Raw genomic sequence first — 57,018 nt, 5'->3', positions numbered from 1 at the left:
CAAGTACGGTCGAGACATTGCCGACGGCCAGCATCACGGTCGGCAGATAAAACGCCGCGATGCCGAACAGCAGCATGATCCAGGCTGCGGCAATCAGCGCGTTTCGCGTGTCGCGATCCATCATGCCGTCCCGCCACAGCGGGAACTCGTCAACTCGGATGCCAATGCCATGAAATTCCCTGTCAGTGATAATGGCCGTGATGCGGTGGCGCACCATGGTCGTGGTCATGATCGTGCTCGTCATGGCTGTCGGCGCACTGGCCGAATTCCGGTTCGACCGTCGCGTGGCTGATGCCGTGTTCGGCGGCGAGCCGCTTCTTGATGGCGCTGACCGCCTGGTGCGGATCGACGCCATCGTTGAGGCAGGCATGCAGCGTCGCCATGTTGCTCGACCCGTCCAGCGACCAGACATGCATATGGTGCACCTCGCGCACGCCCTTGATCGTACCGGCAATATCCTTTGCGATGAGATCGCGGTCGAGCCTTGCCGGCACGCCTTCGAGCAGCACATGGGCGGCTTCGCGCATTAGCGACCATGCGGTGGACAGGATCAGCAGGGAGACCAGCACCGACAGGATCGGATCGATCGGCGTCCAGCCGGTGGCCAGGATGACCAGCGCCGCCACGATCGCCGCCGCCGAACCGAGCAGGTCGCCCAGCACATGCAGGATGGCGCCGCGCATGTTGAGGCTGTCGTGGTCGCCGCCATGCAGCACGAAGAACGAGGCGAAGTTTACCAGAAGGCCGGCGATCGCCACCACCAGCATCGGCCCGCCCAGCACCGGCGCCGGCGTCATCAGCCGGCCCCAGGCTTCGTAGACGATCCACAGCGCAATGGCGAAGATGGCAATGCCGTTGGTGTAGGCAACCAGCGTCTTGACTCGGCCGAAGCCGTAGGTGAGGCGCACCGTCGCCGGCCGCCCGCCAAGATGGAAGGCGTACCAGGCAAGGCCAAGCGCAATCGAGTCGGCGAGCATGTGGCCGGCGTCGGCCAGCAGCGCCAGCGATCCCGTCAAAAGGCCGCCAAGCCCTTCGGCCACCATGAAGCCGGCGGTCAGGCAGGCTGCGATCAGCACACGCTTCTTGTCGGTCGAGCCATGCACGTGGCCGGCGCCATGCCCAGCATGCGAACCATGATCATGGCTGTGCGCCATCGAAAAAAACTCCTGTTACGCGCCGAACTCGGCGCGGAAATCCTCGAGCCGCCGCTTCTGCCGGCCTTCGCCATCGAAATTGGCAGGATCGAGCCATGCCTCATAGGCTTTGCGCAGCGCCGGCCATTCCTTGTCGATGATCGAGTACCATGCCGTATCGCGGTTTTCACCCTTGACCACAAGATGCTGGCGGAAAATGCCCTCGAACTTGAAGCCGAACCGTTCCGCCGCGCGCTTCGAAGGGTCGTTGCGGTTGTTGCATTTCCACTCGTAGCGGCGATAGCCCAGCCCGTCGAAAATGTACTTCATGAACAGGAACTGCGCCTCGGTCGCTGCCGGCTTGCGCGAGATCAGTGGCCCCCAATAGATGTTGCCGATCTCGATGACGCCATAGGCGGGATCGATGCGCATCAGCGTCTGTCGCCCGGCGACCTTGCCGCTGGCCTTGTCGATGACGGCGAAGAACAGCGGATCCTCGCTCGCCTCGACCTTGTCTAGCCATGGCTGGAAATCGGCGCGGGTTTGCGGCGGGTGGTCGGGCAGCCAGGCAAAGCGTCCATCGATGTCGGGCACCGACGACGCCTCGTACAACCCATCGCCATGCTTTTCGGCGCTCAGCGGTTCGAGCCGGACATAGCGGCCGTCAATGGGCTTGCGCTCGGGCCGCGGACGCGCTTGCCAATCTTTGAGATTTTCCGACACGCAAAACTCCAATCCGTTTGACTTTTGTGAGCAGACGCTCACAAAAACGCGACCTAACAGCAAGAACCACACGGACGGGAAAAATGCTCCACACGATTTCGGCCTTCGAGCGCCTCGGCGAGGAAAACGCCTTTGCCGTGCTGGCGAGGGCGACGGCGCTGGCTCAACAGGGCCGCGACATCGTCAATCTCGGCATCGGCCAGCCCGACTTCAAAACGCCGCAGCACATTGTCGACGCCGCGATCAAGGCGCTGCGCGACGGCCACCATGGCTACACCCCGGCAAATGGCCTGCTGGCGACGCGCGAAGCGGTGGTGCGGCGCACGCTGACCACCACCGGCGTCGAAGTCTCGCCCGAGAATGTAATGATCCTGCCCGGCGGCAAGCCGACCATGTTCGCGGCCATCTTGATGTTCGGCGAACCCGGCGCCGAGATCCTCTATCCAGACCCAGGCTTTCCGATCTACCGCTCGATGATCGAGTTCACCGGCGCCGCGCCCATTCCGGTGCCGATCCGCGAGGAGAACGGCTTTGCCTTCTCGGCAGAAGAGACGCTGGCGCTGATCACGTCGAAGACCAGACTGCTAATCCTCAACTCACCGGCCAACCCGACCGGCGGCGTCACGCCGCGCGCCGAGATCGAGAAGCTGGTGAAGGGACTGCAAGCGCATCCGCAGGTCGCTATCCTCTCCGACGAAATCTACGACGTCATGACCTATGACGGCGAGACGCATTTTTCGCTGCTCAATTTTCCGGAAATTCGCGACCGGCTGATCGTGCTCAACGGCTGGTCGAAGACATGGGCGATGACCGGCTGGCGCATGGGCTGGTCGATCTGGCCGAATGGCGACAAGGGCGGGCATCTCTACGACAAGGTCCGCAAGCTGGCGGTCAATTGCTGGTCCTGCGTCAACGCGCCGAGCCAGTTCGCCGGCATCGCCGCCATCGACGGCCCGCAGGACGATGTCGACAAGATGATGCGCGCCTTCGACAACCGCAGGAAGATCGTGGTCGAGGGGCTGAACGCGCTGCCCGGCGTCTCCTGCATCACGCCCAAGGGCGCATTCTATGCCTTCCCGAATGTTTCGAAGACCGGCTGGAAGGCCAAGAAGCTCGCCTCGGCACTGCTCGAGGAGGCCGGCGTGGCGCTGATCGGCGGCCCCGATTTCGGCATTCTCGGCGAAGGCTACATCAGGCTTTCCTACGCCAATTCCGAAGAGAACATCTTGCACGCGCTGGAGCGGATCGAGGCGTTTTTGAAGAAGTAGGCCTTCGGCTGTTCACCCACGCCCCACGAACGGCATCTTGGTCGCCATCACCGTCATGAACAGCACGTTGGCGTCGAGCGGCAGGCTGGCCATGTGGACGACGGCGTCGGCGACGCGCTGGACGTCCATCACCGCTTCGGCGGCGATGGTGCCATTGGCCTGCGGCACGCCGACCGTCATTGCGTGCGCCATATCGGTCAGCGCGTTGCCTATATCGATCTGGCCGCAGGCGATATCATAGGGCCGGCCGTCGAGCGCCAGCGTCTTGGTCAGCCCCGATATGGCGTGCTTGGTCGCGGTGTAGGGCACCGAGCCCGGCCGTGGCGCATAGGCCGACACCGAGCCATTGTTGATGATGCGGCCGCCCATCGGCTTTTGCTTGCGCATGGCGCCGAAGGCGGCGCGGGCGCACAGGAAGGATCCGGTGAGATTGACGCCGACAATATCGTTCCAAACCTCGACCGATATCTCGTCGATCGGCGTCGACTTGTAGCTCATGCCGGCATTGTTGAAGAGCAGGTCGACGCGGCCGAAGGCTGCGGCCACCGTCTCGAACAGATCATCGACTTCGCCGGCCTTGCTGATGTCGCAGGCAACCGCCAGCGCCTTGGCGTCCGTTTTCCCGGCTTCGGTAATGGCGGCATCGAGCACCGCTTTGCGGCGGCCGCAAAACACCGTGTTCCAGCCCGCCTTCACCAGTGCCGTGGCGACGCTCTTGCCGATGCCGGTGCCGGCGCCGGTGACGATGGCGGTTTTCTCTGGGAAGGCTGTCATGGATTTTGCTCCTGCGCGCCGCGCATCCCGGCACAGATCGGGGTGCATCCGAATGCACCGACCCATCGCAAATGAAGGCGATCATGGCAAGTCGGACACTAATGCATGTCGCTCAAAAGTGGCCCCGGTTCTGAGAGAACGACATGCATCAGGACAAAAACATGAAGCGCCACGCGCTTTATGTGATCGGTCCGACAAAAAGGGCGGTCATTGGCGACCGCCCCCTGATCTGAACCGGGCTTGGGAGGAGGAAAAGCCGATCCGACTGACTAAAATCATGCGCTTCCTCGGTAAACGAGCAGTTAACGCTTTTCCCGCCGCGGCTGCGTTGTCTACCAGCGCGGGTTCGGCGCCGTGCCTGACGGAACCGGCACCTTGGCCGCCGACACCGTCGCCTCGACATGATCGACGAGCGCATCCGGCAGGCCGAGCCGGCCGGCGAGCAGGTCGAGATAGCCGCGTTCGGCGCGCGTATCGGGGTCGATCGTCAGTCGCGACGCCGTGTAGAGCTCGAGCCTCTGCTCATCGGTCTTGGCGCCTGCGACCAGCGTATCGAGGTCGAGCGGGCTATCCAGCTCGGCCATCAGAAACTTTTCCGCTTCCGTGCCGATGCCGGCCAGACTGAGCTTGCCGGCGATCTTTTGGCGTTCCGCGTCATCGACATGGCCATCGGCTTTGGCCGCCGAGATCATCGCCCGCACCAGGGTCAGCGTGAACTCGTCCTCCCCCTGTGGCGCCTGTGAAGGATGAAAGCCGGTGTCGGCGGGCGGCGGCAGCAATTCCGGCTGGCCGGCCGCCGGCGCCTGCTCGGGTGCATTGCCGGCCTTGTAATTCTGGTAGGCCTTGTAGGCGAGACCGCCGATCGCAGCCAGTCCGCCGAGCTTCACGGCCGTGCCGGTGACCTGCCGTCCCGTGCCGGTTCCAAGCAGCACCGCGGCCAGCGCACCGGCGGCCAGCGGATTGTCCTTGGCCATCTGCACAGCCTGCCCGGCCTTGTCGCGAACGGTGCCGGTTGTGCCGGGAACTTGCGAGCCGAGCAGATCGTCGAGAAGCTTCTTGGGGTCGAACATGGTGCCTCCAGAAAAGGGCCCGCACCAACGTGGACGGGCAGGTTTTGGACGTTGCAGACGTAGGTCCCGCACACTGACATTACAATGACGGAGGCGCGCTTTGCTATCGGCGCCGGCAATGCCGCAAATCGGTGATCCGTGTGTCGATACCGGTCTCGGCTTGCGCTAATGTCGCCGCCGCATTGCCGAGGGAGGAACCTTGCTGTGACCGATCAACCTGGCCGGGAACCGGCGCGCGATCCGCAGGATCTGGAACGTTTGTTGATCGACCGGCAATGGGCGGGAGACATTGAGGGCATGGTAGCGCTGTTCGAACCCGATGCCGTCATCGACACCGGAGCAGCCGAATTGACGCGTGGCCATGAGGCGATCCGCGCTTTGTTCGAAGCCTTTGCCGCGAGCTGGCGAAAATTCCAGCGCGGCGAGCAGCGCCCGGCGGCCATTAACGGCGACCTCGCGTTGACGTCGACCAGGCTTGCCGACGGCTCGATAACCTCAGAGGTCGCGCGCCGGCAGGCCGACGGCACATGGCTGTGGGTGATCGACCGCTATTCTGTCGTGTGGTGATCCAGTCAGGGCGTCGGCGGCACTTAACTGCCGATATGTCCCCTGCCCTGCGCCTGCGCAAGTTCGACCTGGCGCTGGCGCTCGGCATAGCGGGTGCGATCCTCATCCGAGCGTGCCTCGTAGCAATGCGGGCATGACACGCCGGTGGAAAAATGCGGCGACAGCCGGTTCTCCGGCGTCAGCGGATGCCGGCAGGCGCGGCAGAGTTCGGCCTCGCCTTCGGTCAACCCATGCGACACCGAGACCCGCTCGTCGAAGACGAAACACTCGCCCTGCCACAGGCTGTCTTCGGCCGGCACCTCTTCAAGATATCTGAGGATGCCGCCCTTGAGATGGAACACATCCTCGAAGCCTAGCGACTTCACATAGGCCGTCGCCTTTTCGCAGCGGATGCCGCCGGTGCAGAACATCGCAACCTTGCGGCCGTCGAGTTGGTCGCGGTGTTTTTCCACCCAGGCCGGGAATTCGCGAAAGCTCGACGTGCGCGGGTCCACCGCGCCCTCGAACGTGCCGATCGACACTTCGTACGCGTTGCGTGTGTCGATGACGATGGTGCCGGGGTCCGAGATCAGCGCGTTCCAGTCGGCCGGCGCGACATAGGTCCCCGCACCCGTCGCCGGGTCGAGGTCTTCGACGCCCATGGTGACGATCTCGCGCTTCAGCCGCACTTTCATGCGATGGAACGGCATTTCGGCGGCAGTGCTGTATTTGACCTCGAGATCGGCAAGACCCTCGATGGCCTCGAGATAAGCGATCAGGTCGGCTATGTCGGTTTCGCTGCCGGCGACCGTGCCGTTAATGCCCTCCTGCGCCAGAAGCAGCGTGCCCTTGATGCCGCGCCCGCAGGAGAAGGCGGCAAGCGGCGTGCGCAAGACCCGCAGCGCGTCGAAGTCGCCCAGCCTCGCAAATTTGTAGAGCGCGGCGACGCGCACGGGTTCATGGTTGGTCATCGCCAAGCCACTAGACCGTGGTCAAAGCGGATTCAAGGCAGAGCTAAAGACACTTCGTCGGTATTCGCCCGCAGGCTCGTTGGCCGACATATGACATCGCGGCAGGCCGGGTTTCGTGGACTCGGAATCGGCCTTCTGCTAATCGGTTGAAATCACCTAGGGAGAGACAAGCCAATGCTCAGCAAGACCGAAACGCTCCTGTCGCTGCTCAATGGCCAGCCGGTCATTCCGGTGCTGAAGATCGCCAATGTCGCGGACGCCGTCCCGCTCGCCCGGGCGCTGGCCGCCGGCGGCCTGCCGGCAATCGAGATCACGTTGAGAACCGCCGATGCGCTGGAAGCGATCCGCCGCGTCGCCGGTGAGGTCGAGGGCGCCATTGTCGGCGCCGGCACAATTCTCGATGCCAAGCAGTTCGACGAGGCAGCGGCCGCTGGCTCGAAATTCATCGTCAGCCCCGGCATCACGCGAGAGTTGCTGGCGGCGGCCAAGGACAGCGACGTTCCCTTGCTGCCCGGCGCCATCACGCCCGGCGAGATCATGGCTGCCCGCGAGGCCGGCCTGCGGTTCCTGAAATTCTTCCCGGCCGAACAATCCGGCGGCATCGCCTCGCTGAAGGCCTTTGCCTCGCCGCTGGCCGACGTGAAATTCTGCCCGACCGGCGGCATCTCGGCCAAGAACGCGGCCGACTATCTCAGCCTGTCCAACGTTATCTGCGTCGGCGGCTCGTGGGTGGCGCCGGACGAGTTGGTCAAGGCCGGCAAGTGGGATGAGATCGAGGCGCTCGCACAGACCGCGAGCAAGCTCGGAAAATAACCTCCGCTACTTTATCTTTGCGCAATCCCAAGGGAAGCGCTCCGCGCTTTCCCGGGAAAATCACAGTGTTCCCGGAACTGCACTCGGCACAAAAACCCGCCAGCTGCGCCGCCGGGTTTGCTACGCGTTGAGATTTTGGTTCCCGCTCATGGGCTCGAACCACGATTCACGCCTTCAAAGGGCGCTGTCCTACCATTAGACGAAGCGGGAATGCAGTTTGGTGGTTAGCATTCTGTGGCGATGGAAGCCAGTGCTCGATATCTCGCTAGAAGCAAAAGCCGCACGGCTTGCCCAGCGCGGCTTCGATTTCGATATTGACCGGGTCACGCCCTACTTCGTCTGGAAGCGGGCGACCGAAAGGAATTTTACGGCATTGCCGGTGAAGCGGTTGGCATCGGCCATCTGGTTGTCCGCCTGGAAGCCTGCGGTGTAGACCTCGCTCGGCGGCGTATGCACGATGTTGTAGGCATAGCGCGGCGCTGTCGTCGGGCTGGAAACGGTGGCGATGTTGTCGCCGCTGCTCAGCGCCCAGCGCGCCGCCTGCGGTTCGGCTGCCACCACCACTGCCTTCGGTCCTGGCTTCAGGTCGCGGGCCGAAGCCCTGGCTTCCTTGCGTGTCGTCTTGACGCCGGCGCCGATCACCGAGGCTGGATCGGTACCGGCGGGACGGGCAGCAATAGCACCGCGCGGCGATGCGGCATCGACACCTGACGGATCGTTGAACGCCGAGCGAGGCTCGAGCGACGCAACCTGATAGTCGTCGGTAGCACCGGCTGTATCGGCGGCGCTGGCCTGTTCGAGAACCGCCTTGACCTCGTCCGGACGCTGCGACGGCAGCACCGAGAACGCGTCGGTTGCGGTCTGCTTGTGGGCAGCCGTATCGGCCAGCGCCAGCAGAACGCCCTTGTCCTGCGGCGCAAGCTCAGCCGGCGGCGAAGAGCGGTCGGGACGCCAGGTCGGCAACGGGACGTTGACCGCGACCTGCGCCGGAGCGGCAGCTTGATCGGCCCCCTGGTCGGCATTGCTCGCATCGGCCGTGCCGAACGGCACATTGGCCGGCGCCTGCGCCGTCGCCACCGTCTGTTCGGTAGTGGCATCGGCCACGCCGAACGGCACGGTCTCAGGTTGTTGCGCGCCGACATCAGCCTTCGGCCGCGGTGCGAAAGCGGGCAGCGGCACTTCCTTGGCGGGCAGCGCGGCGATGATCGTCTCCGGCGTGTCCTGCGGCTCCGAATCGTCAGCGCTGTCGTCGGCAAGCTGCGGAATGTTGGCGCGCTTGGCGTTCTGCGGCGACACGATCGCGATGCCAGGCAGATTGCTGTTGTTGTTGCTCGTGGCAGCCAGCACCGGCTTCACGCTTCTCGGCGGCGGCGCGGCGGTAGCGACATCGGCGCTGTCGTCGGCTTCGTCTTCGCCGCCACCGCCAAAGAAAGCGGACAGGAAGCCACCGGATTTCTTGGTGCTGCCGCCTGCGCTGGCCATCATGATGGCAGGAGAACCGGCGCCCTTGCGTGCCTTGTAGGAGGCGAGCGCTTGGTCATAACCCGGCAACGGCCTGCCGTCGCTCGGCACATGCAGCGTCTTGCCATTGGGGAACAGGCTGACCAGTTCCTGGCGGCTGATGCCTGGCCAATGCCGCACATTGCCGACGTCCATGTGGACGAAGGGCGAACCCGACGACGGATAGTAGCCGACGCCGCCGCCCTGCATCTTCAGGCCGATGTTGCGCAGCTTTTTCAGCGGCACACCCGGAATGTAGAAGTCCATCGCCTTGCCCAGCATATGCTGGCTTTCCTTGGCGACACCGCGGCTGCGGCTGCGCAGCATCGAATTGGTCGACGGCGAGCGATAGCCGCAAACGACCTGGATGTAGTCGGTGGCGCCGGCCTGCCGGTAAGCTTCCCACACCAGATCGAGCAGGCGCGGATCCATCTTGGTCGGTTCGTTGCGACGCCAGTCGCGCAGGATGATGTTGATCTTCCTGAGGCCTGCCGGATCGTAGCGGCCATTGCGCTTGTAGACGATCTCGGCCTTTTCGTGCGTGTGGAGGTGATAGAGCTTGAGCGAGCGCGTTTCAGCGCTGGCGCCGGCAGCAGTTGCGGCGAGGAAAGCGAACGCAACGATCAACGCTGCCAGCCATCTCGGCCAGACGCCCATGTGATCGCGCCGCCCGTTTCTGTGTCGTTCGACTTTGTTCAAATCAAAAGGCCTTGCAGGCTGCCGTTTGTCCCCGGATTTGTCCAAACGGATGCGTGGTTCTCACATCCGAATATCGATCCTAATGGTTAATCATCGCTTATTGAAGCCGAAATGCGGTAACACCGTGGCGATATCCCGTCAAAAATAATACACAGGATTTCTTGGTAAACTGCTGGTTTAGATCAAGATTCAGCCTTTTCCCGCTACACGATCTGTTACCGCTGGCCTTAATGCGTGAACAACGGCGTCGCATCAGCCATATTCCCGCCCCAACCCCTTATGCAGCGCCGGATGTGGCATGGCAAGCTGGTCCCGGCGTTGCGTTGGCAAGCTGTGGAATTCGGCGTTCAGGAGGCAAGGCGGTCGAGGCGGCCGGTTTCCGGGTCGATGCCGTATTCCTTGAGCTTGCGGTAGAGCGTCGAGCGGCCGATGCCGAGACGCCGTGCGACCTCGCTCATCTGGCCGTTGTAATGGTCGATGGCGAGCTTGATCATTTCGAGTTCGACATCGGCCAGCGCACGCACATTGCCACGCTCGTCCAGCGCCCTCAATGTGCCGAAACGCTGAAGCAACCTGGCCGGAGGGGCGAGCTCGGCAGCTGCAGTACCGGCGTCATCAGTCTGCGCGCCATCGCCTTGCGATCCGGTGCTCAAGGCCATGCCGGGGTCCGACAAGGACGCATCGGCGTCGAGATTGACGGTGCCGTCGACCTGTGCCCGGATCTGCGGAAATTCGTCAGTCGTGAGCACATCGCCTTCGGCAAGCACCGAGGCCCTGAACACGGCGTTTTCCAGCTGCCTGATGTTTCCCGGCCAATCATAGGCCTGCAGCATGGCCAGTGCGGCATCCGAGATGCCGTGCAGGCGATTGCCCGCCGGCGCCACCTTGTCCATGAAATGCTTGACCAGATAGGGGATGTCGTCGCGGCGGTCGCGCAGCGGCGGCACGACGATCGGGTAAACGTTGAGCCGGTAGAACAGGTCCTCGCGAAACTTGCCGTCCTTGACCTGCTGCAGAAGGTTGCGGTGCGTGGCCGAGATCAGCCTGATGTCGACCCTGACGGTGGAACGGCCGCCGACCGGATCGACCTCGCCATCCTGCACGGCGCGCAACAGCTTGACCTGCACGTCGAGCGGCAGGTCGCCGATCTCATCCAGGAACAGGGTGCCCGAATGCGCCTCGACGAACTTGCCGGTGTGCTTTTCGGTGGCGCCGGTGAACGAACCTTTTTCGTGACCGAACAGGATCGATTCGACCAGATTGTCGGGGATGGCGCCGCAATTGACGGTGACGAACGGCTTTGTGCGGCGTTCGCCGCTGCCCTGGATGGCGCGCGCCACCAATTCCTTGCCGACGCCCGATTCGCCCTCGATCAGGATCGGGATGTTGGAGGCCGCAGCCTTCTGGCCGAGGCGGATCACCCGGTCCATCGCCGGGCTGTGCGTGATCATGTCCTTGAAGGTCAGGTGGCCGCCGCGACGCCGCGACGTGCGCTTGACCTCGTCCTCGACCGCCTCGACCTTGAGCGCGTTGCCGACCGCGGTCTGCAGCCGGTCGGGAGACGCCGGCTTGACGACAAAATCGAAAGCGCCGTGGCGCATCGCCGAAACCACCGTTTCGATGCCGCCCTGCGCAGTCTGCACGATGACGGGAACAGTGATGCCGCGCTCGCGCATCGCCTTCAGCACGCCGATGCCGTCGAGGCCCGGCATGACAAGGTCGAGGATGACTGCCGAAATATCCCTCGCATTGGGTCCGTCAAGCGCGCTCAGACCGGCCTCGCCGCCATCGGCAACGATGGCGCTGTGGCCGAATTTCGTCACCGCCGCCTCGAGCAGCCGGCGCTGCACGGGATCGTCATCGACTATAAGAATGGAACCTGTCATGACTGATTTGAGTTGCCCGCCTGGGAAATTCCCATGGATCATCTTGGCACAGGGTTCTAAACAAGGTTTCAAAAAACCCGGTGAACGAATTCCTTAGGATTTGACCGGCTTGTCCTTTCCCCTTGATTCCAGAAGGTAATTGTTGATGAGCAGGATTCTCGGTCGGCAGCTTGCGGCGGTAGCGTCCGGTCAGGGCGCGGCGGAACTCGGCGACCTGCCGGAATGGAATCTCGCCGACCTCTATTCCGGCATGGAAGCACCCGAACTGAAGCGCGACCTTGCCAAGGCGGCGGCCGATGCCGTCGCCTTCGAGAACCGCTGGAAGGGCACGCTGGCTGCGGAGGCCGAGCGCGGCAGCGCCGGCAGGCTTGGCGAGGCGCTGACAGCCTATGAGGCGCTGGAGGAACTGATCGGCCGCATCGTCTCCTATGCCGGCCTGATCTATGCCGGCAACACCGCCGATCCGCAGCGCGCAAAGCTCTATGGCGACATCCAGGAGAAGATGACCGACGCCAGCGCGCATCTTTTGTTCTTCGCGCTGGAGCTGAACCTGATCGACGACAAGGCGCTCGAAGCAGCCCTCGCCGCCGACGCCGGCTTTGCCCATTACCGCCCCTGGGTGCTCGACCTCAGAATGGACAAGCCCTACCAGCTCGAGGACCGGGTCGAGCAGCTGTTCCATGAGAAATCGATCACCGGACGCGGTGCCTGGAACCGGCTGTTCGACGAGACGATGACCGATCTGCGCTTCGACATAGACGGCGAGGAACTGACGCTGGAGCCGGCGCTGAACCGCCTCCAGGACGCCGATGGGGAGGTCCGCCGCCGCGCCTCCGAAGCGCTGGCCACAAGCTTCCGCAAGAGCCTGCGCACCTTCACGCTGATCACCAACACGCTGGCCAAGGACAAGGAGATTTCCGACCGCTGGCGCGGCTTCGAGGACATCGCCGACTCACGCCATCTCGCCAACCGTGTCGAGCGCAGCGTGGTCGACGCGCTGGCATCGGCCGTGCGCGAGGCCTATCCGCGCCTGTCTCATCGCTACTACGCGATGAAGGCGCGCTGGCTGGGCATGGAGGTGATGAACCACTGGGACCGCAACGCGCCCTTGCCCGAAACGCCGCAAGCGGTGATTCCTTGGGATGATGCCAGGAACACTGTGCTATCGGCCTATCAGCGCTTTTCCCCCGACATGGCGCAGATCGCCCGCACCTTCTTCGACCGCAACTGGATCGACGCGCCGGTCAGGCCCGGCAAATCGCCCGGCGCCTTCGCCCATCCGACCGTGCCTTCGGCGCACCCTTACGTGCTGCTCAACTACATGGGCAAGCCGCGCGATGTGATGACACTGGCGCATGAACTCGGCCACGGCGTGCATCAGGTGCTGGCCGGCGGCCAGGGCGCGCTGATGGCTTCGACGCCGCTGACTTTGGCCGAGACGGCCTCGGTGTTCGGCGAGATGCTGACCTTCCGTTCGCTGCTCGACCAGACCACCGACAAGCGCGAGCGCAAGGCGATGCTCGCCCAGAAGGTCGAGGACATGATCAACACGGTCGTGCGCCAGATCGCCTTCTACGAGTTCGAACGCAAGGTGCATGCAGAGCGCAAGAACGGCGAACTGACCTCCGACAAGCTCGGCCAGTTCTGGCTCGAGGTGCAGGCCGAAAGCCTGGGGCCGGCGATCAAGCTGCGCGAGGGCTATGAGGTCTTCTGGACCTACATCCCGCACTTCGTCCACTCCCCCTTCTACGTCTACGCCTATGCCTTTGGCGACTGCCTGGTGAACTCGCTCTACGCGGTCTACCAGAACGCCGAGCATGGCTTCCAGGATAAGTATTTCGAGATGTTGCGCGCCGGCGGCACCAAGCATCACTCGGAGCTTCTCGCGCCCTTCGGCCTCGACGCCACCGACCCCGCCTTCTGGCAGATCGGGCTTGGCGTGATCGGCGGCCTGATCGACGAGTTGGAAGCGCTCGACAGTTAATGCGCGCACCCATTGGACCGATGGCGCAGAGTGGCAGGTTCAGCAGCGGCCTCGACTTTGCAGAATCGCAGAACAGTTTAGCCGGAATGCATGTGACGGCAGCTCTGTTCTTGTTCTAAATACCTGTTCTTGAATAACTCTCCGGCGAAAATTCCGTTAGCTTTCCCGAAGCCGTATGATAGCTTTCCGACTGAAGCTCAGCCGGGCGCGCGGCTTAAGGCCGGACAGTATCCCGGCCCATGGCAGCGGTCTGACGAATGCGACAGCGACGGTTGGCAATGGGCGGAAAGCCGAACGCCGACACTCGACGACAGACCGGCTGTTCCCTGAGCCGCCGAACCACATTGGATGATCCGATCTGCCAAGGTCATGACTTGGGACGGCGGCGGACGGATCCGACTGGAGAGAGACGATGACCTTCTTTTACATTGTCCTGGCGTTCCTTGTAGGTGTGTTGGTTGGCTGGTTTATCTGGGGCCGGCTGCGCGGCGAACTCGACAGCCTGCGCGGCGATCTCGACCGCACCCGCAGCGAGCGTGACAGACTGCGCGCCGACGCCGATCGCCTGACTGGCGAACTCGACGCCTGCGGCAAGACCCGCGCCGATCTCGAACGCCGGCTGCGTGAAGCATCAGCTCCATCCGCCAAGCCTTCAAGTTCGGCGCCGGCCGCGCTGGTATCGACAGCGGCAACGGCCAAGTCCGCCCCGGCCGCGAAACCGACCCCCGCCAAACCCGCCGCGGCCAAACCAGCTGCGGCCAAATCCGCGGCCGCAAAACCAGCGGCCAGCAAACCTGCCGCCGCCAAGGCCGCGCCCAAAGCCGCGGCTTCAAAGCCCGCCGCCGTCCCGAAGAAGGCCGCCCCGGCAGCTGGAAAGGCCGACAATCTGCGTCGCCTGCTCGGTATCGGCCCGGTCAACGACAAACTGCTCAAGGGCCTTGGCGTCACGACCTACGCGCAGATCGCCGGCTGGACCGCGGCCGACGTCAAGCGCATCGAGGACACGCTGAATTTCGACGGCCGCATCGCTCGCGAAAAGTGGGTCGAGCAGGCCAAGCTGCTTGCCGCCGGCGACGAAAAGGAGTTCGCACGACAATTCCCGAGCGCCGGGACCGCCAACAACAGCTGATCTGTCATCGGCAACATAACCAGAAGGCGGCGCTCTCGGGCGCCGTCTTTGTTTTTGCATTCGCCACTGTCTTTGCGCCCTGCGACGCCGCTCCCTCGATTGCACGCCGCCCGGCCCCCATATAGAGCGGTTCTGGCGTCATCGACCGCAGTACCCGAGCCCCATGCCCCTGCCCTCTGCCATTTTCCGCAACGATGAAAGCGGCCGTCAGTTGGTCTTCGACCACCCGGCCGACATCATCATTGCCTATGATACCAAGGATTTTCTGCCGGCGCTGGCGGCTGCGCAGGCGGCGAGCGATGCCGGCAAATGGCTGGCCGGCTATTTCTCCTACGAAGCGGGCTATCTGCTCGAACCGAAACTCGTGCCGCTGCTGCCTGAAGGCCGGCGCGCGCCATTGGTTTGTCTGGGTGTCTTCGATGCTCCGGCCGAAGAGGCCGTGCCGCGCAACGATGCGCCGGCCACCAATGGCCCCATCTTCGACGCCAGGGCCAGTTGGTCCGCTCAGGACTACGCCAAACGCTTCGCGCGCCTTCACGACCACATCCGCAAGGGCGACTGCTACCAAGGCAACCTGACCTTTCCGGTCCGTGCCCAATGGTCGGGCGATCCGGTTGCTGCCTTCGACGCACTGACAGGACGCCAGCCGGTCAAGTATGGCGCGCTGATTTCGCTCGGCGATCCCATCGTCTTGTCGCGTTCGCCCGAGCTGTTCTTCGAGATCAATGCCGAAGGCATGATCGAAACCCATCCGATGAAGGGTACCGCACCGCGCGGCGCGACCAAGGCCGAGGACGCGCGGTTGAAGTCCTTCTTGCGCAGCGACGAAAAGAACCAGGCCGAGAACCGGATGATCGTCGATCTCCTGCGCAATGACATCTCGCTGATCAGCGAGGTCGGCACGCTGGAAGTGCCGGAACTGTTCCGCATCGAGAGCTACCCGACCGTCCATCAGATGGTGAGCCGTGTGCGGGCGAAGCTTCTGCCTGATCTCGGCATCCGCCAAATCTTTGGCGCGCTGTTTCCCTGTGGCTCGATCACCGGCGCGCCGAAAATCCGCGCGATGGAAATCCTGCACGAGCTGGAAGACACACCGCGCGACGTCTATTGCGGCGCCATCGGCTGGATCGCGCCTGGCGGCATGATGCGCTTTTCGGTGGCGATCCGCACTATATCGCTCTTTTCCAGTGGCGAGGCCGTTTACAATGTCGGCGGCGGCGTCGTCTTCGATTCGACGGCGCAAGAGGAGTATCAGGAGTGTCTGCTGAAGGCGCGCTTCGCGACGGGGACACCGCCGATTTCGAGCTGATCGAGACCATGCGCTGGGAGCCCGGCCAGGGCTTTCTGCGCTTCGAACGCCATCTCGCGCGCCTTTACGGCTCGGCGGAAGAACTCGGCTTTGCCTGCGATCCGCAGCGGATCGGCGAGGTGCTGGCGAATACTATCGGGGCGCAGCAAAAGGCGCTGCGCACCCGGCTCGTCCTGCAGCGCAATGGCGAAGTGACCGCCTCGGTCCAGCCCTATGAGCCGTTCGCCGCCGACAAGGTCTGGCGGCTGCAGCTGGCACGGGTGCGGCTCTCCTCCACCGACACGCTGCTGCGCCACAAGACCGGCCGGCGGCAAGTCTACACTCACGCCCGCTCCGAATATCTGATCACCCAGGCCGACGAAGTGTTGCTCGCAAATGAGCGCAGTGAAATCTGCGAAGGCACCATCACCAACGTCTTCGCCGATTTCGGTGATGGCATGCTGATGACACCCAGGCTCGACTGCGGCCTGCTGCCTGGCGTATTGCGCGCCGAGCTGCTGGACGAAGGGCGCGCCCAGGAGGCGATCTACAGCTATGACGAGTTGAAATCCGCCAAAACACTGTTCGTCGGCAATTCTCTGCGCGGCTTGATCCCGGCAACATTGGCCTGATACGAAGCGGCTGCGAGAATAACCGCCGGCATTGGACACTTTCTAGCGAAGCATGAATTCTCGTCAGCCCACGCACACGCCCTATGATGGCTCCTCAAAGCTCTTCACCATCGGGCTGAAGCCGCTCGAACTCGACAAGTGGATCGAGGTCGACCGGTATCTCTTCGACCATCTCGCCGAAAAGCGCCGGCTGTATGCCGAAATTCCCGACAAGGTGTTTGTCGAGGAAGACGGCACGCGCGACGCCCAGCGCGAAGTGCGCGGCCTCATCGAAGCACATCTGCTGTCGACATTTCCCGGGATGTACCGGCGCACCAATGCCGGGGTTGAGGTCATTGGCGCCAAAGCCGACTCTGACGCCACCTTCCCCGATGCCCCGCTGGTCGCAGCGTCGCTGCTCGTCCAGGAAGACCTGATCCTGATGCGCCGTGACGACACCGGCTGGCGGCTCGCCGCCGGCTCGCTGTGTTTCCCGTCATCCTGGTCGCTGGTCGAAAAATTCGGCCGGCCGCTGCAGCAGATCCACGCACCGGTGCCGGGCTTCGGTCCGGGCACCAGGCCGGCCGAGCTCATCAACCGCATGTTCGACGGCCTGCAGGGTCAGGCTGTCGAACGCTTCAACTGGTCGATCCAGGCCGACGACGCGCTCTATCATCCGCTCTCCAATGTCGAGCGCATCGACCGCGCCACCAACCGCCCCTCGCGATTTCCCGACGGCGACGTCAACGCCCACGCCTTCATCCGCGTCGAGCGCCAGACGCTGCGCAAGCTCCCCGTCTCGCGCGACATCCTGTTCACCATCCGCATCCATCTCGACCCGCTGAAAGTGCTGGCGCGGCATCCCGACCGGGCAACGCTTGCCGCCTCTTTCGCGGCGCAATTGCAGGCGCTGGATGAGGCTCAACTCGACTACAAGGGGATGACATCAGACCGTGACCGGCTGGTGCAACGCCTGCAAACCATGGCTCAGGAGTGACGATGATCCGACATGTTCTGAAGCTAGCCGTCCTGCTCGGTGCATTGCTGGCGTTGCCGGCAACAGCGCATGCGGAACCGGTGACCTATGCGGGGAAGCTCGGCAACATCGACATCGTCGTCGAGTTTACCGGTGATCCGGCGACGGCTGGAGAGGCACTGGCGGGCCGCTATTTCTACCGCTCCAAGGGCGTCGATATTCCTCTGCAGGCGAAGTCGAGCAAGGGCGCCACCTTTCAATTGGCCGAGGAAGAAGCCTGCGATGCCAAGAAGTGCGGCGACGGCCAGGCTCCACCCATCGGCGCCGTCTGGCGATTGAGTTCCGCCGACAATGGCAAGACGCTGGAAGGCACCTGGACGGCCAAAAAGACCCTGCCGCTGAAGCTGACAAGGATCGCCAGCCGTGCCCAGACGGAGACGCCGGCGACGACGCCACGCGATCTTTATGATTTCACCGACATGACATTCTCGGGTGACGATGCGCCGATCACCATGGCGGCATCGCCCTACGACTATCTCAAGCTGGATTTCGCGCCCGAGGCAGACGCCAAGGAAGGTTGGCCGGATGCAGCCTACAACTATGTCACCGATCCACGCACCAAATTCGCCAGGCCGCGCATCGTCGATCTCGCCGGCGGCGCGCCGATCGAAGCCGCCAATGCCTTGCTGCAGAACCGCCATTGGCATGACAGCCTCAGCGCCTTGACCTGCGCGGCGCTGCAATACGCCGGCTTCCACGATGGACCACCGATGGAGGGCATGGATGACGATTCGCTTGGCGGCTACGAAGACACGACGTCCAAAGTGACGTCATTGACGCCGAAGCTGATGAGCTGGTCGGAATCCGGCAGCCTCTATTGCGGCGGTGCGCATCCGAACAACTATTCCGACGCCTATGTCATGGACGTGCGCCGTGGCGCCTTGCTTACCCTTCAGGACATGTTTTCCGATACGGGCGACGGCAAGCCAGGCCCCTCGCTGGCCGCCTTCGTCAGGGAAAACCGCAAGAAGCCAAGCGACCAGACCGAGGTGGATTACGAGGCCGAATGCGGCATCGACGATTTGATCAGCGACTATCTCGGCGCCAGCCTGAAGCGCGATGGCGACAGGCAGGTTCTGGTCTTCGGGCTGCAAGGTTTGCCCAACGTCATCCAGGCTTGCGGCGACGATCTCGTTGAAATGCCGGTCTCCGAAGCACAAGCGCTGTTCACACCGGAATTCGCGAAACTGCTCGAACCGTAGGCGCGCATCTGCGCCGTCGGGAACTAACCTTATCCCTGCTTTTCGCTTTATTGTGACAATGATCTATGGTTTGTCGCGCGGCGGTCGAACGGCCGTTTTGGCGCGTTGCTTGAAGGAGTGCTCGATAAAATGGCGAATGAAAACTGGCCCGTTTACGGTGAAATCACCGGCCCTGTCGTGATGATCGGCTTTGGTTCGATCGGACGGGGAACGCTGCCTCTGATCGAGCGCCATTTCAAATTCGACAAGTCGCGCATGACGGTCATCGACCCGCTCGACACCGACCGCAAGCTGCTCGACGAGCGCGGCATCGCCTTCGTGCAGGAGCACGTGACCGAGAAAAACTACAAGAAACTGCTGACGCCGCTTTTGACCAATGGTGGCGGCCAGGGCTTTTGCATCAATCTGTCGGTCGATACCGGCTCGGTCGACCTGATGCGGCTCTGCCGCAAGCTCGGCGTGCTCTACATCGACACCGTCGTCGAGCCGTGGCTCGGCTTCTATTTCGACGCCAAGGCCGACAATGCCAGCCGCACCAACTACGCGCTGCGCGAAGCCTTGATCAAGGAGAAGCACGACAAGCCCGGCGGCGCTACCGCGGTTTCGACCTGTGGCGCCAATCCGGGCATGGTCTCGTGGTTCGTCAAGCAGGCGCTGCTGAACCTTGCCGGCGACCTCGGCCTCGAGTTTCCCGAACCCGCGCAGGACGACCGTGACGGCTGGGCGAAGCTGATGAAGAAGGCCGGCGTCAAGGGCATCCACATCGCCGAGCGCGACACCCAGCGCACCAAGAAGCCGAAGCCGATGAACGTGTTCTGGAACACCTGGTCGGTCGAAGGTTTCATCTCGGAAGGGCTGCAGCCGGCCGAGCTCGGCTGGGGCACGCATGAGAGATGGATGCCGAAGAACGGCAAGGAGCACAAGCATGGCTCCAAGGCTGCGATCTATCTCGAACAGCCCGGCGCCAACACCCGCGTGCGCTCCTGGTGCCCGACGCCGGGCGCGCAATACGGTTTCCTGGTGACGCATAATGAGGCGATCTCGATCGCCGACTTCTTCACCGTGCGCGGTAAGAAGGGCAAGGTGCAATACCGCCCGACCTGCCACTATGCCTATCACCCCTGCAACGACGCCGTGCTGTCGCTGCACGAAATGTTCGGCGCTGCCGGCAAGCCGCAGCCGGTCCACCATGTGCTTGACGAAAACGAACTGGTCGACGGCGTCGACGAGCTTGGCGTGCTGCTCTACGGCCATGCCAAGAACGCCTACTGGTACGGTTCGCAGCTGTCGCTGGCCGAAGCCCGCAAGCTGGCGCCCTACCAGAACGCTACCGGCATGCAGGTCACCTCGGCCGTGCTCGCCGGCATGGTCTGGGCGCTGGAAAACCCGGAGGCCGGCATCGTCGAGGCCGACGAGATGGACTACAAGCGCTGCCTGGAAGTGCAGTCCCAGTATCTCGGACCGGTCAAGGGCTACTACACCGACTGGACGCCGCTCGATAACCGTCCGGGCCTGTTTCCCGAGGACCTCGACAAAAGCGACCCGTGGCAATTCCGCAACATCCTCGTTCGATAGCGGTTCCATACCCCTGCCCCACTGCCTTGCAATCGCCCGGAAATCGGGCGATTGAAGGGATGCGGACGAGAGCAGTGTGCATCCATTTGGACGCGCGAGGGACGGCTCTGGAAACTTGAGGCCACGCACATCGTGTGCTCCAAAACGTCGTTTGACGATTGGGCCGATGCGTCAGGAGAGGATTTGATATGACGATTGCGCGCAAAATTCTTTCTGCGGGCGCGGCGGGCGCTCTTGCGACGATGCTTGCCGCCTGCACCACCGGCGGCTCCGACGGGCCACCGATCTCATCGCAGGCGCGAGGCGTCGAAGGCTCATGGCTGAACGCCGAAGGCAAGGCGGTCTCGACATTGAACGGCGGCGTCTTCACCACCGTTTCGGCGGAGACCGGTGAGAAATTCGCTGACGGCAGCTACACCAAGACCGGCGCCACCTCGGTCGAGATCAACGGAACCTCGCTGATCCGGCAGCAGCCAATCGCTTTCAACTGCCTGCTGGTGTCCATAAACCAGCTGAATTGCACCAGCTCCGCCGGGCAGAACTTCGTGCTGACCAGGCGCGGCTGAACCTTTCCCATGCGGCTTTGCGGATGGCGGCGGCGCGATGCCGCCGCCTTTTTTATGCCGGCAAACCGATGCCGGTTATCCGCCCTGATTCTTCTTGCATCGCCACAACCGCGATGTGAACATACCCGAAATGCTGGCTGTTATCCTGCAGTCGGGCAAGAGCGTTAAACGCCTTTGATCATATCCGGGAGACGAAGATGAAGAAGCTCGCCGCCATTGCCGCCCTCTCTGCCTCGACACTCGGCCTGTCGGCCGCACCATCCTTTGCCGACTACACGTTGAACATCCTGCATTTCAACGATTGGCACAGCCGCATCGAAGGCAACAACAAATACGAGTCGACCTGCTCGGCCGAGGAAGAGACCAAGGGTGAGTGCATCGGCGGCGCCGGCCGGCTGGTCACCGCGATCGCACAGGAGCGCAAGAAGCTCGAAGGCCAGAACGTGCTGCTGCTCAATGCCGGCGACAGCTTTCAGGGATCGCTGTTCTACATCACCTACAAGGGCACGGCGGAGGAGGAATTCCTCAATCAGATCAAGCCCGACGCGGTGACGCTCGGCAACCACGAATTCGACGATGGCGAGAGCGCGCTGGTGCCTTATCTCGACAAGGCGAAGTTCCCGATCGTCAGCGCCAATGTCGTGCCCAACGACAAGTCCGGCGCCGCAGCCAAGATCAAGCCGTCGATTGTGCTTGAGGTCGGCGGCCAGAAGATCGGCATTGTCGGCGCCGTGACCAACGACACACCGGAACTCGCCTCTCCCGGCCCCAACATTACCATCGAGGACGACGTCAAGTCGATCACCGCCGAGGTCGAGAAGCTGAAGGCGCAAGGCGTCAACAAGATAATTGCCGTCACCCATATCGGCTACAGGCGCGAGCGCGATGTCATCGCCAAGATCCCGGGCATAGATGTGGTGGTCGGCGGCCACAGCCATTCGCTTCTGTCCAACACCGACCCGAAGGGGGAAGGCCCCTATCCGACGATGGTCGACAACCCCGACGGCTCCAAGGTGCCTGTCGTGCAGGCCGCGTCCTATTCGAAATATCTCGGCGAATTCAAGGTCGTGTTCGACGACAACGGCAACGTCAAGGAAGCCAGCGGCGACCCGATCTTCCTCGACAAGTCGATCATCCCCGATCCGGCCGTTCTTGCCCGCATCAAGGAGCTCGGCGCGCCGATCGAGGCGCTGAAGAACAAGGAAGTGGCCGAGACCACCGAGGCCATCGACGGCAGCCGCGAAAGCTGCCGCACCAAGGAATGCGCGATGGGCAATCTCGTCTCCGACGCCATTCTCGACCGCGTCAAGGGACAGGGCGTCGAGATCGTCGTCTCCAATGGCGGCGGCCTGCGTGCTTCGATCGACAAGGGCACCGTCACCATGGGCGAGGTGCTGACCGTGCTGCCTTTCCAGAACACGCTGGCGACCTTCCAGATTTCCGGCAAGGATCTGGTTGCCGGGCTGGAAAACGGCGTCAGCCAGGTCGAGGACGGCGGCGGCCGCTTCCCGCAGGTGGCAGGTCTCAAATACTCCTTCGACAAGTCGGTCGCGCCCAATGCCGGCCGAGTCAAGTCGGTCGAGGTGATGCAGAACGGTGCCTGGGCGCCGATCAATCCGGACAAGGACTATCTGGTCGCCACCAACAATTACGTCCGCCAGGGCGGCGACGGCTACAAGGTCTTCGCCGAGAAGGCCAAGAACGCCTACGATTACGGCCCCGGCCTCGAACAGGTGGTTGCCGACTATCTCGCGGCGCACCGGCCCTATACGCCGAAGCTCGACGGCCGCATCACCGAGGTCGCGGCAACCGTAGCGGCTGCCCCGGCCGCCGAGCCGGCAAAACCAGCCGAACCGGCACCTGCTCCAGAGGAACCGGCAAAACCGGCCGAGGCTGCACCGGCGGAGCCGGCGATGCCCGCATTGCCGGCAGGCTCCGGCGACATCACCACCACGCCGCCGACTGTCCCGGCGGAAACCGCCCCGGCAACGCCGGCTCCGGCCGAACCGGCAAAACCGGCCGAAGCCGCACCTGCTCCGGCAAAGCCGGCTGACGCCGCCCCGGCCGAAGCCAGCCATGTCATCGTCGCCGGCGATACCTATTGGGATCTCGCCAAGAAGGCCTACGGCGACGGCGCCAAGTGGAAGGTGATCTCCGAGGCCAACAAAGGCTACGAACCACGCCGGCTTCCTGTCGGCGCGACCTTGACCATTCCGGCGAAGTAACCTCGCTTCGCACTTGCGACCAGCAAAACCCGTCCGGGTAACCGGACGGGTTTTTGGCTTTCAGGGTAAGGTGCGGCCAGACGCGGCATTGAAAACTCGCGCCACATCGCTAGGTTCGCCCGACATCGTCGGTTTCGCGGTGTCGGGAGACCTTCATGACGCTTTCCACGCCTGTCGACCCCAAAGCCGCGAAAGCGCTCGACCCGCTGCCGGCCGGACATCCGCCGGTAAAGGCAGGCAAGATCGGCGTCATGTTGGTCAATCTCGGCACGCCGGACGGTACCGATTTCAAGCCGATGTGGCGCTATCTCCGCGAATTCCTGTCCGATCCGCGCGTCATCGAACTCAACAAGGCGATCTGGTATCCGATCCTCTACGGCTTGGTGCTGACCACCAGACCGAAGAAGTCCGGCGCCAATTACGCCAGGATATGGAACCGCGAGAGGAACGAGTCGCCGCTGCGCACCTACACCCGCGCGCAGGGCGAAAAGCTGGCCGCAGCGCTCATCGACCTACCCGATGTCGTGGTCGACTGGGCGATGCGCTACGGCAACCCCTCGACCGCGAGCGTCGCTCAAAGGCTGGTCGAGCAAGGCTGCGACCGCATCCTGTCGTTCCCACTCTACCCGCAATACTCAGCGACCACCACCGCGACCGCCAACGACCAGCTGTTTCGCGCCTTGATGAAGATGCGCCGCGCGCCTGCCGTGCGCAGTGTTCCGCCCTACTATGACGAGCCGGTCTACATCGAGGCGCTCGCCCATTCGATCGAACGGCATCTGGCAACGCTAGACTTCGAGCCCGAGGTGGTCATCACCTCCTATCACGGCATCCCGAAGCCCTATTTCGAGAAGGGCGATCCCTATCACTGCCACTGCCAGAAGACGACACGGCTGTTGCGTGAACGACTGGGGTGGGATGAAAAGAAGCTGATCATCACCTTCCAGTCGCGCTTCGGCGCCCAGGAATGGCTGCAGCCCTACACCGACAAGACGGTCGAGAAACTGGCGAAGGACGGCGTGAAATCGATCGCCATCGTCAACCCAGGCTTTTCCGTCGACTGCATCGAGACGCTGGACGAAATCGGCCGCGAGGCGGCCGAGACCTTCCATCACGCCGGCGGCGAGAAATTCGCCCACATCCCGTGCCTCAACGACAGTGCAGAAGGCATGGCGGTGATCGAGGCGATGGTGCGGCGCGAGCTGTCGGGCTGGGTCTGAGGCCGCCACGTTGCGGCGATCGATCGCCGCAGTTGCGCTATTCCATGCACCAATAATCAACGATCACCTGATTGTAACATTATTGAAACACACCTAAGTGTTTGGTGAAGTCGGTTGCATGGAATCAACGCCATGGCCGGCATCTGAGGGAGATTCAAATGGACTTCAGTGGTTTCGGTATTGCGATTGGTGCGCTTGCCTTTCTGGTATTGGTGCTTCTTATCAAAGGCATCCGGACAATCCCGCAAGGCTATAATTATACGGTGGAGCGCTTTGGCCGTTACACCAAAACACTAAGCCCCGGCCTCAACCTCATCGTGCCGTTCGTCGACCGCATCGGCGCCAAGATGAACATGATGGAGCAGGTGCTCGACGTTCCGAGCCAGGAAATCATCACGCGCGACAACGCCATTGTCGGCGTCGACGGCATCGCCTTCTACCAGATCCTCAATGCGGCGCAGGCCGCCTACCAGGTCGCCGGCCTGGAGAACGCCATTCTCAATTTGACGATGACCAACATCCGTACCGTCATGGGCTCGATGGACCTCGACGAATTGCTGTCGAACCGCGACGCCATCAACGAGCGCCTGCTGCGCGTCGTCGACGAAGCGGCGCATCCGTGGGGCATCAAGATCACCCGCGTCGAGATCAAGGATATCAATCCGCCGGCCAACCTCATCGAATCGATGGGTCGTCAGATGACGGCCGAACGTAACAAGCGTGCACAGATCCTCGCCGCCGAAGGCCTCAAGCAGTCGCAGATCCTCGAGGCCGAAGGCCGCAAGGAAGCCGCCTTCCGCGACGCCGAGGCACGCGAACGCTCGGCCGAGGCCGAAGCGCGAGCCACCCAGGTTGTATCGGAAGCCATCTCCAAGGGCGACGTGCAGGCACTCAACTACTTCGTGGCGCTCAAATACACCGAAGCGATGGGCAAGATCGGTACCGCCAACAACAGCAAGGTCGTGCTGATGCCGATGGAAGCCTCGGCGCTGATCGGCACGCTCGGCGGCATAAGCGAGATCGCCAGGGAGGTGTTCCGCAGCGAAGGCACCGCCGGCGCCGCCAGGCAGGCAGGCCGCCCTCCGGTGGTTCGCCCGAATGAGAACTGAGACCTGACGAGAACTGAGGTCGCGAGCATGATCCCGAAAAGTGGGAACCGGTTTTCGGAAAAGATCATGCTCCACAGGAAGTAGGAGCGCACGCCCATGTTTGACCGCATCATTTCCGAACTTGGTCCGTGGAACTGGATGGTTCTGGGCTTCGTCCTCCTGGTGATGGAGGTCATCGCGCCAGGAATATTCATGCTGTGGATCGGCATCGCCGCATTGGTAATCGGTGTGATTTCCCTGCTCATCTGGGACGCAAGCTTCTGGGCCTGGGAAGTCCAGGTCCTCGCCTTCTTGGCGCTGTCGCTGGTCTCGGCCTTCGTCGGCAAGAAACTAGTCGGCGGGCGTAATGTCCCGAGTGATCAGCCGCTGCTCAACCGGCGCGGCGCGCAGTTGGTCGGCAGGATGGCAACGCTGGCCGAGCCGATCAAGGACGGTCGCGGCCGCATCAAGCTCGGCGACACGCTGTGGCGCGTCTCCGGTCCCGACCTGCCGGCCGGCACGCAGGTGCGCGTCGTCAGTTCGGCCGACACCGATCTGGAACTGACCGTCGAGGCTGTTTGACATTTCGAAAGCGCATGGCGCTTTCGATCCGGAAAATCAGGGCGCGTCGCGTAGGGCTTCCCGAACGCGACGCGTCCTTTGATTTTTTCAGGCGGCGCCGATGCGCAGCAGGTCGTGCAGATGAACCAGTCCCACGAGCCGCCTGCCTTCGACCACCATCAGGCTCGTAATGGCCGAATTGTTGATAATCTGCAGCGCCGTCGCCACCAGCGTGTCCGGTGTGGCCGTCTTCGGCTTTTTCGTCATCACCTGATCGACGCTCATTTCCATGAGATTGCTGCCGATGTGACGCCTGATGTCGCCATCGGTGATGATGCCCACCAACGCGCCATCCGCCGTCGCGATCGCCACGCAGCCGAAGCCCTTGTTCGACAATTCGAGGATCGCCTCGCGCATGCCCGTGCCGGAAGCCACCAGCGGCAGCCTTTCGCCGACATGCATGATCTCGTGGATCTGCGTGAGATTGGCGCCGAGCTGGCCGCCGGGGTGGAATGTGCGGAAATGGTCGGGCGTGAAGCCGCGCGCTTCGAGCAGCGCTATAGCCAGCGCATCGCCGACCACCAGTTGCAGCAGGGTCGATGTCGTCGGCGCCAGGCCGTGCGGGCAGGCTTCCGGCACGGACGGCAGGAGCAGCACCACGTCGGCCGCGCGCGCCAGCGCCGAGGCCGCGCCCGCGGTAATCGCAATCAGCGGGATCGAGAAGCGCCTGGAATAGGCGACGATGCCCATCAATTCTCTGCTCTCGCCGGACCATGACATGGCGATGATGGCATCGTCTCTGGCGATCATGCCAAGGTCGCCATGATTGGCCTCCGCCGGATGGACGAAGAAGGCAGGCGTGCCGGTCGAAGCCAGACTGGCCGCGATCTTAGTGCCGATATGGCCGCTTTTGCCGACGCCGGTGACTATGACGCGGCCATTGATGCGCGACACCATGTCGACGGCGCGGGCGAAAGGTTCGGCCAGTTCGTTCTCCAGCGCGGCGGCCAATGCCGCCACGCCGGCCTGTTCCGTGGCTACCGTTCTCAGCGCCGAGGCGATCGAAGCCTCCAAAGGCTTCTTTTCTTGGGATCCCGCATGCATGGCTGATGCGATTAGCGCTTTGCCGTTCGCCTGTCCAACAGAATTGCCGTCCAGCCATGTCCGACAGGCACCCCTTCAACCCTCCGTTAACCATCCCCGTTTACGGTTCGGTAAGTATGGCGCGCTTGCGCCGCGCAAGCAGTGGTGACGATGTCGCGGGCCCAACCTCAAGAGAAAAAAGGTCGAACGGGCAGAGCGTTTTGCGCTCTGCTTCTGGCGACGAGCGTGCTCGCTTTGCTGCGGCCAACTGCGCTTCATGCCCAGGAGACCGAGCTGCGCGGCGAAGTTTCGGAATCGGCGATCCTGTCCGACCAGCAGCGCCGGGCCAGGCAATTGAGCAAGGCCAACACGCAGGTCAAGCCCGCCCCTGCCGACACCGCCCCCACGGGAAACACGCCAACCGCTTATGTGCCGGCCAGCGATGGCGCCTTGCCTGATGACACCGACCCGTCACAGGCCGGCGCAAACAGCATTTTCGACCCGCCGGCGACCATCGACGATTCGTTCGCCGACAAGCCGCCAACCGTCCTGCCACGCCGCCCGTCGACGGCAAAGCAACGCGCCGACGCGGATGCAGACAAGGCCAAGGACAAAACCAAGGCTGCCGACAAGAAGAAGCCTGGCAAAGCCACGGACCAGACCACCACCGGAACGACTCCGGACGGCACTGCGGCAGGCGACGCCGATCAGGACATAGCCAACCGCCGTGTCCTCACCGTCGACGGCGTCGACCGACGAAAGCTCGACCCCGGCGCCGAGCGCACCGACGCCATCGAGGGCCTGAAGAAGAAGCTCGAGGACGACCCGTACGCGGCAACCGGCATCAAGGTCGGCTCGTTCCTGCTGCGGCCGGCGCTCGAGCAGGGCGTTGCCGTCACGTCGAACGCCGATTCCAGCGCTGGCGGCAAGTCGGCGGTGCTGTCCGAAACGGCGCTGCGTTTCTCCGCCGCCTCCGATTGGCGCGAGAATTCGGCGGTCATCGACGGCTACGGTAATTTCCGCAACACCATTTCGGGCCAGAAGATCAATGAGGCACGCGGCCGTATCCAAGGCACGTACAATGTCGACCTCGACAATGAACTGCGCGCCATCGCCAAGCTCGGCTACGAGATTGCACCGGAATCGGCCTCCGCGCCCGACGCCATTGCCGGCGTCAAATCGCAGCCGATCCGCCAGACGGTCGACGGCAGCCTCGGCGTCGAGAAGGACGTCGGCAAGATGCGCTTTGCGCTGACCGGCGCCGTCTCCCACGACATCTATGGTGATGCCGAACTTACCGATGGCACCTCGCTGTCGCAGAAGGACCAGGACAACACGCTCTACACCGCAACGTTGCGGACCGGCTATGAAATTTCCCCGGCTCTGACGCCCTTTGCTGAGATTGAGCTCGGCCGCCGGGTATATGACCAACGGATCGACAACAAGGGCTTCGAGCGCTCTTCGACCCGGCTTGGCGCGCGCGCCGGTATCGAAGTCGACATGGGCGAGAAGCTCAAGGGTGAGTTCTCGGCCGGCTGGCTGAGGGAGGCGATCGACGACAAGAACCTGGAGGCGATTTCGGGAGCCACCATCAATGCCGACCTCAAATGGTCGCCCGAGCGCGGTACCATCATCGGCCTCACCGGGCGAACCACGGTCGAAGGCACGACGAATGCCGGTAAGAGCGGCGACATCCTCTATTCCGGCCGCCTCACCGGCGAGCGGCAGATCCGCGCCGACCTGACCGGCAACGCAGCCCTTGGGCTCGACTGGCGCAATTACACCGGCTCCGACGGCCATGACATGACGCTGAGTGCAGAGGCCGGGCTGACCTGGTGGCTGAACCGCTATGTCGGCCTCACCAGCCGCGCCCGCACCGAAAAGCTGACCAGCAATCTGCCCGGGCGCAACTACACCGCCAACAGCATCTATTTGGGGCTGAAGCTGCAGCGGTAGCTAAAAAGCAGCGCCGCGACGCTCGGACGGCTTCATCTCATCGAGCAGCGTGCGGATGACGCCGGCCATGTTCTCGTTCATGTCGCTGCGCCACAGCGCGAAGGCGACATTGGCCTCGACGAAGCCTTCCGGCGAGCCGCAATCGAAGGTGCGGCCCTGAAAGTGGTAGCCAAAGAAGGGCTGCTGCTTTTCCAGCTTCAGCATCGCGTCGGTGAGCTGGATCTCGTTGCCGGCGCCCTTTTCCTGGCTTTCGAGGATCTTGAAAATCTCGGGCTGCAGGATGTAGCGGCCGTTGATGTAGAGATTGGACGGCGCGGTGCCGGTCTTCGGCTTTTCGACCATCTCGGTGATGCGGAAGCCGTGATGCGTGTCCTCGCCGCGGCCGACAATGCCATATTTGTGGGTTTCGGCCGGATCGCATTCCTGCACCGCGATGATGTTGTTGCCGGTCTCCTCGTAGAGCTCGACCATGGCCTTCGTGCAGCTCTTCTCCGACTGCATGATCATGTCGGGCAGCAACAGCGCGAAGGGTTCGTCGCCGACCAGTTCGCGGGCGCACCAGACGGCGTGGCCGAGACCCATCGGCACCTGCTGGCGGGTGAACGAGGTCTGCCCCGGGGCCGGCTGCAGCCGCTGCAAGCGGGCCAGCTGGTCGTCCTTGCCGCGCTGTGCCAGCGTATCATAGAGCTCGAACTGGATATCGAAATGGTCTTCTATGACCGCCTTGTTGCGGCCGGTGACGAAGATGAAATGTTCGATGCCGGCCTCGCGCGCCTCATCGACGACATACTGGATGACCGGCCGGTCGACGACGGTCAGCATCTCCTTGGGAATGGCCTTGGTGGCCGGGAGAAACCGTGTGCCGAGACCGGCGACCGGGAAAACTGCCTTGCGAACTCGCTTCATGCGTCAATTATCCGTTTGAGGGCGTGCCCGGCAATCCCGCCTCGCGACATTTTCGCGCCGGAATTGTGGATTATCGGGCCATTGAGGGAAACATCAACCGGTAAAGCATCCAGGTGTCTTTTCGTTCCAGGCGCCGCCTATGGTAAACCAATTGCTAACCCGGTTCGGCGATGAATGGTCTTTCCTGAGATAGAGAAAGGGGAAAATATGTCCGTTCGCAGTGCCGCAAAACTCTTTACCAGCGTGCTGACGGCGGCCAGCCTCTCGCTCGCCTTGCTGATGCCGGCCGGACCGGCCTTCGCCGATGCCGGTTTTCGGCAATGGGTCGCCGGCTTCCGCGCCACGGCCGTGGCGGGCGGCGTTTCCGGCGCGGTCTACGACCGAGCGTTCCGGGGCATCAATGAGCCCGACCCGGTGGTGCTGGAAAAGGCACGCACCCAGCCCGAGTTCACCGCACCTGCCTGGGACTATTTCGACAACCGCGTCCACGACCAGTCCGTTGCCGTCGGCCAGCAGATGGCCAGGAAATGGAAGCCGTGGCTGGACCGGATCGAAGCCAGGTTCGGCGTCGACCGCTACATCCTGCTCGCCATCTGGTCGATGGAATCGAATTATGGCGAGATCCTCAAGCGCGACGACATCATGCGCAATGTCATCCGCTCGCTGGCAACCCTCGCCTATGGCGACGCCAAGCGTTCGAAATTCGCCCGCACCCAATTGGTCGCCGCGCTGAAAATCCTGCAGACCGGCGACATCGACGAAAGCCACCTGATGGGCTCCTGGGCCGGCGCCATGGGCCAGACCCAGTTCATCCCGACCAGCTACCAGCATTATGCCGTCGACATGGACGGCAACGGCAAGCGCGACATCTGGAATTCGATCCCCGATGCGTTGGCGACATCAGCCAATCTGCTGAAGAAGAATGGCTGGCAGGGCGGCAAGACCTGGGGCTACGAGGTCACCATTCCAGCCGGCAAACTGCCTGCCGGCTCGAAGACATTGGCGCAGTGGCAGGCGCTCGGCGTCGCCAGGGCCAATGGCAAGCCGTTCAAGAACGCAACCGACAAGGCGACGCTGAAAGTGCCGGACGGCCGCGGCGGACCGGCATTCCTGATGATCAAGAACTTCTCCGTCATCAAGGCCTACAACAACGCCGACAAATATGCCCTGGCCGTCGGCCTTCTTGCCGACGAAATCGCCGGCTCTAATGGTCTGGTGCAGGACTGGAAGCGGCCCTTCACCAAACTGTCCTTCGAGGAAAGGCAGGAGTTGCAGAAGCGGCTTTCGCAGCACGGACTTTACGACGGCAAGTTCGACGGCAAGATCGGTGACGGCACGAAAACCGCCATCATGACCTATCAGGCAACGGTCGGCTTGACCCAGGACGGGTATCCGAGCATGGAAGTGCTCAAATGGCTCAGAAAGAAATAGAGCCGGCGACGGCAGCTTGCATTTGCGACGCAAGGGATGCCGTAGCATCGGTCTGTGCATGATCCCCTGCAAGGGCCATGCACCAAGGGATGGAGAGGGTGCTTGGTTTCGGCAGCGCGTATCCGTGTGATCGTTTTCCGCTTGCCGATCCTCATTCTGGCCATCGTCGTCCTGGCGACGGGGGTCGCCGGCAGTTTCCACACACCGGCTTTGGCGCAGGAGCAACCGCAGAACCGCGGCTGGTCGCTGCGCGACCTTCTGTTCCCGCGCCGCAGCGAACGCATCGAGCCGCCGCTCGACGTCCGCAAGGCAAAGCCGAAGGTCAAGAAGAAGCCCCGTGCACCCGTTGAACCTTCCGCTCCGATTGTCGAGAAGACACCGGATGCCCGCGTCGTTCTGGTGATCGGCGATTTCATGGCCAACGGCCTGGCCGAAGGCCTCGAAACAGCCTTTGCCGACAATGCCAACGTCAGGATCGTCGAGCGCGCCAACGGTTCTTCGGGTTTCGTGCGCGATGATGTCTACAATTGGCCCGAACAGGTCAAATCGCTGGTCGAGACCGAAAAACCCTCCGTGGTCGTCGTCATGCTCGGCTCCAACGACCGCCAGCAGATGCGCGTCAACGATGTGCGCGAGCAGCCGCGCTCCGAGAACTGGACCAAGGAATACGAACGCCGGACCGAAGCCTTGGGAAAGGCACTGGCGGCGACCAAGGTGCCTTATCTGTGGGTCGGCATGCCAGCCTTCAAGACGCCGAAGATGACCTCCGACATGCTCGCATTCAACGACATCTACCACTCGGCTGCCGAGAAGAACGGCGGCGAATTCGTCGATGTCTGGGATGGGTTCGTCGACGAGAACGGCGCCTTTGTCTCGACCGGCCCCGACATTAACGGCCAGGCCGTGCGGCTGCGCTCCGACGACGGCATCAACGTCTCGAAAGCCGGCAAGCGAAAGCTCGCCTTCTACACCGAAAAGCCGCTGGCCAAGATCCTCGGCCTGGCAGCGCCGGGAAGCGTGGTGACGGCTGCCGCACCGGCCGGCGCCCCGGTCGAGGCGCCGTCGCTGCCCGCCGCCCCGATCGTGGTCGACCGCACCGTTCCAATGCTGCTCAACGATCCGGCGCTCGACGGCGGTACCGAACTTCTCGGTGCGGCGGCGGCGCCGAAAGCCAATCCGGATCTGCCCGGCGAAAAACTAATCCTCGAAGGCAAGGCGCCCGAGGCCTCGCCCGGCCGCGCCGACGACTTCTCGTGGCCGCCCAAGGCCGCTGCCGCGACGGATACGACGACGGCGATCAATCGTTAACGGGGGAGTACCGTCGACCCCATCAGCGCTTCATCGATCGAGCGCGCGGCCTGGCGGCCTTCGCGGATCGCCCACACAACCAGCGACTGGCCGCGGCGCACATCACCTGCGGCGTAGAGCTTGTCGACGCTGGTCTTGTAGTCGCGATCGTTGGCTTCGACATTGCGGGAACGGCGGCTGTCGGTAGTGATTTTCATCTCACCGTCCAGCTCTTTCGCGACGCCGGCGGCAGCCGGTCCGGCAAAGCCGATGGCGATGAAGGCGAGGTCTGCACGGATGACGAATTCGGTGCCGGCGATCGGCTTGCGCTTCTCGTCGACTTCGCAGCATTTGACGCCGGTCAGTTGGCCGTCCTCGCCGATGAATTCGAGCGTCGCCACCTGGAATTCGCGCTCCGCACCTTCGGCCTGTGAGGACGAGGTGCGCATCTTGGTCGCCCAGTAAGGCCAGACCGAAAGCTTGTCTTCCTTCTCCGGCGGCTGCGGGCGGATGTCGAGCTGGGTGACGCGCACCGCGCCCTGGCGGAAGGCGGTGCCGACGCAGTCGGACGCGGTATCGCCGCCGCCGACGACGACGACATGCTGGCCGCCGGCGATGATCGGATGCGACGGCCAGGCCACCGACTGGATCGGCTCGCCGCCGACGCGACGGTTCTGCTGCACCAGATAGGGCATGGCGTCATAGACGCCGCCGAGATCGTCGCCCGGAATGTTGGCCGGACGCGGCGATTCCGAACCGCCGCAATAGAGCACCGCATCGTATCCGGCGAGCAACTCTGCCACCGGCTTATCGACGCCGACATTGACGCCGCAATGGAAGGTCACGCCCTCGCCCTGCATCTGCTCGATGCGGCGGTCGATATAGTGCTTCTCGATCTTGAAGTCGGGAATGCCGTAGCGCATCAGCCCGCCGGGACGGCTCTCACGCTCATAAACGCTGACCTCGTGGCCGGCGCGGCCAAGCTGCTGCGCCGCCGCCATCCCTGCCGGACCGGAGCCGATGACAGCGACCCGCTTGCCCGTCTTCTTCTCTGGCGGATAAGGCCGGATATGGCCGGTTTCATAAGCCTTGTCGGCGATTGCCTGTTCGACAGTCTTGATGGCAACCGGAATGTCCTCGAGGTTCAGCGTGCAGGCTTCCTCGCAGGGCGCGGGGCAGATGCGGCCGGTGAACTCGGGGAAATTGTTGGTCGAATGCAGGTTGCGGATCGCATTGTCCCAGTCGCCATTGTAGACGAGGTCGTTCCAGTCCGGGATCTGGTTGTGGATCGGGCAACCGGTCGGCCCGTGGCAGAACGGGATGCCGCAATCCATGCAGCGCGCCGCCTGTTTCTCGACCTCCTTGTCCGACATCGGCAGCGTGAATTCACGAAAATGCCGGATGCGGTCGGAGGCCGGCTGGTACTTGTGCACCTGCCGGTCGATTTCGAGAAAGCCTGTTACCTTGCCCATAGTCCAGTTCCTGCTGTCCAGATGGTGCGGTTTTCGCACCCGTTAACCCCTTGAGGCAGCCGTGGCAACCTTGCATCCGAGGTCAAACTGTCGCTGAAAGTTCCGCCGGGAAGCCTGCGCCTCCCGGCAAGTCGAAAAACCTATTCCGCCGCCACGCCCATGCGCATGCGTTCCATCTCGATCAGCGCGCGGCGGTATTCGACCGGCATGATCTTGCGGAATTTCGGCCGGAAGGTCGTCCAGTCGTCGAGTATCTCGCGGCCGCGTACCGAACCGGTGAAATGGACGTGGTTCGAGATAAGCTGGTAAAGCCGTTCCTCATCATGGGTGGTCATGTCGCCCGAGACGTCGACGCGACCCTTGTGGTCGAGGTCACCGCCATGATGCAGCAGCCTTTCCATCAGATCGTCTTCTTCCGGAACCGGCTCCAGCTCGACCATCGCCATGTTGCAGCGCGCGGCGAAATCGCCGGCCTCATCCAGAACATAGGCCACGCCGCCCGACATGCCGGCAGCGAAGTTGCGACCGGTCTGGCCGATGACGACGACGATGCCGCCGGTCATGTATTCGCAGCCATGATCGCCGACGCCTTCAACGACGGCGGCGACGCCCGAATTGCGCACCGCGAAGCGCTCGCCGGCGACACCTGCGAAATAGGCCTCGCCCTCGGTCGCGCCATAGAGGACGGTGTTGCCGACGATGATCGATTCCGCCGCGACGATCCTGGACTCCTCCGGCGGCCGGATGACGATGCGTCCGCCCGACAGGCCCTTGCCGACATAGTCGTTGGCCGCACCGACGAGATCGAACGAGATGCCGCGCGCCAGGAAGGCGCCGAACGACTGGCCGGCGGTGCCGGTCAGCTTCACCTGGATCGTGTCCTCGCGCAGGCCCTTGTGCCTGAAGCGCTTGGCGACTTCGCCCGACAGCATGGCGCCCGTGGAGCGATCGACATTGCGGATGTCGACCTCGATCTTGACCGGCTGCTTGCTTTCGAGCGCGGGCTTCGCCACTTCGATCAGCTTGCGATCGAGTACATCGTCGATCGGGTGTTTCTGCCGTTCGGTCCAGTGCACCGCCTCATGCGGCGCGTCCGGCTTGAAGAACATCTTGCCGAAATCGAGCCCACGCGCCTTCCAATGCTGGATCATCTCGCGCTTTTCCAGCAGGTCGCTGTCGCCGATGATCTGGTCGATATGGGTGTAGCCCATCTCGGCCAGCAGCCCCCTCACCTCTTCCGCAACGTAGAAGAAGAAGTTGATGACATGCTCGGGCGTGCCCTTGAAACGCTTGCGCAGAACCGGGTCCTGCGTCGCGACGCCGACCGGGCAGGTGTTCAAGTGGCACTTGCGCATCATGATGCAGCCGGCCGCGATCAGCGGCGCGGTCGAGAAGCCGAACTCGTCGGCACCGAGCAGCGCACCGATGATGACGTCGCGCCCCGTGCGCAAGCCACCATCGACCTGCAGCGCAACGCGCGAGCGCAGCCCGTTCAGCACCAGCGTCTGGTGCGTCTCGGCTAGGCCCATTTCCCACGGGCTGCCGGCATGCTTGAGCGAGGTCAGCGGCGACGCGCCGGTGCCGCCATCATAGCCGGAGATGGTGATGTGGTCGGCGCGCGCCTTGGCGACGCCCGCCGCAACCGTACCGACACCGACTTCCGACACCAGCTTTACCGAGACGTCGGCCGCCGGGTTGACGTTCTTCAGATCGTAGATCAGCTGCGCCAGATCCTCGATCGAATAGATGTCGTGATGCGGCGGCGGCGAGATCAGGCCGACGCCGGGCGTCGAGTGCCGGACCTTGGCGATGGTGGCGTCGACCTTGTGGCCGGGCAGCTGGCCGCCCTCACCGGGCTTGGCGCCCTGCGCGACCTTGATCTGCATGACATCGGAATTGACGAGATACTCGGCGGTGACGCCAAAGCGCCCCGAGGCGACCTGCTTGATCGCCGAACGTTCGGGGTTCTTGCTGCCGCCGGGCAGCGGCAGATAGCGGTCGGCCTCTTCGCCGCCCTCGCCGGTGTTCGACTTGCCGCCGATCTGGTTCATGGCGCGCGCCAGCGTCGTGTGTGCCTCGCGCGAGATCGAGCCGAACGACATCGCCCCGGTCGAGAAGCGCTTGACGATATCGGCCGCCGACATCACGTCCTCTATCGCCACCTTCTTGCGGCCGGTCTCTTCCGCAAGCTTGATCCTGAACAGGCCGCGTATGGTCTGGGCACGGGCCGTCTCGCTGTTGATCTGCGCGGAATACTCCTTGAACGTCTCCCACGAGCCCTGACGCACGGCGTGCTGCAAGGTGGCGACGGCGTCGGGCGACCACATATGGGCTTCGCCGCGCATGCGGTACATGTACTCGCCGCCGACCTCGAGGCTGTTGCGCAGCACCGGATCGTTGCCGAAACCGTCGGTGTGGCGGCTGAGCGTCTCGGCCGCGACCTCGTCCAGACCGACACCTTCGATCAGCGTCGCTGTGCCGGTGAAGTACTTCTCGACGAAATCCGACTTCAGCCCGATGGCGTCGAATATCTGCGCGCCGCAATAGGACTGGTAGGTGGAGATGCCCATCTTCGACATCACCTTGAGGATGCCCTTGCCGATCGACTTGATGTAGCGCGAGACCACCTCGTAGGCGTCGACCTCAGCCGGCAGTTCGCCACGCTTGTGCATGTCGAGCAGCGTATCGAAGGCAAGGTAGGGGTTGATCGCCTCGGCGCCGTAGCCGGCGAGACAGCAGAAATGATGCACTTCGCGCGGCTCGCCGGATTCCACGACCAGGCCGACCGCGGTGCGCAGACCCTTGCGGATCAGATGGTGGTGCACGGCAGCCGTCGCCAGCAGTGCCGGAATGGCGATACGGTCGGGACCGACCTGGCGGTCGGACAGGATGATGATGTTGTAGCCGCCGGCGACAGCGGCTTCCGCCCGCTCGCACAGACGCTCGACGGCGCCCTGCATGCCGGCCGCGCCCTCGCTCGACCCGTAGGTGATGTCGATGGTCTTGGTGTCGAAACGGTCCTCGGTGTGGCCGATCGAGCGGATCTTTTCCAGATCGCCATTGGTCAGGATCGGCTGGCGCACTTCGAGCCGCTTGCGGCGCGAATTGCCGACCAGGTCGAAGATGTTCGGCCGCGGCCCGATGAACGACACCAGGCTCATCACCAGCTCCTCGCGGATCGGGTCGATCGGCGGGTTGGTGACCTGGGCGAAATTCTGTTTGAAATAGGTGTAGAGCAGCTTCGACTTGTCCGACATCGCCGAGATCGGCGTGTCGGTGCCCATCGAACCCACGGCTTCCTGGCCGGTGGTCGCCATCGGCGACATCAACAGCTTGGTGTCTTCCTGCGTGTAGCCGAAAGCCTGCTGGCGATCGAGCAGGCTGACATCCTTGCGCAGCGCGCGCGGCTCCACCGGCTTCAGATCCTCGAGGATCAGCTGCGTGTTGTTGAGCCAGGTCTTGTAGGGATGCCTGGTGGCGATCTCCGACTTGATCTCCTCGTCGGAAATGATGCGGCCCTTGGCGAGGTCGATCAGAAGCATGCGGCCGGGCTGCAGCCGCCACTTCTTGACGATCCTCTCCTCCGGCACCGGCAGCACGCCGGCCTCTGACGCCATGATGACGCGGTCGTCGTCGGTGACGATGTAGCGCGCCGGCCGCAGCCCGTTGCGGTCGAGCGTGGCGCCGATCTGGCGGCCGTCGGTGAAGGCGACCGCGGCCGGCCCGTCCCACGGCTCCATCAGGGCTGCATGGTATTCGTAGAAAGCCTTGCGGTCGGCATCCATCAGCTTGTTGCCGGCCCACGCTTCGGGGATCAGCATCATCATGGCATGGCTGAGGCTGTAGCCGCCCTGGAACAGGAACTCGAGCGCATTGTCGAAGCACGCCGTGTCGGACTGGCCGTCATAGGAGATCGGCCACAGCTTCGAGATGTTGTTGCCGAACAGTTCGGAATCGACCGAGGCCTGGCGCGCCGCCATCCAGTTGTTGTTGCCGCGCACCGTGTTGATCTCGCCATTATGCGCGACCATGCGGTAGGGGTGCGCCAGCTTCCAGGACGGGAAGGTGTTGGTCGAGAAGCGCTGGTGGACGAGGATCAGCGCGGTCTCGAAACGCGGATCCGACAAATCCTTGTAATAGGCGCCGACCTGGTAGGCCAGGAACATGCCCTTGTAGACAATGGTACGCGCCGATAGCGACACACAGTAGGCGCCGATATCCTTGTTGTTGTTCTCGGCGTAGATACGGCCGGAAATCACCTTGCGCAGCAGGTACAGCCTGGCCTCGTATTCCTCGTCATCTGGAATGTCCGATGTGCGGCCGATGAAGACCTGGCGATGGAACGGTTCGGAGGCCGCAATATCGGGCGCCTTCGACAGCGATGAATTGTCGACTGGCACGTCGCGAAAGCCTAAAAGCGGCAGCCCTTCTGACAGCGCCGATTCGGCGATGATCTCTTCGATATGGGCGCGCAGTGCCGCATCCTGCGGCATGAACCAGTGGCCGACGCCGTATTGGCCTGCCGCCGGCAGTTCGACGCCCTGGGCCGCCATCTCTTCGCGGAAGAAATGATCGGGAATCTGCACCAGCACGCCGGCGCCGTCGCCCATCAGCGGATCGGCGCCGACAGCGCCGCGATGCGTCAGGTTTTCGAGCACGAAGAGCCCGTCCTTGACGATCTGGTGCGACTTCACGTTCTTCATGTTGACGATGAAGCCGACGCCGCACGCGTCATGCTCGTTGCGCGGATCGTAGAGACCCTGCGCGGCCATACCGTTGCCGGTCAGGCCGTTGGTGGTTCGGCCTTCTTTGGTCAGAACGGTATTTTTAACGGCTGCCGCTTTCGTCTGCGCGGCCTGGCCGATAATCGCAGATGGCGTCAGTTCCGTCATCGTCCTGTCCTCCGATCCGGCCCCTTGCACGTCTAGCATTTGGGGCGCTGGTCTACCTTGGGAAGCGACTGGCTTCCGCTCTCATTCTTGCGGCACGTCTTTTCGAAATCCTTGGCGGACCGTGCGGTGCACCGCCGGTTCGTATCCGGTATCGTACAGGCCACAGCCGAGCCGTCTACCCGTCGCTCGCGGCAACGGCCGGAGTGGCCCAAATGATACGCCAATCCAGCCTGACTTGTGCGACAAAATAAGACAGCACTACTGTCCTAAATTTTTATGGCAGAAATCCTGGGCGCACACAAGACCGATTCACCAAATTCTTGGACGTTTGGCGACAGAAAATTACGTCGGGCGCTGTTGAAACGAAATTTCGGTCCCGGCACTCCTTCGTGGTCGCCTTTGGCTTTACCGCTTTTTCAGCCCTTGGCCCTTGCGCGTCAAACCCCGAAACGGCCATGGTCGCGCTCTTGTCGCAACCAGACTTTCTCAACCAGGCAGGGACTTTCCTGATGTTCTTTGCATCCGACAACTGGGCGGGCGTCCATTCCAACATTGCCGCCGGGCTGTCAGCCAATGCTGGCGGCTTTTCGACCGCCTATGGCGATGGCGATCTCGACCGGGCCGTCTACCAGCGTTTCAGCGAGATCTTCGAACGCGAGGTTGCGGTGTTCTTCGTCGCTACCGGCACGGCGGCCAACTCGCTGTCCCTGGCCGCTTACAACAAGCCCGGCGGCATTTCCTTTGCGCACCGCGAATCGCACATCATCGAGGACGAATGCGGCGCGCCGGAATATTTCAGCGGCGGCTCGCGTCTCCATGCTGTCGACGGCGCCCTGGGCAAGATCGATCCGCACAATCTTGAACGCGCCGTCGCCCGTTTCGCACCCGAAATCGTCCATTGGGGACGCCCGACGGCCGTCTCGATCACCCAATCGACCGAAGTCGGCACAGTGTACGGGCTCGACGACATTTCCACCATTTCGGAGATCGCCAAACGCTTTTCCCTGCCGCTGCATATGGACGGCGCCCGTTTTGCCAACGCATTGGTCGCGCTTGAGACGACGCCGGCCGAAATGACCTGGAAGCGCGGCGTCGACATCGTCTCGTTCGGCGGCACCAAGAACGGCTGCTGGTGCGCCGAAGCGGTGGTGCTGTTCGATCTAGACCGCGCCAAGGAGTTGTCCTTCCTGCGCAAGCGCGCCGCACAGCTGTTCTCCAAGTCGCGCTTCATCGCAGCGCAGTTCGACGCCTACTTCACGGACGGCCTGTGGCTGGACACGGCCCGTCATGCCAATGCCATGGCCGCGCGCCTGGCGGCTGCGATCGAGGATTCGGCAACGGCGAAGCTCGCCTGGTTGCCGCAGGCCAACGAGGTGTTCGCGGTGATGAAAAAGGCGGAAGCCGAAAGGCTGCAATCCGTCGGCGCAGCCTTTTACGACTGGCACAGGCCGCACGGCTTCGACGGCCATGTCGGCGAGGACGAGTTGCTCTATCGCTTCGTCACCAGCTTTGCCACGACTTCAGATGAGGTCGATCGCTTCGGCCAGATGATCGCCTGAACCCGCGAGACCGCGCCAATGACAAAGCCACCTCTCGGCTCAACCATGCGGCTGGTTCGCCCGGCGCCAAACGTGCTCGGCTTCTACGATGGCCGCGTTGACGGCGTTCGCGCCTGGTCGGACGAGCCGAACTGGCTGGACGACGGCGCCTATGCCCTCGGCATCTGCACCTATGCGATCGTCGATGGTTCGCAGGCGCTTGTCTACGACACGCATATTTCGCTGCCTCACGCGCGCTTCATCAGGCAGACGCTCGAAGACATGGGCGCAACATCGATCCGGGTCGTGCTCAGCCACTGGCATGACGATCATATTGCCGGCAATGAGGTGTTTCAGGATTGCGAGATTATCGCCAACACGCTCACCGCCTCGGCGCTCGCGAACAACCGGGCTGAGATCGAAAGCGGTGTTCCACCGATCAAGCCTCTCGTGCTGCCGAACAGGACCTTCGCAGGCAGTCTTGACCTCGCCGTTGGATCGATCGCCGTCGAACTGCGTCAGGTCGAAATCCACAGCCATGACGGCACGGTGCTGTTCATGCCCGAAACCGGCCTGCTCCTGGCGGGCGACACGCTCGAGGATCCGATCACCTATGTCAGCGAGGCGGATCGGCTGGCGCAACATCTGGTCGATCTCGAACGCATGAGCGGGTGGCCGATAGACCGCATCTTGCCCAATCACGGCTCGCTCGAAGCGATTGAGCGAGGCGGCTACGACAAAGGCCTCATCGCCGCCACGCAAGCCTACGTTCAAAAACTGCTTCGCTGCCGGCGTGAGCCTGATCTTGCGAAGCAGGATCTGAAAACCTTCGGCGCCGACATATTCGCCACGGGCGCGGTCGAGTACTTCGCGCTGTACGAGCCCGTCCACCGGCAAAACATCGAGGCCGTTCTCGCAACCGGCACCGGTCGCTAAGCAAGGAAAGGCCGCGCCAAAAGCTCGAGGCCAAGCAAGATCAGGAAAACAAGAAACCAGCGCCGGAAGGTCGCCGGGCTGATCCGCTGCCGGAGCAACTGTCCGAGCCACATGCCGAGCAAGGCCGGCGCAACCGCCAGCGACGACATGGCGACATGCCCGACCTGGAACGCGCCGTGCGAGGCAAGGCCGGCAGCGAGCGCGATCGTCGACACGGTGAAGGACAGGCCGAGCGCCTGGATCAGATCGTCACGGCTCAAGCCCAGCGCCTGAATGTAAGGTACAGCGGGCACGACGAACACGCCGGTGCCGCCGGTGACGATGCCGGTAAGGAAACCGACGATGGGCGACGACCAGCGCTCGGCTGACGCGGGAACCGTCAACTGCCGCGCCAGCAGCGTATAGACGGCATAGACGATCAGCGCCGCCCCGAGGCCGGCCGTCGTCCATTTGACATTGTCGCTGGCCAGCAGCCATGAGCCGGCCAGCGTGCCGGCGACGATGCCGACCATCATCAGCCACAGCCGCCTGAGGATCCATCCGAAGCTCGGGCCGGCAAACAGCTGCCAGATATTGGTGACGAAGGACGGCACGATCAGCAGCGAAGCCGCGGCGACCGGCGGCATGATTGTGCCCAGCAGCCCCATCGCCAACGTCGGCAGTCCCATACCGGTAACGCCCTTGACGATGCCGGCCAGCAGGAAGGTCACCGCAATGGTTGCCGTTAGGGCCAGGGAAAAATCAGCCGAAAGATCAGACATCGCCCTTCATGGGAAGACGGCGCCCGCCGCAAAAGAGCCAGAACTCTTCGGTTGGGGTGACAGAGGCTGCGGCGAAAAAAAGCGGCGCCTCGCGGCGCCGCTTTCGTCTCGGGAGGAGACGCTTTCAACCTTGGGCGTTGTGACGCCGCCGTCTTGATCACGCGGCGTTCTTGGCCTCGATCTGCTTGGCGTTGGCCGAAGAGGCGGTAATCGCGATCTTGCGCGGCTTCAGCTCCTCGGGGATGTTGCGCTTAAGGTCGACGAAAAGCAGGCCGTTCTTCAGGGTGGCGCCGACGACCTCGACATGGTCGGCAAGCTGGAAGCGGCGCTCGAACGAACGCGAGGCAATGCCGCGGTAGAGCAGCTCGGAGCCTTCGCCATTGCCCTCTTCCTTGCGCTCACCCTTGACGGTCAGCACGTTGCGGTGGGCTTCGATCGAAATCTCTTCGTCCGAGAAGCCGGCAACCGCCATCGAGATGCGATAGGCGTCCTCGCCGGTGCGCTCGATGTTGTAGGGCGGATAGGTCTGCGCGCCATCGGGCTGGGCCAGCGAGTCGAGCATGGTGAACAGGCGGTCGAAGCCGACGGTCGAGCGATAGAGCGGGGAAAAATCAACGTGACGCATGAGGTGTTCTCCTGTTGAGCAACATGTTTGCGTGTGGCCGGTGCGAAACCCTGGAAAGGCGTTTCGGGTGGACCAGCAGCCCCGACATCGGCGGCTGCATCCGACATTTGGGGAGCGCAAAAGCGCATTTCAAGGATTTTTGAAGAGCGCCAATCGAGGCGTCGATGAACGGCAGATGAACCGCTGCTTCGGCGCCCGTTCAGCCGGCCGGCGCTAGAGTGCCCCCAGGATAAAGAACCAGGCGGCGCCGGATGAAAGCGCCGCGACGAGGCCGACCGGGTGTAACGTCCCTTCCTCCCGGATCGACAGAGGCCGGAAGCACGCCGCCGCAGGCTGCTTCCGGCCTTGCTTGTCGTTCGTCCGCCCCCTTGGCGTCCTCCCTTTGCTTTTCATCCATTGGCGTCTATCACCATGCCGACGCCCTGCCGGGTGAGACACCACGAAGACGCAAGCGCCTAATGACGGATCTCTTCCATCCCACGCCAGGCAATCCGCCGCCGCAAAATGTCGCCGGCGGCTTTTTCACCACGCGCGACGGCAAGAAGATCCGCTACGGCCTGTTTGCCGCGATCACCCGGCCGCTGAAAGGCACCGTCGTGCTGCTGCCCGGCCGCAACGAGTGCATCGAGAAGTATTTCGAAACCATCCGCAACCTGACCGACCGCGGCCTCGGCGTCGCCACGCTCGACTGGCGCGGCCAGGGCGATTCCGACCGGCTGATCGCCGATCCGCAACGCGGCTATGTCCGCTCTTTCTACGATTACACCGGCGACCTCGAACAGTTCTTCGAGGATATCGTGCTGCCCGACTGCCGCGGCCCGTATTACATCCTCGCCCATTCGATGGGCGCCGTGATCGCGCTGCTCGCGGCGCCGTCGATGGTCAACCGGGTGCGTCGCATGGTGCTGATTGCGCCTTTCCTGACGGTGCCCGACTCGCCCGTGTCGGCAAAAACCGCGCGCCGCGTCTGCTCGATATTGTGCTTTCTCGGCCTCGGCCGGCTCTACGCCGCCTGGGGTCCGCGTCCCAGGGAAACCCTGCCCTTCGCCCTCAACAAGGTGACATCGGACCCCGGGCGCTATCAGCGCAACACGAAAATCTACGAGCACTATCCGCAACTGGCGCTCGGCGGGCCGACGATCCGCTGGCTGCAGGCGGCAATCAAGGCAGGCGAAGCCATCAGTGAGCCCGACTTCATGGCCAGGATCCAGGTGCCGCTGCTGATGATCGCCGCCGGCGCCGATCAGGTCGTCTCGACCAAGGCCGTGGAAGCCTATGCCAGGCGTCTGCGTCTGGGCTCGCTGCTGATGATCGATGGCTCGAAACACGAGATCCTGCAGGAGGCCGATGTCTATCGCGAGCAGTTGCTCGCCGCCTTCGACGCCTTCATACCCGGCAACGGCGACCCGACAGCCTGATGCCGCCGGCGCTGCATGTTGCGGCGCCTTGAGCTTGCGTCGCCTGCTGACAGCCTTCTGTCAGGAGCAGCGCCGGCAGCACCCAAAGAGCTAAAGATTCTGACAGCCGGTGCCGCCCCGGAATGCTCATCTCTCCGGGTCGAACCGAACGCCAAGGAGATGACGTCATGACCGAGAAAACCTGCGCTGCCTGCGATTGCCAGCTGGACGCCAACCCGATCCGCGTCAAGGTCGGCGGCAAGACCGTCGAGGTCTGCTGCGAGGAATGCGCGATTGCGCTGAACGAAGCCGGCGCCTCAGTGGCCGGCGCCGGCAACGGGGAAGCCTGAGCGATGCGCCCCGATCATGCGGCGCAATGCCTCGCACATCAGCCGACAACTCAAACCGCGACGTTCCGGCGGTCCTTGCGGACACAAGGCATCGCGGCGGCCAACTGGATCGGCCGTCAACTGGAAACGCGCCGAAGCCGCCTTGCCTTGCTCGAAATGACCGACGAACAGCTCAAGGACATCGGACTGTCGCGCAGCGACGCTCACTGCGAATACATGCGCCGTTTGTGGGACTGAGCCATGGCCGTACGAAGGGCCCGACAGGTGAAGTCTCCTGACAGGTTTGGACAAGCCAATCGCCTAATGTGCCGGAGCAGCTTTCGGCGCAAGGGTAGAATGCAACGGCCATGTCTCAGCTCACCATGTCGCAGTTCACGGTACAGACGCTTCTGGACACCGGCACCGTCAGGGTGAGGGATGTCCTCTGCAGTGGCGAATGCCGGCACAAGAGCGACGAAGAGTGCACCGCTGCCACGCATCTTGTGTTTCCCTATCGCGGCGTCTTCGTGCGCCATGTCGGCCGCAACGATGCGGTCGCCGAAGCCAACCAGTTGTTGTTCTTCAACAACGCCGAAGGCTACCGGATCAGCCATCCCGTCGAGGGTGGCGATTCCTGCCTCGATCTCGTTGTCGAGGAGGCGCAACTGCAGGAGCTGACGCCGAAGGAGCAGTTGCGCTCGGGCAGCGCCGTGGCGTTTCGTCGTCAGCGCCGCCGCATCGACCCGCGGGCTCAGGCGCTGGTGGCGGTGCTGCGCCACAGCCTGAGCCGCAACATTGCCGAAACGCTGGAGGCCGAAACCCTGGCGCTGACGCTGGTGCGGCGCTCCCTCGGCGAGCGCACCTCGCATGCCGCCGGCGCAAGCGCTGGCCGGCAGAAGCTGGTCGATCGCGCCAAGCTCGTCCTGTCCTCGGATCTTTCGCGGCGCTGGACGCTGGCCGAGATCGCCGCTGAAGTCGGGGTATCACCGGTTTATCTCACGCAGGTTTTCCAGCAGGTCGAGGCGATGCCGCTCTATCGCTACCATCTGCGCATGCGGCTGGCGCGCGCGCTCGACCTGCTTGGCCGCTACGACAATCTGACCACGCTCGGCCTAGACCTCGGCTTCTCCAGCCACAGCCATTTCAGCTCAGCGTTCAGGCAGGTCTACGGGCGAACGCCGGCGGAATTCCAGCGCTCGATCAAGCCGCGCTGATCGGGTCGACTATCAGCCCCGCAGGGCTGCCATTGCAGCCGCGTGAAGCTCCGGCGTTGCGGCGGCCAGGATGTCGCCGCCCTTTTCCGCCGGACCGCCCACGAATGTGGTGACGACGCCGCCGGCCTTTTCGATGATCGGGATCAGCGCCACGATGTCGTAGGGTTTCAATCCGGGATCGGCGACGATGTCGACGCTGCCCGAGGCAATCATGGCAAAGGCGTAGCAATCGGCTCCGTAGCGGGCGAGCTGGATCTGTTTCTCGAACGCGTCGTAGCGGATGCGCGCCTCGCCCTTGAAAAGCGCCGGCGTGGTGGTGAACAAGGTCGCCTCGTCAAGCTTCGTCCTCTTGCGGGTCGACAGCTTCCGCGGCCCACCGGGGCCTTCGTAGTGGGAGCCGGAAGCGTTGGCGTAGAACAGCTCGCCGGTGAACGGCTGCGCCATCATACCGGCGACGGCGTCACCGTCGACCGTCAATCCGACCAGCGTTCCCCACACCGGCAGGCCTGAGATGAAGGCGCGGGTACCATCGATCGGATCGATCACCCAGACATGCCTTGAGGAGATGTTTTCGCTGCCATGTTCTTCGCCAAGGATACCGTGATCGGGATACTCAGCCGAGATCAGCGCCCGGATGGCGCGCTCGGCCTCGCGGTCGGCCTCGGTGACCGGGTCGAAACTGCCTTTTTCCTTGTTGGCCACCGCGCCCTGTGCGCGAAAACGCGGCAAGGTTTCAGCCGCCGCCGCTTGCGCGATCCGGCGCATGAAATCGATGCTGATGTCCACGTGATTCTCCCGCATTGCAGAGTGCCAACCCGGTCTGCAGGCACTTTCCCGCCAAAACAAGCCGGTTTATCGATTTTAGAGACATCAGCGTTGCCGAAATGTCACACATCGGCGCCATCGAAACGCATTTTCACATCAGAGTGAATTAAAAAAGCGTGGGATCGATTGACATTTGTGCATCGCACAATAAATTTGTTCTCGGATAGGTTTTCCTGTCCATGCCCTCCTTGGGCGTTTCCTCCCTAGACTTCGACCGTGTCGTGCAAACGATGCGGTCTTTTTTTACGCTGCGGGATGGCCAGCGCGGGATCTCATGAACAGCCGCCGCTCCGTGTCATTCGGCGGCCAGCGGCAGGTCTATGAAGTGGTGGTCGGGCATCGCCATCAGGTCGGCCGAAAAGCGCGCCATATCGTCGGCCAGCGCATCGAAGCCGGCCGATTTCTGGAACGTCCGCTCATTCATGTAGAGGCCGCGATTGACCTCGATCTGCAGCGCATGCAGATGGCGCGCCGGCCGGCCGTAATGCTCGGTGATGAAGCCGCCTGCATAGGGTTTGTTGTGGGCGACGGTGTAGCCCATGCCGATGAGCAGGCCGATCGCCGTCTCGGTCAGGGCTGCCGTGGCCGAGATGCCGAAACGGTCGCCGACGATGAAATCCGGCCGCAGGCCGCTGTCGCCCACCCTGATGCTCGCCGGCATCGAATGGCAGTCGATCAGCACGGCATAGCCGAACCTGGCATGGGTTCTGGTCAATAGCCGCTTCAGCGTCTCGTGATAGGGTTTGTAGACCGCCTCTATGCGCTGGACGGCCTCCGCCAGCGGCAGACGGCCGGAATAGATGTCGAGCCCCTCACCCACCAGCTTGGGCACGGTGCCGAGCCCGCCGGCAACGCGCGCCGAGCGGATGTTGCAGAAGGACGGCACCGGCTCGGCGAACATGCGCGGGTCGAGTTCCCAGGGTTCGCGATTGACGTCGAGGTAGGCGCGCGGAAAATTCGCCGCCAGCATCGGCGCGCCCAGCACCACCGCGCTGCCGAACAGCTCGTCGACATAGCAATCCTCGGAGCGGCGGATGGCGTTCCGGTCGAGCCGCGCCATGGCCAGGAAGCGGTCTGGATAATAGCGGCCGCTATGCGGTGAGTTGAAGACGAAGGGAACGCGCTGCTCGGCGCCCGATCGGATTTCGAAGGGTGGAACGACCGAAAAATCTTCGGCTGCCGTCGTCAATTTGAACGAACCCGGAAACAGCAATGCATCATGATGGGAAACTGCCACCTCATCGGCCGCATGTCCAGCATTTCGGCATGTCAGGAACCCCGTCAAATCAGGATTAATGCCGCCAACGTTCACTTGATGTTTACCGTCAGCTCCTCATATACAGGATGGTTAACGGGCTTGCCGGACGGCAGGCTTGGCTGGGGTGATTCGGACGGGACAAGATGGCACGCATTCTGCTGGCGGAAGACGACGACGACATGCGCCGGTTCCTGGTCAAGGCACTGGAGCGGGCCGGCTACCACGTCAGCGATTTCGACAATGGCGCCAGCGCCTACGAGCGGCTGCGCGAAGAACCTTTCTCCCTGCTGCTGACCGATATCGTCATGCCGGAGATGGACGGCATCGAACTCGCCCGCCGCGCCACCGAGATCGATCCCGACCTGAAGGTGATGTTCATCACCGGTTTCGCGGCCGTCGCGCTCAACCCCGATTCCAAGGCGCCGAAAGACGCCAAGGTGCTGTCCAAGCCCTTCCACCTGCGCGATCTCGTCAACGAGGTCGAAAAAATGCTGCAGGCCGCCTGAAGCACGCACAGTGTGATCTCGCCGCTTCGTCGGCGGCGCGACAAAACGAGCCTTTCTTTCCCTTTCCGGCTATTGACGCGCTGGACCAAAAATGGTGTATGCGCGGCTTCGGATGGGCGTGTAGCTCAGCGGGAGAGCACTGCATTGACATTGCAGGGGTCACAGGTTCAATCCCTGTCACGCCCACCATCCTTTCGATAACTTGGCCAAGCCCGTTTTTGGCGCACCCCTTCGACAACTTAGCCTGTAAGGCGGCCACCGCTTGTGGCAGCCGCCTCGTTCAAACGCGACGCGCTTTAGACGTGGTGCGGGCTTAGCGTCCTTGAAGGCGCAGGCTCGATGCCGTCCTCCATAAGAATATCCTTCTTGCGAGCGAACGCGACGAAGACGCCTCGTGCTGTCTCGGGTTCCACGTCACCAATCAGAGCGGCTTTGCAAGCGCGAATAGCAGCTCTCTGCTCCGGGCTGTTGCCACACCATTCGGATGCGAATTGATAGGCATCTGCGACCGTGTTGAGTTGGCGGGGAAAGCCCAAGCCCACCCACACCCGGACTGGCTTTTCAAAAGGTTTCGATAGCATCATGACCTCCTTTCCTAATGCATGTCACCCAGAAGTGTGCCGCGGGTCTGGGACAACGACATGCATCAAAACAAAGACTTAAAGCGTGTCGCATGAATCGGTTTCAGCGCGACGCGCTTTAGGCAGTCACTCCTCCGCCTTCGCCACCTCTGCCCATCATCCACGGCATTGTCGTGGATACTTCTTCCTCAAGGATTCTGGCTGCTTTCGCAAAACCGCTGAACGCGTCTCTGGCTGCGGAAAGCGGATAATCGCTATCGAAAGCTCGCTGGCAGGCCCGCAATGCGGTTTGGTGAATGGGGCCGCGCCTGTCCTTCGGCCATTCATAGAGGAACTCCAGAGCGTCCTCGAGGCACGTGATTTCCTGAACAAGGTTGTCGCCGCTTTTCACGAAAACGGCGCTGTCAAACATCCGATCGTTCATATGATCCTCCAAATCGAACGAACCATTGAGTTCATGGTTTGCGCGGTCCAGGCCAACTGCAGGCGCGCGACAGAGGCGCGCCAGTACGTCCTGCAGTGATCATCTTCGTTTCTCCGCAATCACAGCCTCCCGGCCGGAACCGGGAGGCGGACCCGCAGTTCAAAGTGTGACAGATCGACAGGATTACGCGGCTTTACGCGCGCGGTCCGTGTCTTGCGTGATCTGAGTGGCGGCCGTTGGCGTGTCGCCGACGCCGATGCTAATGCGGCGCGGTTTCAGCTCTTCGGGAATCTCACGGACGATGTCGATCGAGAGGAGGCCATTCTCCAGTTTGGCTGCCTTGATCTTCATGTGGTCGGCAAGCTTGAACGTCTGCCTGAAACTGCGATAGGCGATGCCCTGGTGCAGCAGCTGGCGTCCGCTCTGATCATCAGCCTTCTGGCCTACCACGACCAGTTCGGGTCCATGCTGGGTCAGCTCAACCTCATCCTGGCTGAAGCCTGCGATGGCCATCGAGATACGGTAATCGTTCTCGTCGACCTTCTCGATGTTATAGGGCGGCCAGTCTGGACGCGTGCCGCTGTCGAGCATGTCGAAAAGCCGGTCGAAACCGACGGTGGTCCGATAGAGGGTATCAAAGGTTCTCATAGCCACATCCTCCTTGAAGCAACATGGGTACAAGGACGCCGCCCCGTGCGGCGCCGCCATTTTTTGCCGAGCCTTATGGCCTTGGCGGAAATCGAATTAGGAGGCGCCCCAAATGAGTTCAAGAGCATCTCGAATTTTTTTTAGTAGCATCCTCCCATCGACGGAAAGCGAAATCTGAGTTTCTCCAGGACCTTCCCTTCGAACAGTCGAACAGCCCCTTGAAGTACAGATCCGGCGGGAAGTTTTCGCGCGATCTGCGCGACCGCATCGTCTACTGCCCCGCCGTCCCGTTTCGTACTCAAATGCCGGCCAGCAAGGAACCGGGTAGCGGCCTTCCGATCCGTAAATCCACCCTGTCGGAGGGCGAAACGTCCCGGCACGTGCCGGGACGTTTCAGGCTCGCGGATCATTGCGGCCGCGGATCGGGCCTGTCGGGCTTGTCATGAGGGGCGTTGCTGCCTTCACGGCACGGGGTGCCGATGCCGCAGCATTTGCCGTTGTAGGTGATACCGGGCTTGGTCTTCTCGCATTCCCTCGGCGGTGCCGTCTGACACCCTGCCAGCACCGAAACCGCGATGGCGGCGAGAAATGCGTTTCTTGAAGTGATAAACATTGACGTTCTCCTTGATGGACCGTGTTTGCTACACACCGCTTGGTCGCGGGCGGCAGCGAAATGGTTCAAGGAAAATTGGAATCAGGCCGCGCCGAGGCGGACATCACCCTTCTCAACATGGTTGAGAAACCACGCATACGTCTGTTCCAATCCACCGCGAAGTGCGTAGCGCGGGCGCCATCCCGTTGCAAACAGTCGCGAAACATCCATCAACTTGCGCGGCGTGCCATCTGGCTTGGTCGTATCGAAGGCGATATCAGCCTCGACGCCGGCGACCGATGCGACGGTCTGGGCAAGCTCGGCAATGGTGACATCCTCGCCCGAACCGACATTGACGTGGCTGTCGCCGGCATAATTCTTCAACAGCCAGACCAAGGCATCGGCGGCGTCGTCGACATGCAGGAATTCACGCCGTGGCGTGCCCGAGCCCCAGACCTCGAGGCTGTTGCCGCCGCTCAGCGCCAGCGCATGCGCCTTTCGCATCAGGGCCGGCACGACATGGCTGGACTGGAGATCGAAATTGTCGCCAGGACCGTAAAGGTTGGCCGGCATCGCCGAGATGTAGTCGACGCCATGCTGGCGCCGATAGGCTTGGCACAGTTTGAGCCCGGCGATCTTGGCGATCGCATACCATTCATTGGTGGGTTCGAGCGGACCGGTCAGCAGCGCGTCTTCCCTGATCGGCTGCGGCGCGAGCTTTGGATAGATGCAGGACGAGCCGAGAAACAAAAGCTTGCCGACCTCGCTGCGAAAGGCGCCGTCAATGACATTGCCCTGCATAACCAGGTTTTGCTGCAGGAAATCGACAGGGAACCGGTCATTGGCCAGGATACCGCCGACTTTGGCGGCCGCCATCACCACCGCATCCGGCCTGTGCTCGGCCATCCAGCGCCGCACCCCTGCCTGGTCGAGCAGGTCGAGCCTGTCGCGCGATATGGTGAGTATCTCGCAGTCCTCGCTCGCCAGCCGGCGCACGACGGCCGAACCGACCATGCCGCGATGCCCGGCGACGAAGACACGCTTGCCTTTCAGATCAAAGGTCGCATCCATGAACCTGCCTCACGCAGAACGGCTGTTCTGCCGCGTGCCGCCGGCGGTGCGCGCCAGATCGGCCTGCACCATTTCCGCCACCAGATCCCTGAAGCCGGTCGTGTGCGACCACCCCAGCCTGGCTTTGGCCTTGGCGGGGTCGCCGAGCAGCAGGTCGACCTCGGTCGGCCGGAAATAGCGCGGATCGATGCGCACCAGGACAGTGCCCGAACCGGCATCGACACCGACTTCATCGACACCCTCGCCTTGCCAGCGGATGGTGCGGCCGGTCTCGGCAAACGCCAGCTCGACGAATTCGCGCACCGAATGCGCCTCGCCGGTCGCCAGCACGAAATCGTCGGCTTCGCTGTGCTGCAGAATGCGCCACATGCCCTCCACATAGTCGCGCGCATGGCCCCAATCACGCTTGGCGTCGAGATTGCCGAGATAGAGCGTGTCCTGCAGGCCGTGATGGATCGAGGCGACGGCCCGCGTGATCTTGCGGGTGACGAAGGTTTCGCCGCGTGTCGGGCTTTCGTGGTTGAACAGGATTCCGTTGGCGGCGAACATGCCGTAAGCCTCGCGGTAGTTGACCGTGATCCAGTAGGCGTAAAGCTTGGCCGCGGCATAGGGCGAGCGCGGATGGAAGGGCGTCGCCTCGCTTTGCGGGACCTCGCGCGCCTTGCCGTAAAGCTCCGACGTCGATGCCTGATAGAAGCGCACCGACTTCTCCAGGCGCAGGATGCGGATCGCCTCGAGCAGCCTGAGTGTTCCCAGCGCATCGGCATTGCCGGTGTATTCCGGCGTCTCGAAACTCACCTGGACATGACTCTGGGCGCCGAGATTGTAGATCTCACCGGGCTGTGTCTCCTGCACCAGGCGAATAAGGTTGGTCGCGTCGGTCAGGTCGCCATAATGCAGGAAGAAACGCGCACCGCGCTCGTGCGGATCGACATAGATGTCGTCAACGCGCTTGGTGTTGAACGAGGACGAGCGGCGTTTGACGCCATGGACAATATAGCCCTTCTGCAGAAGCAATTCTGCGAGATAGGCCCCGTCCTGCCCGGTAACCCCGGTGATGAGCGCCACTTTTTCCGTCATTGCCGCTCCGTCCGCATCCAATCCCGGCAACCGAATACAGATTTGGCGCGAGAACGCAAATCCCCCATACGGGGGACAGGTTTCAGCCAGCGATTGTGTCGTTCTCAGGCACCTGCAACCGCGCAGAAATGCTTCATCCTGGCCAGTGCAAGCTCGGGATCGGCGAGCAACCCTGCCTGGTCGGCAAGGCGGAAGATGTCGGCATAGTGCAGGATGCCGCGCGCCGACTGCATGCCGCCGACCATGGCGAAATGGTCCTGATGGCCGTTGAGCCAGGCAATGAAGACGATGCCGGCCTTGTAATACTCCGTCGGCGCCTCGAAGATCTTGCGCGACAACGGCACTGTCGGCGCCATCAGCGCGTCAAAGCCGGCGCGGTCGCCGTCAGCCAGTTTCGCGAGCGCCGCACTGGCGACCGGCGCGATGGCGTCGAATATGCCGAGCAAGGCGTGCGAGTGCCGCTTCCCGTCGCCGGCAATCAGTTCGGGATAGTTGAAATCGTCGCCGGTGAACATGACGACGCCTTCCGGCAACCGGTTGCGCAAGGCAACTTCCTTGCCGGCATCGAGCAGGGAAATCTTTATCCCCTCGACCTTGCCGGCATGGCGCTCGATGATGGCGACGACGGTGTCGAGCGCGGCCTCGAAATTGCCGCTGCCCCAATATCCCTGCAACGCCGGATCGAACATGTCGCCCAGCCAGTGCAGGATGACCTTGCCGGATGCCTGGCTGAGGATGCGATCGTAGACCCTGATATAGTCGTCCGGATCTTTTGCGACCGCCGCCAGCGCCCGGCTGGCCATCATGATCGCGTTGCCGCCCTCGCCTTCGATGAAGGTGAACTGCTCCTCATAGGCGGCGATCACATCGTCGAGCGTTCTGGCAGCAGCCGGCGCCAGATGATCGGTGCCCGCGCCCGAGGCGAGGTCTGCGCCTTCGACGCTGCGCGCCTCGGCGATCGAGCGGCGGATCAATTCCTGCGCATTCGCCCAGTCGAAACCCATGCCGCGCTGGGAGGTGTCCATCGCCTCGGCGATGCGGAAGCCAAGCCGCCACAAATGATGCCGAAACGCCATCGTCTTGTCCCAATCGACCGCAGGCTTCGACCAGGGGTCGGTCATCGCGAAAGGATCGGCGACGACATGGGCGGCGGCATATGCGATGCGCGGGAAAACCGCACCGATTACGGGCTCGACCGGACTGCCCGCGAGCTTGTAGCTGACGCGGCCGCCATTCTGCGTAGGCAGGGTGATATCCATGGCAACCTCCGTTTTCGGCATCCTATAAATGGAACGTTCCAATAAATCAAGAACCTTTATGATTGCGGCGATTGAACCGGCCCAAATGCCGAAGAAGGCCAAGAGTCCTTACTAGGAACCACATTCATCACCTTTTCGATCTCCGCAAGAACCCCGATTGACTCTCGGTTGGCAGAGTGATTAGAACGTTCCAATAGATTTGCCCATTTAAGCGGAGGAAACCACCGACATGGCCAGCCGGGCCAAGGCAACGATCCTGGACATCGCCCGCGAGGCTGGTGTGTCCAAATCGACGGTGTCGCTTGTGCTGCAAGGCTCAGGGCTGATCCGGCCTGAAACCGCGGTCAAGGTTCGCAAGGCGATCGAGGATGTCGGCTATGTCTACAACCGCGGCGCCGCCAATCTGCGCAAAGCCCATTCCAACGTCATCGGCATGGTCATCAACGATCTCACCAACCCCTTTTTCGCCGAACTGGCGGTCGGCATGGAGCGCGTCTTCCAGTCAGCCGGCATCGTGCCCTTCATCGCCAACACCGCGGAGAACCCGGTGCGCCAGGAAGAAGTGCTGAAGTCGCTGATGGAACAGGGCGTCGCAGGCCTGATCGTGTCACCGGCGCGCGGCACCACGCCGGGCGCCTTCCGTCGCCTCGAGATGGCGGGCGTGCCGGTCGTCTTCGCCATGCGCCGCCTGCCGGACAGCCGCATCCCGGTGATCGCGCCTGACAATCATCGCGGCGCGTATCTCGCCGCCGCCCATCTGATCGGCAAGGGCCATCGCCGGCTGGCCTTCTTCGGCGGCACCTCCGACCTAGTCGTCTATCAGGAGCGCCTGGGCGGTTTTCGTGAAGCTTGCGAGACATTGGGCATGGCCAGACGCGACGTGCTTGTCGTCGAAGGCGAGACCAGCCGCAGGGGCGGCATCGCCTGCCTGGAAACCGCCCTTGCCATGGCCGAGCCGCCGACGGCGGCGCTGTGCTTCAACGACGCCGTCGCCTTCGGCGTCATGCTGGCGCTGCGCAAGCGCGGGCTGGAGCCCGGCGCGGATTTCGCCGTCGTCGGCTTCGACGACGTGGTCGAGGCCGAGCATTATATGCCGGCGCTGACCAGCGTCTCGGTGGACACACCCGGCCTCGGCGAACGCGCCGCCCACGTCATGCTGAAGATGATCCAGTCGCGCATCACGCATGCCGAGGACCATATCGGCGCCGTCAATCTGGTCGTCAGGGACAGCTGCGGTCCCGATCGCGGCGCCCAGGACACATCAGCAGGAATGGGAGACGCGGCATGAGCGTCAAATGGGGACTGATCGGCGCCAGCACGATCGCCAAACAGTTCATGATCAACGCCATCCGCGCGCAAGAGGGTGGCGAGATCGCGGCGGTGATGAGCTCCAGTCCGCAGCGCGCCAAGACTTATGCCGCGGAACAGAATATTCCGCTTGCCGTCTCGACGCTGGACGATTTGCTCGGCGCCGAAATCGACGCCGTCTACATCTCGACCACCAATGAACTGCATCTCGAACAGGCATTGGCTGCGATCAAGGCGGGAAAGCATGTTCTGTGCGAAAAGCCGCTGGCGCTGAACAGCACTGATGCGCGCACAATGGTCGCCGCCGCCAAGGAAGCCGGTGTCGTGCTTGGCACCAATCATCATCTGCGCAATGCCGGCGCCCACCGCGCCATGCGCGACGCCATATCAGCCGGCCATATCGGCAAGCCGATTGCCGCGCGCGTCTTCCATTCCGTCTATTTGCCGGAAAACCTGCAGGGCTGGCGCATTACCAAGCCTGAGGCCGGCGGCGGCGTGGTGCTCGACATCACCGTGCATGATGCCGACACGCTGCGCTTCGTGCTCGGCGACGACCCGATCGAGATTTCGGCCTTCACCCAGTCGGCCGGCCTGGCCGGCAGCGGGCTGGAAGACGGTGCCATGTGCATCTGGCGCTTCAGGTCCGGTTTGATTGCCCAGTCGCATGAAGGCTTCACCACGAAGTTCGCCGATACCGGCTTCGAGGTGCATGGTTCCGAAGGCTCGCTGATCGCTAAAAATGTGATGACGCAGAAGCCGGTCGGTTCGGTGCTGCTACGCACCGCCAAGGGCGAGGAGGAACTGAGCTTCGACCGCGAAGACCTCTACGTCAGGTCGCTGCGCCAGTTCCATGCCGCTATTAGCGGCGCGGGCCAGCCCTCCGCAACCGGCGAGGACGGCGTCTGGTCACTAGCCTGCGCCGAAGCAGCGTTGCTGTCCGGGAAATCCGGCAAGGCGGTTGCCATCGAGCCGAAACTCGGGAGCGCCAAGTGAGCAAGCTCGTCTCCGCTCAGCAGGCCGCCAGCCTCATCAAGGACGGCATGACCGTCTCCGTCTCGTCATCGAGCGGCCTCGGCTGCCCGGATGCCGTGCTGGCTGCCATCGGCCAGCGCTTCGACGCTGAAGGCCATCCGAAAGACATCACCACGCTGCATCCGATCGCCGCCGGCGACATGTATGGCATCAAGGGCATCGACCATCTGGCTAAGCCTGGCCTGTTGAAGCGCACGCTCTGCGGCTCCTATCCCTCGGGCCCCTCCTCGTCCGAGCCGCCGCAGATATGGAAGATGATCGGCGACAATTCGGTCGCCGCCTACAATGTGCCGTCCGGCATCCTGTTCGACATGCACCGCGAAGCTGCCGCCAAGCGGCCGGGCGTGCTGACCAAGGTCGGCCTCGACACTTTTGCCGACCCGCGCCACCAGGGCTGCGCCATGAATGAGGCTGCAAGCGAGCCGATCGTCTCGGTGCAGCAGTTCGACGGCGAGGAATGGCTCTATTTCCGCTCGATCGTGCCCAACGTTTCGATCATCCGCGCCACCACCGCCGACGAGCGCGGCAACCTCACTTACGAGCATGAAGGCGCCTATTTGGGCGGCCTCGAACAGGCGCTCGCCGCCCGCAACAATGGCGGCATCGTCATTGCGCAGGTCAAGCGCGTCGTCGAGAACGGCACGCTGAAGCCGCATGACGTGCGCGTGCCCGGCGTCCTGGTCGACCACATCGTGGTGGCGCCGGACCAGTTGCAGACGACGTTGACGCCTTACGACCC

The 57,018-nt window shown here is 63.0% G+C and carries 51 protein-coding genes and 2 tRNA genes (2 of these 53 cut by a window edge); 29 read left to right on the top strand and 24 right to left on the bottom strand.

Annotated elements, in window-relative coordinates; genetic code table 11:
- The 3 genes in view from NKI64_RS05460 to NKI64_RS05450 are tightly spaced (at most 58 nt apart) and all read right to left on the bottom strand, a layout consistent with a single transcriptional unit that may run on beyond the window.
- Positions 1-124, bottom strand: partial view of a hypothetical protein gene (locus tag NKI64_RS05460; protein ID WP_023686390.1) — the 5' portion only. Its footprint begins 83 nt before the window's first position; the window shows 124 of its 207 coding nt (coding positions 1-124); the start codon lies at positions 122-124; its stop codon lies beyond the left edge, outside the window.
- A 58-nt stretch (positions 125-182) separates the two neighbouring features.
- Entirely contained in the window at positions 183-1,154 is a 972-nt protein-coding gene (locus tag NKI64_RS05455) for a cation diffusion facilitator family transporter (RefSeq protein WP_023737657.1), read from the bottom strand.
- Positions 1,155-1,169: 15 nt separating this feature from the next.
- Positions 1,170-1,856 carry a GNAT family N-acetyltransferase gene (locus NKI64_RS05450; RefSeq protein WP_023737656.1) on the bottom strand — a complete coding sequence of 229 codons (687 nt, stop codon included), beginning with the start codon at positions 1,854-1,856 and terminating at the stop codon, positions 1,170-1,172.
- Between the two features lie 83 nt (positions 1,857-1,939).
- On the opposite strand from NKI64_RS05450, the gene NKI64_RS05445 reads away from it, so the two are divergent.
- A complete protein-coding gene (locus tag NKI64_RS05445; protein WP_352666885.1) occupies positions 1,940-3,124 on the top strand; it encodes a pyridoxal phosphate-dependent aminotransferase in 1,185 nt (394 codons plus the stop codon).
- Between the two features lie 12 nt (positions 3,125-3,136).
- Here the strand turns inward: NKI64_RS05445 and NKI64_RS05440 are convergent, their stop codons facing one another.
- Together NKI64_RS05440 and NKI64_RS05435 are read right to left on the bottom strand one after the other, a co-directional pair.
- Positions 3,137-3,898 (bottom strand): SDR family oxidoreductase, encoded by a 762-nt coding sequence (locus NKI64_RS05440; protein WP_352666883.1) that lies wholly within the window; start codon positions 3,896-3,898, stop codon positions 3,137-3,139.
- Positions 3,899-4,230: 332 nt separating this feature from the next.
- A complete protein-coding gene (locus NKI64_RS05435) occupies positions 4,231-4,968 on the bottom strand; it encodes a tellurite resistance TerB family protein (RefSeq protein WP_023671935.1) in 738 nt (245 codons plus the stop codon).
- A 204-nt stretch (positions 4,969-5,172) separates the two neighbouring features.
- Between NKI64_RS05435 and NKI64_RS05430 the strand changes: the two genes are divergently transcribed.
- On the top strand, positions 5,173-5,535 hold the full coding sequence (locus tag NKI64_RS05430) for a YybH family protein (protein ID WP_352510390.1): 363 nt from the start codon (positions 5,173-5,175) through the stop codon (positions 5,533-5,535).
- Positions 5,536-5,558: 23 nt separating this feature from the next.
- On the opposite strand, the gene trhO is transcribed toward NKI64_RS05430, so the two are convergent.
- Positions 5,559-6,485, bottom strand: a complete 927-nt coding sequence (gene trhO / locus NKI64_RS05425; protein ID WP_352666880.1) for an oxygen-dependent tRNA uridine(34) hydroxylase TrhO — start codon at positions 6,483-6,485, stop codon at positions 5,559-5,561.
- 174 nt (positions 6,486-6,659) lie between these two features.
- Between trhO and NKI64_RS05420 the strand changes: the two genes are divergently transcribed.
- On the top strand, positions 6,660-7,298 hold the full coding sequence (locus NKI64_RS05420; protein ID WP_023701045.1) for a 2-dehydro-3-deoxy-phosphogluconate aldolase: 639 nt from the start codon (positions 6,660-6,662) through the stop codon (positions 7,296-7,298).
- Positions 7,299-7,434: 136 nt separating this feature from the next.
- On the opposite strand, the gene NKI64_RS05415 is transcribed toward NKI64_RS05420, so the two are convergent.
- The 3 genes from NKI64_RS05415 to NKI64_RS05405 all read right to left on the bottom strand — a co-directional run bounded on the left by NKI64_RS05415 (position 7,435) and on the right by NKI64_RS05405 (position 11,383).
- Positions 7,435-7,508, bottom strand: a tRNA-Gln gene (locus NKI64_RS05415).
- A gap of 120 nt (positions 7,509-7,628) precedes the next feature.
- Positions 7,629-9,455, bottom strand: a complete 1,827-nt coding sequence (gene mepK, locus NKI64_RS05410; protein ID WP_023728404.1) for a peptidoglycan L,D-endopeptidase MepK — start codon at positions 9,453-9,455, stop codon at positions 7,629-7,631.
- Positions 9,456-9,844: 389 nt separating this feature from the next.
- On the bottom strand, positions 9,845-11,383 hold the full coding sequence (locus NKI64_RS05405) for a sigma-54-dependent transcriptional regulator (RefSeq protein ID WP_023671940.1): 1,539 nt from the start codon (positions 11,381-11,383) through the stop codon (positions 9,845-9,847).
- A gap of 145 nt (positions 11,384-11,528) precedes the next feature.
- On the opposite strand from NKI64_RS05405, the gene NKI64_RS05400 reads away from it, so the two are divergent.
- From NKI64_RS05400 to NKI64_RS05345, 12 genes are all read left to right on the top strand, one after another.
- The gene (locus tag NKI64_RS05400) at positions 11,529-13,367 is read left to right on the top strand and encodes a M3 family oligoendopeptidase (protein ID WP_352666877.1); all 1,839 of its coding nucleotides are present in this window, start codon (positions 11,529-11,531) and stop codon (positions 13,365-13,367) included.
- A 412-nt stretch (positions 13,368-13,779) separates the two neighbouring features.
- Entirely contained in the window at positions 13,780-14,496 is a 717-nt protein-coding gene (locus NKI64_RS05395) for a helix-hairpin-helix domain-containing protein (protein WP_352666874.1), read from the top strand.
- Between the two features lie 163 nt (positions 14,497-14,659).
- Positions 14,660-15,805, top strand: coding sequence for an aminodeoxychorismate synthase component I (locus NKI64_RS05390; protein WP_352666871.1), 1,146 nt, complete (start codon positions 14,660-14,662; stop codon positions 15,803-15,805).
- Entirely contained in the window at positions 15,754-16,416 is a 663-nt protein-coding gene (locus NKI64_RS05385; RefSeq protein WP_031199162.1) for an aminotransferase class IV family protein, read from the top strand. The genes NKI64_RS05390 and NKI64_RS05385 overlap by 52 nt, the downstream gene beginning before the upstream one ends.
- A gap of 52 nt (positions 16,417-16,468) precedes the next feature.
- A complete protein-coding gene (locus tag NKI64_RS05380) occupies positions 16,469-17,392 on the top strand; it encodes a heme-dependent oxidative N-demethylase family protein (protein WP_023814612.1) in 924 nt (307 codons plus the stop codon).
- Positions 17,393-17,394: 2 nt separating this feature from the next.
- Positions 17,395-18,633, top strand: coding sequence for a hypothetical protein (locus NKI64_RS05375; protein WP_023691758.1), 1,239 nt, complete (start codon positions 17,395-17,397; stop codon positions 18,631-18,633).
- A gap of 129 nt (positions 18,634-18,762) precedes the next feature.
- Positions 18,763-20,208 (top strand): homospermidine synthase, encoded by a 1,446-nt coding sequence (locus NKI64_RS05370; protein WP_352666867.1) that lies wholly within the window; start codon positions 18,763-18,765, stop codon positions 20,206-20,208.
- A gap of 188 nt (positions 20,209-20,396) precedes the next feature.
- Entirely contained in the window at positions 20,397-20,774 is a 378-nt protein-coding gene (locus NKI64_RS05365; protein ID WP_023683250.1) for an Omp10 family outer membrane lipoprotein, read from the top strand.
- Positions 20,775-20,971: 197 nt separating this feature from the next.
- Positions 20,972-22,999, top strand: coding sequence for a 5'-nucleotidase C-terminal domain-containing protein (locus NKI64_RS05360; RefSeq protein ID WP_352666864.1), 2,028 nt, complete (start codon positions 20,972-20,974; stop codon positions 22,997-22,999).
- A 155-nt stretch (positions 23,000-23,154) separates the two neighbouring features.
- Positions 23,155-24,219: a ferrochelatase gene (gene hemH, locus NKI64_RS05355; protein WP_023686407.1), complete on the top strand. Its 1,065-nt coding sequence runs from the start codon at positions 23,155-23,157 to the stop codon at positions 24,217-24,219.
- A gap of 158 nt (positions 24,220-24,377) precedes the next feature.
- The gene (locus tag NKI64_RS05350) at positions 24,378-25,328 is read left to right on the top strand and encodes an SPFH domain-containing protein (RefSeq protein ID WP_023701037.1); all 951 of its coding nucleotides are present in this window, start codon (positions 24,378-24,380) and stop codon (positions 25,326-25,328) included.
- A gap of 96 nt (positions 25,329-25,424) precedes the next feature.
- The gene (locus tag NKI64_RS05345; RefSeq protein WP_023701036.1) at positions 25,425-25,889 is read left to right on the top strand and encodes an NfeD family protein; all 465 of its coding nucleotides are present in this window, start codon (positions 25,425-25,427) and stop codon (positions 25,887-25,889) included.
- An 87-nt stretch (positions 25,890-25,976) separates the two neighbouring features.
- Here the strand turns inward: NKI64_RS05345 and NKI64_RS05340 are convergent, their stop codons facing one another.
- Positions 25,977-26,972, bottom strand: a complete 996-nt coding sequence (locus NKI64_RS05340; RefSeq protein ID WP_023671954.1) for a KpsF/GutQ family sugar-phosphate isomerase — start codon at positions 26,970-26,972, stop codon at positions 25,977-25,979.
- A gap of 150 nt (positions 26,973-27,122) precedes the next feature.
- Between NKI64_RS05340 and NKI64_RS05335 the strand changes: the two genes are divergently transcribed.
- Positions 27,123-28,907, top strand: a complete 1,785-nt coding sequence (locus NKI64_RS05335) for an outer membrane beta-barrel protein (protein WP_031201344.1) — start codon at positions 27,123-27,125, stop codon at positions 28,905-28,907.
- Here NKI64_RS05335 and galU read toward each other — a convergent pair whose 3' ends face one another.
- The gene (gene galU / locus NKI64_RS05330) at positions 28,908-29,813 is read right to left on the bottom strand and encodes a UTP--glucose-1-phosphate uridylyltransferase GalU (RefSeq protein WP_023671956.1); all 906 of its coding nucleotides are present in this window, start codon (positions 29,811-29,813) and stop codon (positions 28,908-28,910) included. It abuts the gene before it with no gap.
- A gap of 207 nt (positions 29,814-30,020) precedes the next feature.
- Between galU and NKI64_RS05325 the strand changes: the two genes are divergently transcribed.
- Positions 30,021-31,244, top strand: coding sequence for a lytic murein transglycosylase (locus NKI64_RS05325; protein ID WP_023744196.1), 1,224 nt, complete (start codon positions 30,021-30,023; stop codon positions 31,242-31,244).
- Positions 31,245-31,346: 102 nt separating this feature from the next.
- Positions 31,347-32,552, top strand: a complete 1,206-nt coding sequence (locus NKI64_RS05320; protein WP_023695706.1) for an SGNH/GDSL hydrolase family protein — start codon at positions 31,347-31,349, stop codon at positions 32,550-32,552.
- On the opposite strand, the gene NKI64_RS05315 is transcribed toward NKI64_RS05320, so the two are convergent.
- On the bottom strand, positions 32,549-34,003 hold the full coding sequence (locus NKI64_RS05315) for a glutamate synthase subunit beta (RefSeq protein WP_023671207.1): 1,455 nt from the start codon (positions 34,001-34,003) through the stop codon (positions 32,549-32,551). The two genes, NKI64_RS05320 and NKI64_RS05315, sit on opposite strands and share 4 nt — an antisense overlap.
- Before the next feature lie 140 nt (positions 34,004-34,143).
- Positions 34,144-38,895: a glutamate synthase large subunit gene (gltB, locus tag NKI64_RS05310; protein ID WP_352666857.1), complete on the bottom strand. Its 4,752-nt coding sequence runs from the start codon at positions 38,893-38,895 to the stop codon at positions 34,144-34,146.
- A gap of 509 nt (positions 38,896-39,404) precedes the next feature.
- Between gltB and NKI64_RS05305 the strand changes: the two genes are divergently transcribed.
- The gene (locus tag NKI64_RS05305) at positions 39,405-40,454 is read left to right on the top strand and encodes a threonine aldolase family protein (RefSeq protein ID WP_023686416.1); all 1,050 of its coding nucleotides are present in this window, start codon (positions 39,405-39,407) and stop codon (positions 40,452-40,454) included.
- Between the two features lie 18 nt (positions 40,455-40,472).
- Positions 40,473-41,369, top strand: coding sequence for an MBL fold metallo-hydrolase (locus tag NKI64_RS05300; RefSeq protein ID WP_023686417.1), 897 nt, complete (start codon positions 40,473-40,475; stop codon positions 41,367-41,369).
- Here the strand turns inward: NKI64_RS05300 and NKI64_RS05295 are convergent.
- Together NKI64_RS05295 and NKI64_RS05290 are read right to left on the bottom strand one after the other, a co-directional pair.
- Positions 41,366-42,130 carry a sulfite exporter TauE/SafE family protein gene (locus NKI64_RS05295; protein WP_023686418.1) on the bottom strand — a complete coding sequence of 255 codons (765 nt, stop codon included), beginning with the start codon at positions 42,128-42,130 and terminating at the stop codon, positions 41,366-41,368. The two genes, NKI64_RS05300 and NKI64_RS05295, sit on opposite strands and share 4 nt — an antisense overlap.
- A 157-nt stretch (positions 42,131-42,287) precedes the next feature.
- Positions 42,288-42,755, bottom strand: a complete 468-nt coding sequence (locus tag NKI64_RS05290; protein ID WP_023671202.1) for an Hsp20 family protein — start codon at positions 42,753-42,755, stop codon at positions 42,288-42,290.
- Between the two features lie 458 nt (positions 42,756-43,213).
- On the opposite strand from NKI64_RS05290, the gene NKI64_RS05285 reads away from it, so the two are divergent.
- From NKI64_RS05285 to NKI64_RS05270, 4 genes are all read left to right on the top strand, one after another.
- Positions 43,214-44,173: an alpha/beta fold hydrolase gene (locus tag NKI64_RS05285; protein ID WP_352666852.1), complete on the top strand. Its 960-nt coding sequence runs from the start codon at positions 43,214-43,216 to the stop codon at positions 44,171-44,173.
- Positions 44,174-44,340: 167 nt separating this feature from the next.
- Positions 44,341-44,502 (top strand): hypothetical protein, encoded by a 162-nt coding sequence (locus tag NKI64_RS05280; RefSeq protein WP_023695699.1) that lies wholly within the window; start codon positions 44,341-44,343, stop codon positions 44,500-44,502.
- Positions 44,503-44,505: 3 nt separating this feature from the next.
- Positions 44,506-44,739, top strand: coding sequence for a DUF1127 domain-containing protein (locus NKI64_RS05275; protein ID WP_084624710.1), 234 nt, complete (start codon positions 44,506-44,508; stop codon positions 44,737-44,739).
- Positions 44,740-44,864: 125 nt separating this feature from the next.
- Positions 44,865-45,695 (top strand): helix-turn-helix transcriptional regulator, encoded by an 831-nt coding sequence (locus tag NKI64_RS05270; protein WP_352667389.1) that lies wholly within the window; start codon positions 44,865-44,867, stop codon positions 45,693-45,695.
- Between the two features lie 12 nt (positions 45,696-45,707).
- Here NKI64_RS05270 and hisN read toward each other — a convergent pair whose 3' ends face one another.
- Positions 45,708-46,481: a histidinol-phosphatase gene (gene hisN, locus NKI64_RS05265; RefSeq protein WP_023735045.1), complete on the bottom strand. Its 774-nt coding sequence runs from the start codon at positions 46,479-46,481 to the stop codon at positions 45,708-45,710.
- 334 nt (positions 46,482-46,815) lie between these two features.
- The gene (locus tag NKI64_RS05260) at positions 46,816-47,757 is read right to left on the bottom strand and encodes an N-formylglutamate amidohydrolase (protein WP_023704024.1); all 942 of its coding nucleotides are present in this window, start codon (positions 47,755-47,757) and stop codon (positions 46,816-46,818) included.
- 164 nt (positions 47,758-47,921) lie between these two features.
- On the opposite strand from NKI64_RS05260, the gene cpdR reads away from it, so the two are divergent.
- Together cpdR and NKI64_RS05250 are read left to right on the top strand one after the other, a co-directional pair.
- Entirely contained in the window at positions 47,922-48,284 is a 363-nt protein-coding gene (cpdR, locus tag NKI64_RS05255) for a cell cycle two-component system response regulator CpdR (protein WP_023671195.1), read from the top strand.
- A gap of 114 nt (positions 48,285-48,398) precedes the next feature.
- Positions 48,399-48,473 (top strand) — tRNA-Val (locus NKI64_RS05250).
- Positions 48,474-48,580: 107 nt separating this feature from the next.
- On the opposite strand, the gene NKI64_RS05245 is transcribed toward NKI64_RS05250, so the two are convergent.
- The 7 genes from NKI64_RS05245 to NKI64_RS05215 all read right to left on the bottom strand — a co-directional run bounded on the left by NKI64_RS05245 (position 48,581) and on the right by NKI64_RS05215 (position 53,939).
- Positions 48,581-48,868, bottom strand: coding sequence for a DUF982 domain-containing protein (locus NKI64_RS05245; RefSeq protein WP_031197745.1), 288 nt, complete (start codon positions 48,866-48,868; stop codon positions 48,581-48,583).
- A gap of 115 nt (positions 48,869-48,983) precedes the next feature.
- Positions 48,984-49,289, bottom strand: a complete 306-nt coding sequence (locus tag NKI64_RS05240; protein WP_023701027.1) for a DUF982 domain-containing protein — start codon at positions 49,287-49,289, stop codon at positions 48,984-48,986.
- A 183-nt stretch (positions 49,290-49,472) separates the two neighbouring features.
- Entirely contained in the window at positions 49,473-49,937 is a 465-nt protein-coding gene (locus NKI64_RS05235; RefSeq protein ID WP_023671192.1) for an Hsp20 family protein, read from the bottom strand.
- Between the two features lie 406 nt (positions 49,938-50,343).
- Positions 50,344-50,550, bottom strand: coding sequence for a hypothetical protein (locus tag NKI64_RS05230; RefSeq protein WP_352594578.1), 207 nt, complete (start codon positions 50,548-50,550; stop codon positions 50,344-50,346).
- Positions 50,551-50,631: 81 nt separating this feature from the next.
- The gene (fcl, locus tag NKI64_RS05225; RefSeq protein ID WP_352666846.1) at positions 50,632-51,600 is read right to left on the bottom strand and encodes a GDP-L-fucose synthase; all 969 of its coding nucleotides are present in this window, start codon (positions 51,598-51,600) and stop codon (positions 50,632-50,634) included.
- A gap of 9 nt (positions 51,601-51,609) precedes the next feature.
- Positions 51,610-52,680, bottom strand: coding sequence for a GDP-mannose 4,6-dehydratase (gmd, locus tag NKI64_RS05220; RefSeq protein ID WP_023740953.1), 1,071 nt, complete (start codon positions 52,678-52,680; stop codon positions 51,610-51,612).
- 104 nt (positions 52,681-52,784) lie between these two features.
- Positions 52,785-53,939 carry a dihydrodipicolinate synthase family protein gene (locus NKI64_RS05215; protein WP_352594573.1) on the bottom strand — a complete coding sequence of 385 codons (1,155 nt, stop codon included), beginning with the start codon at positions 53,937-53,939 and terminating at the stop codon, positions 52,785-52,787.
- Positions 53,940-54,168: 229 nt separating this feature from the next.
- On the opposite strand from NKI64_RS05215, the gene NKI64_RS05210 reads away from it, so the two are divergent.
- The 3 genes in view from NKI64_RS05210 to NKI64_RS05200 are tightly spaced (each overlapping or abutting the next) and all read left to right on the top strand, a layout consistent with a single transcriptional unit that may run on beyond the window.
- Positions 54,169-55,227, top strand: a complete 1,059-nt coding sequence (locus NKI64_RS05210; RefSeq protein WP_023740951.1) for a LacI family DNA-binding transcriptional regulator — start codon at positions 54,169-54,171, stop codon at positions 55,225-55,227.
- Complete coding sequence (locus NKI64_RS05205; protein WP_023714046.1) at positions 55,224-56,240, top strand: Gfo/Idh/MocA family protein; 1,017 nt, start codon at positions 55,224-55,226, stop codon at positions 56,238-56,240. The genes NKI64_RS05210 and NKI64_RS05205 overlap by 4 nt, the downstream gene beginning before the upstream one ends.
- Positions 56,237-57,018: the 5' end (the start) of an acyl CoA:acetate/3-ketoacid CoA transferase gene (locus tag NKI64_RS05200; RefSeq protein ID WP_023710931.1), read on the top strand. It continues 820 nt past the right edge of the window; the window shows 782 of its 1,602 coding nt (coding positions 1-782); it begins with the start codon at positions 56,237-56,239; its stop codon lies beyond the right edge, outside the window. The genes NKI64_RS05205 and NKI64_RS05200 overlap by 4 nt, the downstream gene beginning before the upstream one ends.

Origin of the sequence: Mesorhizobium sp. M0478, assembly GCF_040321305.1 — a bacterium.
In the GTDB taxonomy this organism is placed as follows: domain Bacteria; phylum Pseudomonadota; class Alphaproteobacteria; order Rhizobiales; family Rhizobiaceae; genus Mesorhizobium.
Note: the sequence above shows the minus strand (reverse complement) of the source record. Positions and strands in the feature narration are given on the sequence as shown.

What these genes read in the sequence shown, in the direction of transcription:
- NKI64_RS05325 (WP_023744196.1), top strand. Translation starts at nt 30,021, where the DNA reads ATGTCCGTTCGCAGTGCCGCAAAACTCTTTACCAGCGTGCTGACGGCG.
- gltB (WP_352666857.1), bottom strand. Translation starts at nt 38,895, where the DNA reads ATGACGGAACTGACGCCATCTGCGATTATCGGCCAGGCCGCGCAGACG.
- NKI64_RS05360 (WP_352666864.1), top strand. Translation starts at nt 20,972, where the DNA reads ATGAAGAAGCTCGCCGCCATTGCCGCCCTCTCTGCCTCGACACTCGGC.
- NKI64_RS05420 (WP_023701045.1), top strand. Translation starts at nt 6,660, where the DNA reads ATGCTCAGCAAGACCGAAACGCTCCTGTCGCTGCTCAATGGCCAGCCG.
- NKI64_RS05285 (WP_352666852.1), top strand. Translation starts at nt 43,214, where the DNA reads ATGACGGATCTCTTCCATCCCACGCCAGGCAATCCGCCGCCGCAAAAT.
- NKI64_RS05295 (WP_023686418.1), bottom strand. Translation starts at nt 42,130, where the DNA reads ATGTCTGATCTTTCGGCTGATTTTTCCCTGGCCCTAACGGCAACCATT.
- NKI64_RS05275 (WP_084624710.1), top strand. Translation starts at nt 44,506, where the DNA reads ATGCGCCCCGATCATGCGGCGCAATGCCTCGCACATCAGCCGACAACT.
- cpdR (WP_023671195.1), top strand. Translation starts at nt 47,922, where the DNA reads ATGGCACGCATTCTGCTGGCGGAAGACGACGACGACATGCGCCGGTTC.
- NKI64_RS05455 (WP_023737657.1), bottom strand. Translation starts at nt 1,154, where the DNA reads ATGGCGCACAGCCATGATCATGGTTCGCATGCTGGGCATGGCGCCGGC.
- NKI64_RS05290 (WP_023671202.1), bottom strand. Translation starts at nt 42,755, where the DNA reads ATGCGTCACGTTGATTTTTCCCCGCTCTATCGCTCGACCGTCGGCTTC.
- NKI64_RS05280 (WP_023695699.1), top strand. Translation starts at nt 44,341, where the DNA reads ATGACCGAGAAAACCTGCGCTGCCTGCGATTGCCAGCTGGACGCCAAC.
- NKI64_RS05380 (WP_023814612.1), top strand. Translation starts at nt 16,469, where the DNA reads ATGAATTCTCGTCAGCCCACGCACACGCCCTATGATGGCTCCTCAAAG.
- hemH (WP_023686407.1), top strand. Translation starts at nt 23,155, where the DNA reads ATGACGCTTTCCACGCCTGTCGACCCCAAAGCCGCGAAAGCGCTCGAC.
- NKI64_RS05445 (WP_352666885.1), top strand. Translation starts at nt 1,940, where the DNA reads ATGCTCCACACGATTTCGGCCTTCGAGCGCCTCGGCGAGGAAAACGCC.
- galU (WP_023671956.1), bottom strand. Translation starts at nt 29,813, where the DNA reads ATGAAGCGAGTTCGCAAGGCAGTTTTCCCGGTCGCCGGTCTCGGCACA.
- NKI64_RS05235 (WP_023671192.1), bottom strand. Translation starts at nt 49,937, where the DNA reads ATGAGAACCTTTGATACCCTCTATCGGACCACCGTCGGTTTCGACCGG.
- gmd (WP_023740953.1), bottom strand. Translation starts at nt 52,680, where the DNA reads ATGACGGAAAAAGTGGCGCTCATCACCGGGGTTACCGGGCAGGACGGG.
- NKI64_RS05370 (WP_352666867.1), top strand. Translation starts at nt 18,763, where the DNA reads ATGGCGAATGAAAACTGGCCCGTTTACGGTGAAATCACCGGCCCTGTC.
- NKI64_RS05375 (WP_023691758.1), top strand. Translation starts at nt 17,395, where the DNA reads ATGATCCGACATGTTCTGAAGCTAGCCGTCCTGCTCGGTGCATTGCTG.
- NKI64_RS05230 (WP_352594578.1), bottom strand. Translation starts at nt 50,550, where the DNA reads ATGTTTATCACTTCAAGAAACGCATTTCTCGCCGCCATCGCGGTTTCG.
- NKI64_RS05240 (WP_023701027.1), bottom strand. Translation starts at nt 49,289, where the DNA reads ATGAACGATCGGATGTTTGACAGCGCCGTTTTCGTGAAAAGCGGCGAC.
- NKI64_RS05350 (WP_023701037.1), top strand. Translation starts at nt 24,378, where the DNA reads ATGGACTTCAGTGGTTTCGGTATTGCGATTGGTGCGCTTGCCTTTCTG.
- NKI64_RS05405 (WP_023671940.1), bottom strand. Translation starts at nt 11,383, where the DNA reads ATGACAGGTTCCATTCTTATAGTCGATGACGATCCCGTGCAGCGCCGG.
- NKI64_RS05335 (WP_031201344.1), top strand. Translation starts at nt 27,123, where the DNA reads ATGTCGCGGGCCCAACCTCAAGAGAAAAAAGGTCGAACGGGCAGAGCG.
- NKI64_RS05435 (WP_023671935.1), bottom strand. Translation starts at nt 4,968, where the DNA reads ATGTTCGACCCCAAGAAGCTTCTCGACGATCTGCTCGGCTCGCAAGTT.
- NKI64_RS05395 (WP_352666874.1), top strand. Translation starts at nt 13,780, where the DNA reads ATGACCTTCTTTTACATTGTCCTGGCGTTCCTTGTAGGTGTGTTGGTT.
- NKI64_RS05400 (WP_352666877.1), top strand. Translation starts at nt 11,529, where the DNA reads ATGAGCAGGATTCTCGGTCGGCAGCTTGCGGCGGTAGCGTCCGGTCAG.
- fcl (WP_352666846.1), bottom strand. Translation starts at nt 51,600, where the DNA reads ATGGATGCGACCTTTGATCTGAAAGGCAAGCGTGTCTTCGTCGCCGGG.
- NKI64_RS05315 (WP_023671207.1), bottom strand. Translation starts at nt 34,003, where the DNA reads ATGGGCAAGGTAACAGGCTTTCTCGAAATCGACCGGCAGGTGCACAAG.
- NKI64_RS05340 (WP_023671954.1), bottom strand. Translation starts at nt 26,972, where the DNA reads ATGCATGCGGGATCCCAAGAAAAGAAGCCTTTGGAGGCTTCGATCGCC.
- NKI64_RS05345 (WP_023701036.1), top strand. Translation starts at nt 25,425, where the DNA reads ATGTTTGACCGCATCATTTCCGAACTTGGTCCGTGGAACTGGATGGTT.
- NKI64_RS05210 (WP_023740951.1), top strand. Translation starts at nt 54,169, where the DNA reads ATGGCCAGCCGGGCCAAGGCAACGATCCTGGACATCGCCCGCGAGGCT.
- NKI64_RS05270 (WP_352667389.1), top strand. Translation starts at nt 44,865, where the DNA reads ATGTCGCAGTTCACGGTACAGACGCTTCTGGACACCGGCACCGTCAGG.
- NKI64_RS05215 (WP_352594573.1), bottom strand. Translation starts at nt 53,939, where the DNA reads ATGGATATCACCCTGCCTACGCAGAATGGCGGCCGCGTCAGCTACAAG.
- trhO (WP_352666880.1), bottom strand. Translation starts at nt 6,485, where the DNA reads ATGACCAACCATGAACCCGTGCGCGTCGCCGCGCTCTACAAATTTGCG.
- NKI64_RS05300 (WP_023686417.1), top strand. Translation starts at nt 40,473, where the DNA reads ATGACAAAGCCACCTCTCGGCTCAACCATGCGGCTGGTTCGCCCGGCG.
- NKI64_RS05390 (WP_352666871.1), top strand. Translation starts at nt 14,660, where the DNA reads ATGCCCCTGCCCTCTGCCATTTTCCGCAACGATGAAAGCGGCCGTCAG.
- NKI64_RS05365 (WP_023683250.1), top strand. Translation starts at nt 20,397, where the DNA reads ATGACGATTGCGCGCAAAATTCTTTCTGCGGGCGCGGCGGGCGCTCTT.
- NKI64_RS05245 (WP_031197745.1), bottom strand. Translation starts at nt 48,868, where the DNA reads ATGATGCTATCGAAACCTTTTGAAAAGCCAGTCCGGGTGTGGGTGGGC.
- NKI64_RS05440 (WP_352666883.1), bottom strand. Translation starts at nt 3,898, where the DNA reads ATGACAGCCTTCCCAGAGAAAACCGCCATCGTCACCGGCGCCGGCACC.
- NKI64_RS05305 (WP_023686416.1), top strand. Translation starts at nt 39,405, where the DNA reads ATGTTCTTTGCATCCGACAACTGGGCGGGCGTCCATTCCAACATTGCC.
- mepK (WP_023728404.1), bottom strand. Translation starts at nt 9,455, where the DNA reads ATGGGCGTCTGGCCGAGATGGCTGGCAGCGTTGATCGTTGCGTTCGCT.
- NKI64_RS05205 (WP_023714046.1), top strand. Translation starts at nt 55,224, where the DNA reads ATGAGCGTCAAATGGGGACTGATCGGCGCCAGCACGATCGCCAAACAG.